We start from the raw sequence: 56,624 nt of genomic DNA, 5'->3' as shown, positions 1-56,624 counted from the left end.
ATCGCCGTCTACGACGCGGAAGGCGTTGTCCTGGCCCGCACCGGTGCGGAGCTGAGTCTCTCGCGTGCGGCGGTGTCGGCGTCCCGGGCGAGCGGCCGGGCGGTGTCCACTGAGGACGGTTGGCTGTGCGCCGTCCAGGCGGGGCAGGAATTCCTCGGCAGCCTGGTGCTCGGCGGCGGTCCGTCGCTCGGCGAGGCCGATCGGCGGCTGTTCGAACGGGCGGGCGTGGTCACCGCGGTGCTGCTGATGCAACGGCGTTCCGTCGCGCGCGCCGAGGACGAGGTGCGCGGGGAGCTGCTGTCGGACCTGCTCACCGCGCCGGGCCGTAACCCCTCCGCGCTACTGGCTCGCGGTCGCCGCTTGGGAGTCGATTTGTCGACACCACACGGGGTGCTGATCGCGCATTCCGACGGCGTCTCCAGGCGGCGGCTGGCCGCGGCGGCCGCGCGGCACGCGGATCTGGTCGGTGTCCACGCCGACGAGGTCGTCCTGCTGGTCCGCGGCGCTGATCCCGGGGCGCTGGCCGGATCCGTCGCCGCGGAACTGACGTCCACAATGGACTGTCCGGTGACGGTGGGTGCGGCGGGCCCGGCGGCGTCGCCGCGGGAGCTGGCCGTGGCGCACGCCGAAGCCGCGAGGTGCGTCGCGTCGTTGCTGGCGCTCGGGCGGGCGGGGGAAGGCGCGAGCATGGCCGATCTCGGGTTCGTCGGGCTGCTCCTCGGCGAGCACGCCGACCTCGGCGCGTACGTGACCGCCACGATCGGCCCGGTGCTCGACTACGACGAACGCCGCGGCACGGATCTGATCGGCACCCTTCGCGCGTATTTCGCCTGCGGCGGCAACTTGACGCGGGCGAAGGAACTTCTCCACGTGCACGTCAACACCGTCGTGCAGCGGCTGGATCGCATCGCGTCACTGCTGGGCGAGCACTGGCAGGCGCCCGAGCGCGCGCTGGAACTCCAGCTCGCGCTCAGGCTGCACCGCCTCACCAGTGACCGAAGCGGATGACCTCGTCGAAGCCGCGGCGAGCGACTTTGGTCGCCGAAGAGCCGGGCGAAGGTCCGGGTTCGTCACCGTGTCCGAGCGCCACGACGCCGATCGGGTCGTGATCCGCGGGCACCCCGAACTCGCTGTGAAGCCGCTCCACGCTTTCCGGCGCGAGCCCGAAGAACACCGCGCCGAGGCCCTCGTCGACGGCCGTCTGAAGGATCAGCATCGTCGCCATCCCGGTGTCGACATCCCAGTACGGCACGCGCCACCACGAGTCGTCGCCCTCGGCGAAACCCTTGTCCGGCTTCGCGTATCTGTCCAGATAGGCGTTCTTGACCGAGAGCGGGACGATCGCGACCGGTGCCGTGGTCACGGTTTCCGGCGCCCAGCTCGCCCCGAACTCCCAGAACTTCGCCAGTTCCTCGCCGGTGAGGACGAGAAATCCTTGTCCCTGTGAGAAACCGGCAGAGGGACCCTTCAGCGCGTTGCGCAGGATGCGTCGCAGACTCTCTTCCGCGACGGGTTTATCGGTGAACTTCCGGACCATGCGACGGCGTCGTACGACGTCCTGGAATTCCATCCGATCAGCTTAGTGCGCAACTGGCCGCGAGGTCACCGCTCGCGCGCGGGATCGTCGCCGAAGCGGGCGGGCGGACACCGTAGAGCCAGCCTTCGAGCGCGGTGAACGCCGTGCGGAAACACGGGCCGATGGGCCGCAGCTTGTCCGGGTAAGCGTCGTAAAGCCCGTCGACGTGGTTGCCGTCGACGATCCGGTAGTAGCGCTGTAGCCCGGCGCGGCCCTGTTCGGCGATCATGCGCTGGTAGACGTCGGAATCGCGGGTGATCGGCAGGAGGGTGTCGAGGGTGCCGTGCAGGGTGATCAGCGGTTTGCCGATCCGGCCGGTCAGCGAGATCCGTTCGACCGCGCGGTGCACCGACCGCGGCCGAGTGGCGTAGTCGTAGCCGGTTCCGGCGAACGCCGGGTCGAACTCGGCCTGGTAGATGCGTTGCGTCAGGCCCCAGTAGACGTCGTTGTGGTACTGCCAGAGGAATTCCGAGCCCGGCGCGAAACCGGCGTCGAGGATCTGCTGGTGGGCTCGCGCGGAGCCGGCGACGTACGCGGGATAGGCCTTGATCGCAGGGGGCAGGAAGGTGAACAGGTTCGGGCCGTCTTCGTGCCAAAGCGTGCCCTCCCAATCGATGCCGCCGTCGTAGAGCCACGGCCGGTTCTCGAGTTGCCAGCGGACGAGGTAGCCGCCGTTCGACATCCCGGCCGCGAGCGTGCGGCTCGGCAGGCGTCCATAGCGATGTGCCACGGCGGCCTTCGCGGCGATGGTCAGCTGGGTGACGCGCGAATTCCACTCAGCGAGCGCGTCGCCCGGCCGTCGTCCGCCGGTGTGGAAATCAGCGCCGGTGTTGCCCTTGTCGGTGGCGGCGAACGCGTAGCCGGCGGCGAGGACCTGGTCGCCGATCGCGCGATCGTTCGCGTACTGCCGCCGCACGCCGGGTGACCCCGAGACGACGAGGCCGCCGTTCCAGCGATCGGGCAGCCGTAGCACGAATTGCGCGTCGTGGTTCCAGCCGTGCGTGGTGTTCGCCGTCGAGGTGTCCGGGAAGTAGCCGTCGATCTGGACGCCGGGAACCCCGTTGGACACGGGGAAACCGGCCGAGGTCAGCCCGGCCCAGTCGGCCTGGACCGTATGCCCGGTGGCCAGCGTGCCGGTGGTCGTCAGATCGTCCAAACAGGACAGTTGTTGCATCGCGGCCCCGGGAACGCGCACGTTCCCGCAACCGCTTGCCGCCTGGGCGGGGGTGGCCAGGGCCAGCATCATCGCGAGGACCAGAATGAGCCGCATCGGCCGACGATAAGCGCGGTTTTCGGACGCCGGTACCGGGCGCGACCACACAAAACAGGCCGCGGCTGTGGTGGTCTGCCACGTGGAAAACCGGCGGGCCGCGGTTTTAGCCTCGGGTGATGCGAAAACTCCTCATCGGCGCGGTGGTTTCGGCATTGACCCTTCTCTTTTCGGCTCCGGCACAGGCGGCGACGATCCGCCCGGTCACCGGGTTCGGGAGCAATCCCGGTGCGTTGCGGATGTTCGAATACGTTCCCGACGGGCTGCCGTCCGGACGTCCGGCGGTGGTAGTGCTGCACGGCTGCACCCAGGACGCGGCCGGCTACGCGCGCGGCTCCGGCTGGATCGGGCTCGCAGACAAGCTGCGCTTCAAACTCGTTCTGCCACAACAGGTTTCGGCGAACAACTTCAGCAAGTGCTTCAACTGGTTCCAAGCGGGCGACAGCAAGCGCGGGTCCGGGGAGGCCGAATCGATCGCGCAGATGACGCGCTACGCGGCCGGAAGCCGGACGTACGTGACCGGTCTGTCGGCGGGTGGCGCGATGACCTCGGTGCTGCTCGCGGCGTATCCGGAACTGTTCGCTGGCGGCGGTGTCGTGGCGGGACTGCCTTACGGCTGCGCGACTTCGATGATCGACGCGTACTCCTGCATGAACCCCGGCAAGGATCTGACCCCGCGGCAGTGGGGCGACAAGGTGCGGGCCGCGGGCGCGGGGCCGCGGTCGCCGGTCAGTGTCTGGCACGGGACCGCGGACTACACGGTCGCCCCGATGAACATGCGCGAGCTCGCCGAGCAGTGGACCGACCTCGGCGCCGCCGTCGACACGCACGCCGTCACCGGGATGGGGCACGGTCAGCCGATCGCGCCGGGATCCGGTTGCGGTCAGGCCGGGCCGTATCTGCTCGACGTCGGCGTGTGCGCCGCGGCCGAGTTCGCGGCGAAGTGGCGGCTAGGCGAGGACAGCGTCCAGTAGCCCGGGGAACCGCGCGTGGACGTCCTCGGTCCGTAACTCGACCCAGCGGGTCCGGCCCTCGACGAACGTCGTTGTGAGGCCGGCCTCGCGCAACACCTTCCAGTGATGGGAAAGCGTCGGCGCGCTGATCTCGACGTCGTACTCGGTGACGGCGCAGCTTCGCGGAGAAGGGTTGCTTCGCAGGGCGCGGATCAGCTCCAGGCGTACAGGATCCGCGAGCGCCTGGAGGACCGGCACGATCTCGATCTCGTCGGTCGCCGGCTGGGGCAGCGTGGTGCTCACTTCGCTCCAACTGTTTGACAGCTATCGAATAGTCCGGCCACTATACCTCTCATGACGATTCGACGATCATCTAATGATCGGCTCGCTCTGGGGGCTCTGCTGGTACTCGCCGTCGGGACGTTCACCGTCGGCACCGACGGGTTCGTCCTGAACGGGCTGCTGCCCACCATTGCCGCCGACCTGCGCGTTTCCGAAGCCGTCGCGGGCCAGCTGACCACGGTCTTCGCGGTGACCTACGCGGTTTCCTCGCCGCTCATCGCGGCGTTCACCGGCAAGCTCGATCGGCGGTGGGTGCTCGGCGCGGGGATGGTGCTGTTCACGATCGGCATGGCCGGTCAGGCGCTCGGCGAGTCCTTCGCCGTGGTCGCCGTCGCACGCGTGCTGGCCGCCCTCGGCGCCGCCGCGTTCCAATCCAACGCCTACGTCCTCGCCGGGGCACTGGCCTCGGACGAACGCCGCGGCCGCGCGCTGGCCACCGTCTCCGCCGGGATGAGCGTCTCGATGGTGCTCGGCGTGCCGATCGGGGTGCTCGCCGGGAACTGGTTCGGCTGGCGCGCGGTCATGTGGGGGATCGGCGCGGTGGCGGTGGTGGTGACGCTGCTCGTGCCGCTGCTGCCCGGCGTCCGGATGCCGACGGTGACCCTGCGCGCCAGGCTCGCCGTCGTCGCGCGGCCGCCGATCGCGCGCGTGCTCGGCGTAAGCGTTCTGGGCACCGCTGCCGGCTTCGCGGCCTTCGTGTACCTGCCGGTGTTGGTGGCGCCCGTGGCCGCGGGCGCGATGATCTCGTGGCTGCTCGTCGGTTTCGGGATCGGGCAGATCGCGGGCAACGCCTTCGCGGGCCGGGCGACCGACTCACTCGGCTCCGCGCGCGTCCGCTCGATCTCGCTCGTCGGCACGGTCGCGACGCTGGCGCTGCTGGACGTCGCCGTGCTGAGCCTGCCCGGCGCCCTGGTCTTCGCGCTGGCTTCGGGGGTGTTCGGCGGGATGCTCATGGTGCCGCAGCAGCACCGGCTGTTCTCGCTGGCGCCCGACGCCCCGACGGTCGCCATGGGGCTCAACGGTTCCGCGATCTACGGCGGAGGCGCCCTCGGCGCCGCGCTGGGTGGCGTCGTCCTGTCGTCGGCGGGCGTCTGGTGGGTCGGCCCCGTTGCCGCCTTCGTCGCTCTGCTCGCCTTCGCGCTTTCGGTCCCTTCGCGGAGGCCGGTGGCCCAGCCCGCCTGACCGAAAGCTTTTCCCGTGGTGCGGTGCCCCCAATGAGGCATTGGGGGCACTCAGCGTCCCCAATGCCACATTGGGGGCACCGGGGTCACACGAGCGCGAAGGCATCCCGGACACGCCTGCGGCGCCGAGCCCGTACTGGCGCGGCGCCACGAAAAGCGTCAGGACCCCCAGCCGATGACGCCGAGCAGCGTCATCCCGGCGACGGACACCCGTTCGCGTCGCGTGAGCGCGAAGCGTCGGGATGAACGGGTCTGTCCGCCGGTGGTTCAGCTCGCGCGCACCCGCAGGGAGTCGAGAGCCTTGCGTACGTGGCCATCGTTGGCCGCCAGCGCCTTCGCCGCGTTCGCGACGTCCTCGCCGGACAGCAGATGGACCAGCGCGACCTTGAGGTCGCCGTCGGCCTCGGTGAGCGCGTCGGAGCAGTCCGCCATGCTCATCCCGGTGGCCTCGCGCAGGATCCGGATGGTCCGTCCGCGCAGCTTCGCGTTGGTCGCCCGCATGCTGACCATCAGGTTCGAGTAGGTGCGGCCGAGCTTGATCATCGTCGCGGTGGAGAACGCCGTGAGGATGATCTTCTGCGCCGTGCCCGCCTTCATCCGCGTCGATCCGGCGATCGCCTCGGGGCCGGTGTCCACCGCGATGAGGACATCGACCCCCGGCGGCGTCACCGCGGCGGGATTGCCCGAGACCAAAGCGGTCCGGGCGCCGCGACGGCTGGCCGCGGCCAGCGCGCCGAGGACGTAGGGAGTCCGGCCGGAAGCCGTCAGCCCGAGCACGAAGTCGCCGGGGGCGACCGACTCGGTCACCTCGGCGGCTCCGGCCTTCGCGTTGTCCTCGGCGTCTTCGACGGCTTGGCGCAGCGCGCGTGCGCCGCCCGCGTGATGCGCGATGAACCAATCGGAGGGCACGTTGAACGTCGGCACGAGCTCCGCCGCGTCCAACGTCGCCAGCCTGCCGGAGGTGCCGGCCCCGAAGTAGTGCACGCGGTTTCCCGACCGCAGCGCTTCCACGGCGAAGTCGACCGCCCGTGCCACCTGCGGCAGCACCGCGGCGACGGCTTCGGGGACCCGGCGATCCTCGGCGTTGATCGCGCCGAGGATCCCCATGGTCGACATCAGGTCGATGTCGGTCGTTCGTGGATTGCGCTGTTCGGTTGGCGAATCGACGTGCACCACCTGGCGTGGGACGGTCATCATGCGCCTCACTTTTTCGCTCATTTGCCGGTTTCCCGCGGCCGCCGCCTGCCGTCGGGCCGGACGCCCAGACGGTGCGAGCCAACCGCGTCCCTGGTCGCGTCGAGCGCGTTGACCGACGCGTCCATGTGCCGCTGCGCGACACCGATGAACAGGCAGTCGATGACGGTCAGCTGCGCGATGCGACTGGCGGTCGCACCCGAGCGGAACGTCGTCTCCCGCGCGGCCGTGGTCAGTACGTGGTCGGAGACCTCGGTGATCGGCGAACGCGGGAAGTTCGTCACGGCGACGGTGATCGCGCCGTGCTCGCGGGCCACCCGCAGCGCCTCGACGGTGTCCGTGGTCGCGCCCGTGTGGGAGATGCCGATCGCGACGTCTCCCGGGCTCAGCACGGCGGCCGAGGTGAGCATGATGTGCGTGTCCGACCAGGCGAAGCTGACCCGACCGATGCGGTGCAGCTTCTGCTGCAGGTCCGCGGCCACGAACGCGCTCGCGCCCACGCCGTAGACGTCGACCCGGCCGGCGCCCGCCAAAACGTCGATCACCCGCTGTAGCGACGGGACGTCGAGCTGGTCGGCGGTCTCCTCCACGGCACGGGCGTCCGCGAAGCTCACCTTGCCGATCACCGCGGCCAGGTCGTCCTCCGGGCCGATCTCGCCGCCGAGGTTCCGGCTCGACCGGGCCTCCGTGCGGGCGGTATCGGCCGCCAAGGCGATCCTGAGCTGCGGATATCCGCCGACACCGACGGCCTTGCAGAACCGCGTGACGGTGGTTTCGCTCGTGTTGGCCGCGAGCGCGACCTCGGTGATGCTGCGTCGTGCGACCGTCGCGGGGTCCTCGAGGACGACCTTCGCGACACGCTGTTCAGCCCGGGCGAGCCCGGGCAGGAGGGAGCGAATCCGGACAAGCGGGCTCGCGTCAGCGTCCCGTGTCGGCTGCGCCGGCACGGCCTCGGACGGTGCGGCCGCGATTACGGAATCGGTATCGCCCACCGTGGGAAAGTTACTAACCGTTGGCATCTGCGACAAGGCTACCCACACCCTTCGGGAAGATCGCAACCTATCCGTGTCTGCGGATTCGATTTGCGATTAATCGTTGACCAGAAAGTCGCTAACCAGGTCGAGGCCGTTAACGAGGTCGAGCTAACGACTTGGCAACTTAGTGTCGCGACGCAAGCGGCTGTGTCCCGGTCAACGGGGCAGTCAGGTCAGCGCATCGGAACCGGCTGGTTACCTAGGGCTCAATTTCCAGCCGGTAGCGACGAAAGTAGGCGGATTATGCTCACTGTCCAGCAGTGTGCGGCCGCGTTCAGTGACTTTCACACCGTCCAAAGAAATTCCCCGTCCGGTGTAACGGGCATCGGTCGTGTAACGCCAGCGGAGGGCGATTTGTGAGCTTTGCGACACCTCGGCGGCGACCCGCCACCAAGCCCGATGGCCGTGCCCGCCGAGACCGGGTCGGTCCCCGGCGGGAGCGCCTGGTCCGGTTGCACGCAGAGTAATCGTTTTCCAAGTGGCTCCCCCGTCGGTACTCACTTCCAAGAAGAGCGAGTCCGAGGGGCCTTCGGTGTCCACGAAGGTGGCGAAGGAGACCTTCAGCGGCCCGCCACGCGTCTGTAGCGGCGGACTTGTGAGCGTCGCTGTGGAGACGTCTCCGGCGCCGCTGAACCACGCCTCGCGGCCGTGCGCCGGGCGGACGGCCATCGCCTTCGCGAGCGAACTCGCCCACGTCTCCCTGGCGAGGTTGATCGAGCCCCAGCTCCGCGTCGGGTGCACGCGGTTGGTGAGCAGGATCGCGAACGACCTCGACAGCGGGTCGATCACCAGCGAGGTCCCGGTGAACCCGGTGTGGCCCGCCGTCGAGGGTGCCGACAGCGCGCCCATGTACCAGGGCTGGTCGAGTTCGAAACCGAGCCCGTGGGAGTTGTCGGGGAACTTGTGGTTGTAGTTCGTCAGCATCGACTGGACGGTCTCCGGACGCAGGATCCGCTGACCGCGGTACGCGCCGCCGTTGAGGATCGTCTGTGCCAGCACGGCCATGTCCGGCGCGGTGGAGAAGATGCCCGCGTGTCCGGCGACGCCGCCCAGCGACCAGGCGTTCTCGTCGTGGACTTCGCCGCGTACGAGCCCCCGAGGCGGCTTCGCGGCGTACTCGGTCGCCGCGACCCTGGCGAGTTTCGACACCGGCGGGTTGTATCCGGTGTCGGCCAGGCCCAGCGGGCCGGCGATGCGGTCCTGGACCACCTTGTCCAGCGGTGCCCCGGCCAGCTTTTCGACCAGGAAGCCGAGCGTCAGCAGGTTGATGTCGGAGTACAGGTACGTACTGCCGGGCGCGTTCTTCAGCGGGCTGTCGAGGACGGCCTTCCGGCGCGACGGGATGTCCGGGTAGCCCTCCCACAGCGACGGGAGCGGTGTCGCGGCGAAGCCCGAGACGTGCGTGAGCAGCTGCTGGACGGTGACGGCCTCTTTGCCGTTCACCCCGAACTCCGGCAGGTACCGCACCACCGGCGCCGAGATGTCCAGCTTGCCCGTCTCGGCCAGCTGCATCACCGCGATGGAGGTGAACAGCTTCGAGATCGAGGCCATGTCGAAGATGGTGTCCGCGCGCATCGGCACCTGCTGCTCCGGTGGCAGCTCAGTGCCCTTCGCGTCGGCGTAGCGGACAGCGCCGCCCACAGCCTGGCGCTCGACGACCACGCCGTCGTGCGCGAGCAGCCCGACCGCCCCGGAGAAGTGGGGATGCCCGGTGGCGTCCGGCTTCGTCCAGCTCTCGATGAACTGCTCGGCCGCCTTGATCGGCGCCGGATCGAGGCCGACCTCGGAGGGCGCGCCGTCGCGCAGGACGGTGGACGCGGGCGCGAAGCCCTCACGCGGCTTGTCGAACCGGCCCGCCGCGCGGTCCGCCTGTTCTCCGTTACCCGGAATCGCCTGTGCTCCCGCCGTCGACAGCGTGGTCGCCGCGACCAGGACGGAAACAGCCGCGATCAGGATCTTCCTAACACGCAAGGTCGTTCCCCTCAGCGCTGGTCGGGGAACCCGCGACCGCGATCGACGTCGCCACGGCGCGGACCTGGTCTTTCCGGTCAAGGTGGCGGACACGGCGCCGTGGCACCGCGATAGCGGGGCCTTCGGCCGGGGCGGGTTCACACGTGCGGTCACTTTTCGGATGCATCTTCAGCTCCGCCGTCCCTTCAGCGATAGATGAGATGGCGACGGCGTTTCCGGTCGAACTCGGCCAGTTCGGCCTGCCAGGACCCGACGATCTCGTCCGGCCCGGCGCCCTTGTCGATCATCGTGCGCAGCCTGTCGGAACCCGAGAGCTTGTCGAGGAAGTTGTCGGGCCGCCACTTGAACTTGTCCGGGTGCACCTGTTTCGCGGTGACGAACATGGTGACCGCGGTGCGGATGGCGTCGAAAGCGCGCGGGTCCGTGACGGTCACCTGCACGCCGCCGCAAGGCTCGTTGACGAACTTGCCGAACGTCGGCACGAAGTACGCCTCACGGAACTTCACGCCGGGAAGCCGCAGTTCGCCGAGCTTCTCGCGCCAGCGCCAGTCGAGGCCGGGCGCGCCGATGATCTCGAACGGCCTGGTGGTGCCGCGGCCTTCGGAGAACACGGTGCCCTCGAACATCCCGGTGCCGGGATAGACGAGCGCGGTGTCCGGCGTCGGCATGTTCGGGCTCGGCGGGACCCAGGTCAGCCCGGTGCGGTCGAAGAGCTGATCACGCCGCCAGTCGCGCACTTCGACGATCTCGAGCTTGCCCGGCGTGACACCCTCGGCAGGCAGGAACTCGGCCGCGAAGAACCGCGCGAGTTCGCCGACGGTCATGCCGTGCTGCTGCACGATCGGCTTCCGCCCGACACCCGAGGCGAACGCCGGGTTCAGCATCGGCCCGGCGGCCCTGCCACCCAGCGGATTCGGCCGGTCCAGCACCACGACCGCCGCGCCGGCCTTCGCCGCCGCGACCATCGCCGTGTACAGGGACCAGATGTAGGTGTAGAACCGCGCGCCGACATCGGCGATGTCGAAGACGACGGTGTCCACACCCGCCTTCGTGAACATCCCGGCGAGCTTCGCCGCGTCGGCGCCGTACGCGTCGTACACCGGCACGCCGGTGCGCGGATCGGTGTAGTCGCCTTCGGAACCGCCCGCTTGAGCGCTGCCGCGAAAACCGTGCTCCGGCCCGAACGCGGCGAGCGGCCGGACGCCGGCGGCGACCATCGAGTCGACGATGTGGTCGCCGCTCGCCAGGACCCCCGTCGGATTCGACAGCACTCCGAGCTTCCGGCCGGACAGCGGTGCCCAGCCCTTGGCGGCGAGCACGTCCGCTCCGGTGCGGGTGAGCGGGAGACCTTTGCTCTCGCTTTCCGGCTGCGCCCGCGCGACCGAGGAGCCGGCCGTCAGCGCGGGGACCGCGAGCGCACCGGTGGCGAGGAAGTGGCGGCGGTTGAGGTTCACCAGGTCAGCCCATGGCCGAAGGGGTACTTCACCGTGCCGACGTCCTTGCCCGCGGGGACGTCCACCGGCAGCTTGCCCTGCGGCTTCACCTTCCCGAGGATCACCTTCGCCAGCGCTTCGAGCGAAGGCGAGATGTAGCCGTACGTGGCGAGCCACGTCTTGATCGGGTTCTCGTAGCCGGCGTCGTAGGGGATCTGGGCGGCGACCGCGACGACGGGTTTCCCGGTGTCGGCCAGCGCCTGCAACAGCTTGCCCTGCAACGGATACGTGCCGACGTTGTTGGTCAGCACGACGACGAGGTCGACGTTCTTCGCCGCCGCGACGGCCTGCGCGATCTGCGCGTCGGTCGGTGTCTGGCCGGTCTGCAACGCCGTCGCCTGCGTGCCGTGCGCGGTGAGCTTCGCGGCCAGCGACGTCGTCGTGCTCACGCCCCAGCCGGTCACGAGCGTCTTCGCGGGCTGCTGCTTGAGCGGCAGGACGCCGCCGTCGTTGCGGATCGCGGTGACCGACCGGTCGGCGATGCCCTGCGCGGTCGCGAGGTTGGCCGGGGTGCCGACCTTCGACATCACCTTGGCCGGGTCGACGAACGGCGAGGTCAGGATGCCCCGGTTCAGCTTGAGCTTGAGCACCCGGAGGACGCTCTCGTCGATGCGCCGCTCGGTCAGTTCACCCTTGCGGACGGCGTCGAGCACCGAGTTGATCGCGAGTTCGAGGTTCACCGGCATGAGCAGCTGGTCGATGCCCGCCTTCAGCGCCAGCACCGGGATCTCCGCGTCGCTGTGCATCTCGCGCACGGCGTCCATCGAGAGCGAGTCGGTGACGACGACACCGCGGTAACCGAGCTCCTCGCGCAGCTTGCCGGTGAGGATCGGCTTCGACAGTGTCGCGGGCTCACCCGACGGGTCGAGGCTCGGGAACTGGATGTGCGCGCTCATGATCGAGTCGATGCCCGCCTTGATCGCGGCCTTGAACGGCGGCACGTCGGTCTCGCGCCAGCTGGCCTCGCTCCGGTCGATCCTGGGCAGCTCGTGGTGACTGTCGGTGGCGGCGTCGCCGTGACCGGGGAAGTGCTTCGCGGCGGCGGACACCGTCTCGGAGCGCCGTCCCCAGCTCGAGGTGCTCTTTCCCGCCGAGGGCGCGTCGACAGAGTTCTGGAAGCCCTTGACCTGGGCCGCGACGAACTCGCTCGCCAGATCCGGGCGGCCGGAGAAGGAACGGACACCGATCACCGGGTTCGCCGGGTTCGAGTTCACGTCGGCGTCGGGGGCGAAGTCCTGGTTGATGCCGACGGCGCGCAGTTCGTGCCCGAGGATGCGGGCGGCCTCCTGCGCGGCCTTGGTGTCACGGCCGGCCGAGATCGCCATCGCGTTCGGCAGTTCGGTGGCGGGGGCACCCATCCGGGTGACCGTGCCGCCTTCCTGGTCGGTCGCGATCTGCAGCGGGATGTGGGCGCCGCTGCGGAGGGCGGCCCGCTGGAGCCCGTTCGACAGCTTCGCGACCTGCACCGGATCGTCGAAGTTGTCGCGGCTGTCGTTGTTGAAGTAGATGACGCCGCCCAGGTGGTACTTCTCGACCACCTGTGCGGGGGTGTCCACGCCGAAGTCGGCCTTGTTCTTGGCGTTGACCTCGTCGGCGGACTTCCCGTTCACCCAGGTGACGAACAGCTGCCCGACCTTCTGCTCCAGGGTCAGTCCGCGCAGCGTCCGCTGCGCCTCCACGTCCGCCGTCACCGGTTGCGCGGTCGCCGGAACGGCCGTGACGGCGAGGGTGAGCAGGCCCGCGAGGGGCACGGCGAGCGCATGGATCCTCCGATGACGGGCGTGCGCGATTCGGGTCGTCACCTCAAGCCTCCCAGATTCGTGCCTGACTCTCAGGTGGAAAGAAGTCCACCTGGAAGCACTGATATCCGGAAGCTACCCACGAGCACTTTGCTTGTCCATCGGCCACCCCCGCGACAGGTCCGTTCATACACAAAGGGACGCGAACGGGCCTGTCACGCTTGAAAACAGGGGTGAAACACTGGCGGCGCCCGTCGGCCGAAGCCGGCGGGCGCCGCCAGTCAGTGCGGGCAACTCGGGCGACCAAGCGTGCAACTCTGGTCGTACCTTCATGGACTCGGCGTCCGGCGTCCCGGTACGCAGTCCCTAGACGACGAGCCTCCCGCGGCGCGCTGCGCGTGGGTACCCGGTGTCCGCACACGGAGATTCGCCGGGGTGGAACAGGCTTCTCTTCTACCTGTTCCCTGGCCGACCGAACGTCCGCACCTACTTTCTACGCCGTGAGCGGGGTCACTTCAAGTGCGCAGACGGGTGCACCGGTACAGAGGCTCGATCTAGTGACACGGGCACCCTCCGCGACGGACAATTCGCGGCCCTGGCTGCGAAAACCGGTTCGGTACCGCCGTGTGAGTGTGCGCTCAGCGGGTGCGTTTGCGCCGGTTGTAGCCGTACCAGGTGGCCCCCGCGGCGAAGGCGCCGAGCGCCACCAGCCCCGCCGATCGCGCCGGGATCCGGGTCCGCAGCGACATCGGGTGCTCGAAGGCGAGGATCTCCCAGCCCTGCTCCGTCGCGTGCTTGCGCAGGACGCGGTCGGGGTTGACCGCGTGCGGCCGTCCGACGACTTCGAGTAGCGGGATGTCGGTGCTCGAGTCGGTGTACGCGTGGCACTGGGTGAGGTCGTAGCCGTACGTCGTCGCGAGTTGCTTCGCGGCGACGGCCTTGTTCTCGCCGTAACAGTAGAAATCGACTTCGCCCGAGTAGCGACCGTCCACGATCTGCATCCGCGTGGCCACGCTGCGCGTCGCGCCGAGCATTTCGGCGACCGGGGCGACGACTTCCTCGCCGGTCGCCGACAACACGACGACGTCGTGCCCGTCCGCGCGATGCGAGGAGATCAGTTCCGCGGCTTCCGCGTAGACGAGCGGGTCGACGACGTCGTGCAGCGTCTCGCGGACGATCGCGGACACCTGGGCGACGTCCCATCCGGCGCACAGCGCGGAAACCTCGGCCCGCATCCGCTCGGTCTTCGCCGCGTCCGCGCCCGCGAGGGAGAAGACGAGCTGGGCGTACGCGCTGCGAAGCGCGGCTCGGCGGTTGATCAGGCCTTCACGCAGAAGAGGCTTGCTGAAGGCCAAAGCGCTCGAGGAGGCGATGATCGTCTTGTCGAGATCGAAGAACGCCGCGACCGTGCTGGGCGTCGTGCTGGGTCGGTCCACCCGCCAAGGATAGGAGAGCCGGACACCGGCCCGCCCGTTGGTCGACCACGGCCGGGATATCGCGGTGGAAAATCCACGACCGCGCACCGGATCCGGCGCGTCGTGCCGTTATCGAATTGTGGGTACCGGCGTCGCCCGCAACGGGCCGGTATCGGAGTTACAGTGAGATTGTCCGGTGTAGCACCGGGCCTTGGTTCAGTCCGACCCCCCGGGGCTGAACCCCAGGCGGCCCTCGTCCCTCCCCCCTGGCGAGGGCCGCCCTCAACTTTCCCAGCCTGCCAATGGTTCAGACCTTGTCGGCCATGGAAATCCCTTCGGGACAAGGCTGAATCGGCCGGAGTGCGTTAACTTTCCTTTCTCTCAACGGTTTCCGCATGCGGTTTCGTTGAGGTACAGGACGCGCGGAAAGCCGGGAAGTGTGCCGGAAGGGACCGACAAAACCGCCGGGAAACCGATCTCTCGTGGCGGAGTTGTCCACAACACCCCGGTTGTCCACAGGCGGGACGGAACGGCGTTGTGCGCGGCCGGAAGCGGCGCGACCGTGGAGTCACAACCCGAGTCCGACCGATCACTGGGGGAGCCATGACCGAAGAACATCCACTCGTCGTCGCCGGAGACGACATCCTGCTCGACGAGATCCTGCGCGTGGCGGCGGCCGCGGGCTGCGAGGTCGAACGAGCACCGGATCTGGACGCCGCACGCGGGAGATGGGCCCGCGCGCCGCTCGTGGTGCTCGACGAGGAGGCCGCGAGCACCCCGAATCGCCTGCTGCGACGGAACAAGGTCCTGCTCGTCTGCAAGGGCGCGCCGACCCCGGTGACGTGGGAGCGTGCCTTCAACACCGGTTCGGAGAAGGTCCTTTCGCTGCCGGACGAGGAAAGCGACCTCATCGGCGAGTTCGCCGACATCGTCGACGGGCCCGCGCGGGACGACGGCGTCGTCATCGGGATCATCGGCGGGCGGGGCGGAGCCGGTGCTTCCGTACTGGCGGCCGCCGTCGCGTACCGGGCGGAGAAGTCCGGGAGCGGCGGCCTGCTCGTCGACTGCGACCCGCTCGGCGGCGGGGTCGACGTCCTCCTCGCCGCCGAACGCGATCGCGGGCCGCGCTGGCCGGAGCTCGACCTCGGCGGCAGGGTGTCGATGACCGCGTTGAGCGAAGCCCTGCCGCGAAAGAAATACGCGACCGGCTCACTGTCCTTTGTGTCCTACGGCAGGGAAGGGCGCGGCCCCGGGCCGGACGCGATCGAGGGCGTGTTGTGCGCCGGGCGGCGGGCGGGGCGGACGGTCGTCTGCGATCTGCCGAGGTATTTCGGCACCGAAACGTCCGCCGTGATCGGGCTGGCCGATCTGGTCGTGGTCGTCGTCCCCGCGGAACTCCGTGCCTGCGCGGCGGCGAAACAGGTCATCGCCAGGCTCGAACCCCACGCGACACGGATCGGTGTCGCGGTCCGGGGTCCGTCGCCCGCCGGGTTGATCCCGCAAGAGATCGCCGACGCCGTCGGCGTCCCGCTCATCACGTCGATGGGCCGCGAGCGGTCCCTTTCGGCGGCCCTCGATCGAGGCGAGTTCCTGCTGAAGCCGCGCGGCCACTTGGCGACGGCCGCCACCGAAGTGCTCGCGGCCGCACGCGGAAACCTGGCCGGTGCCTCGCGATGACCGACGATCTGGTCGAGCGGGTCCGGCGGCGGCTGGCCGGATCGGCCGTTCCGGCGGATCCGGTGAGCGTCGCGCGGGCGGTCCGCGCCGAAGCAGGCGGGGCGCTCGGTCAGGACGCCGTTCTCGGCGCGGTCCGGTTGGCGCGTGACGAGTTCGTCGGCGTCGGCCCGCTCGCGCCGCTTCTCGAAAAGCCCGGCGTCACCGACATTCTCGTCACCGCCCCCGACGAGGTCTGGGCCGACAACGGTGAAGGTCCCAAAGAGACGGAAGTTCGCTTCACCGACGAGGAAGCGGTCCGCAGGCTGGCTCAGCGGCTCGCGCTCGCCGGTGGACGGCGGCTGGACGACGCGCAACCGTTCGCCGACTGCTGGCTGCCGGGAGCGGGACCGCGACGCCGGATCAGGATGCACGCGGTCCTCCCGCCGATCGCGCCCGCCGGGACCTCCCTTTCGCTCCGCATTCTCCGGCCCGCCAGTCATGATCTCGCGGAACTCCGGTTGCGCGGGGTGTTCGGCACCAGCGGCGCGGAGCTGCTCGATTCGGTCATCCAGCGACGGCTCGCGTTCCTGGTGTCCGGCGGGACAGGGGCCGGCAAGACGACTTTGCTCTCCGCACTGCTCGGCGCGGTGCCGCCGGGCGAACGCATCGTCTGCGTCGAGGACGCCGGCGAACTGCAACCGGATCATCCGCAGTTCGTCAGCCTGATCGCCCGCCCTGCCAACGTCGAGGGCGCGGGAGAGGTCGGCCTCGGCGAACTGGTGCGGCAGGCGTTGCGCATGCGCCCGGACCGCCTGGTCGTCGGCGAGGTGCGCGGCGCGGAGGTCTGCGCGCTGCTCAACGCGATGAACACCGGGCACGAGGGCGGGGGCTGCACCTTGCACGCCAATTCACCGATGGAGGTCCCGGCCCGGATGGAGGCGCTGGCCTCGCTCGGCGGGCTCAAACGGGACGCCCTGCACAGCCAGCTGGCGGCCGCGGTGCGGGTGGTGCTGCACATGCGCCGCCTGCCGGGCGGGATCCGGCGGCTGGACGAGGTCGGCGTCCTCCGGTCGTTCCGAGGCGAGGCCAAGGTCGTCCCGATCTGGAGCAAGGGCAACTGGATCGGCGACGAGACCCCGTTCGAGGAGATGGCGGCGTGAACCCCTGGTTCCTCCTCTCCTGCGGCGCGGGACTGGCCTGCTGGCCGAGACCTGTGGCGGGCACGCCGTTCGCCTGGCGGCCGCCCCGAGCCGTCCGCGCGGGCTGGTGGCCGCTGCCCGCGTTGCTCGTCCTGCCGGTCCTCGGGATCGGCTGGGCGGTGGCGACGCTCGTGGTGACCTTGACCGTCCGCCAGGAGCACCGATGGCGGGCAAGGGCGAAGGCGGCGCTGGCCGAAGCCGAACTCACCGCCTCCGTCCTGCGGACGATGATCGGGGAACTCCGGGCGGGCGCCCATCCGGTGGCGGCGGTCGAAGCAACCGCGGAAGCGGTGCCCGCGGCGTCCGAACGGCTGCGCGGACTCAGCGCGGCCGCCCGGCTCGGTGGCGGGACCGCCGATCCGGACGCGCCTCCGGCGCTGGTGAACGCCTGGACGCTCGCGAACCGGTTCGGGCTTCCGATGGCCGACGTGCTCGACGCCGCGCGACGGGACGCCGAGGCGGAGATCGGCTTCCGGCGCCGTCTCAAAGCCAAGATGGCCGGTCCGCGGACGAGCGCCGCCGTACTCGCCGTCCTCCCGCTGGTGTGCCTGCCGCTCGGCGAGGCGATGGGGGCGAGCCCGATCGGCGTCCTCACCGGGACGGGTGCCGGTCAGTTCCTGCTCGTCGTCGGCAGCGGGCTGATCTGGGCGGGCACGGCCTGGTGCCGGGCACTCACCGGGCGGGTGGCGCCGTGCTGACCGGCGCGGTGTTGATCCTGCTGGGCGGTGCCGTCTTCTCCTGGCCGCACGTCGCTGCCCGGACCGTCGCGCGGCCAGGGCGGATCCTCTCCTGGCTCCGGGAACGGTCGTCCCGGGACAAAGGCGTCTCCGAACTCCTCTGGTCCGCCGCCACACTCGACTTGCTGGCCGCCTGCCTGGCGGGTGGGCTGCCGGTGCCCGTCGCGCTCGAGGCCGTCGTGCCGGCCGCGTCACCGAAGACCGCGGCGGCGTTGCGTTCGGTGGCGGCGCACCTCGCCGTGGGTGTCGGACCGGCGGAAGCCTGGGCACCGATCCGCGAGCGGCCCGGCCTGACCGAACTGTCCGTCGCCGCCGTCCGCACGGCGAGAGCGGGCACCGCGCTCGCGACCCACGCGAAGGACCTCGCGCGAAGACTGCGCGAGTCGCTCTCCTCCGAAGCCGAGGAACGCGCCGAACGGGCCGGAGTGCTGCTCGCGGCCCCGATCGGCCTCTGCTTCCTCCCCGCGTTCCTTTGCCTCGGTGTCCTGCCCGTCGTGCTCGGCCTCGCCGGTCGTCTCGGCGGCGTCCTCTAAGAGCCGGACGGCGGAGCTGAAGAGGAAGCACGAACAAGCGACCAAAGCCGTGAACCCGCCCCGGCCGAAGGCCCCGCTATCGCGGTGGCAGGACGCCCTGTCGATCAACGTGACGTCGGAAGACCAGGCAGCGTCCTGCCGACGTCGATCGCGGTCGCGGGTTCACCGGCACAAAGAACCGAAAGGCGATTCCCCATGTCCAAGCTCCCCACCTTCCACGACGACGACGGCATGGTGACGATCGAATACGCCATCGCCACCTTGGCCGCCGCCGCGCTGGCCACCGTCCTCTACCTGGTCGTCAGCAGCGAGGCCGTCGTCTCCGGGCTCACCGGGCTCATCGAGCGGGCCTTGTCGGTGAAGTTCTGATGTCCGATCGCGGATCCGTCACGGTGGAGGCCGCGCTCGGTATCGGCGCGCTGACCTTCGTCTCGACGCTGCTGTTCGCCGGGATCGGGGTCGCCGCCGACCAGCTCCGCTGCACCGACGCGGCTCGCGAGGCGGCCCGGCTCCTTGCCCGCGGCCAGCCCGCCCGCGCCGAACAGGCGGTGCGGGAGATCGCGCCGCCTGGCGCGCGGCTGGACGTCGTCCGCGAAGGCGACACGATCTCCGCCGGTGTCGAGGCCGAACCGGTGGCCGGACTCCTGCCGGGAATCCGGCTGAACTCCCGTGCCTTCGCCATCGCCGAACCGGGGAGCGGGCCGTGACCGCGGACGATCGCGGCGTCGCGACCGCGTGGGCCGCCTCGATTGTCACCCTCCTGATCGGCGCGGCGGCGTTCGTCTTCTGGCTCGGCGCCGCCGTCACGACCCGGCATCGCGCCGAGGCCGCCGCCGATCTGGCGGCGCTCGCGGCGGCCTCGCACGCGACGGACGGTCCCGGCATGGCCTGCGAACGGGCACGGCAGGTCACCGTCCGGATGTCGGTCACGCTCCTGAGCTGCCGGTGGGAACGCGGCGACGCCCTGGTCGAGGTGCGGTCGGAGCCGTCGGGACACCTGGCGGCCATCGGACGGGCCGAGGCACGCGCCAGGGCGGGTCCGGTCGACCGGCCACCGTGACGGGCGTCGCACGATGAACGGTCGCCGGGCGGTGACCGGCCGGTAGTACGCGCGAGTAACCGCTCGGCGCGGGCAGCGGTCGTTGACGCACGGCGAGCGGTCGAAACCATGATCAGCGCTCCGCCGAACGGTCGTCCGCCGCTCACCGTCAGCGCCGTCGCGAGGGCCGGAAGCCCAGGTCGGCTGCGACGAACGGCCCCTGCCCGGTCGGAGACGACGGTTGACCGGACGTCCGGCGTTCGGTCCGTCCGGTCGCACTACCGCGCGTTCATCGCTGCGTAACCGCCGGTTGTCGCGTGAGGTCTTCTCCCGATGTGCAACTTGCCGTTTATTGAGATGTGCGCCACTTCGAAAAGTTCGCCGAGGCCGGTGCGACAGAGACAGACACCAGGACAGAGTTGACCTGAGGCAGGGACAGTAATGTTGGACGCGAATTGGCCGGACAGCTGGCGGGGCGCCTTCCGCATCGAAATGCGGGCGGAGGCGATCGGTCTCGCCTGGCGTGGCTGGCCGGTGCTCCCGGGTGCCGAGCCCGCGGCGCTCACCGCCGAAGGTGACGACCTTACCTGGCGGCGTCCCGTCCCGGCCCAGGACAACTGGCGTGAACTGACCGAGACCCACCCGCACGAGGTCGCCACCTGGTTCGGCGACGAAACGCACAGCCTGCTCGTGGCCACCGGCACCGTGCTGGACGCCATCGAGGTCGACGACGAGCTCGGCAAGGCCGCGGCCCGCCTGCTGCGCGCCACCGGTCACCCGGCGCCGATCGTCGCGATGCCGAACGGCCGCTGGCTGTTCCTCACCACCGTCGCCACGAGCATCCCCCGGGAACTGGCCGACGAGGCTTCGATCCAGTGGCACGGCGCGAACGACTACATCCCGCTGCCCCCGTCGCCGTTCCAGCACGGTGTCGTGCACTGGCGGGTCAAGCCCGAGGTCTGGGGCTGGCAGCTGCCCGAGGCCACCGAAGTGCACGACGTGCTCGTCCGTGCGCTGGCCGGTGACAAGGCCGCCACCCCCGTGGCGACCCTGAGCACCGCCGCCTGATCAACCCACAATTTCAAGCCAACAGGTGGCCGGACCGGGACCCGTGCTGACGCAACGCCCCGAGCACGGTGTCCAGAACAGCCACCGCCCCCGCCTTGTCCAGCGGATCGTTGCCGTTCCCGCACTTCGGCGACTGGACGCAGGACGGGCAGCCGGCCGGGCACTCGCAGGAAACGATCGCCTCCCGCGTTGCGGCCAGCCAAGGGACAATTGCGGCAAACCCGCGATCGGCGAATCCCGCACCCCCGGGATGGCCATCGTGCACGAACACCGTCGCCTCCCCGGTGTCTTCGTGCCACGCGGTCGACACCCCGCCGATGTCCCAGCGGTCGCACGTAGCGAACAGCGGTAGCAGGCCGATCGCCGCGTGCTCGGCGGCATGCAGGGCACCGGGGACGCGCGCCGGATCCAATCCGGCGCCCGTCCCCGGTGCTCCGCCAGGCTCCCCGGTCCCCACCCTGGAGCCTCCGGTCCCCACCGGCTCCAGAACCCCGGCCCCCGGCCGATGGCCCCCGGTCCCCGCCACGCCATCGGACAGGCCGAGCAACTCCGCCGAGATCGTGTACCAGACGGCGCGGGTGTGCAGGCTCTGCTCCGGCAGGTCGAGCGGGGTCTGATCCAGCACCTCACCCGACGGACGCCTTCGCAAGTAGCCGACCACTTGCGAACTCACCGACACCTCGCCGAGGTTCACCGTGACCCCGCCGTGCGTCCGGGTCTCCTCGGTGCGCAGCACGCTGATGTCGACGATCTCGCGCGGTGACGTGCTCCAGTCCGGATCCTCCGCGTGTACCAGGGCGAGCCCCGTCTCCAGATCCAGTTCGTCGACCACGTAGGACGAACCCTGGTGCAGGTACACCGCGCCGGGATGCACCGCGTAGCAGGCGGAACCCGGGTCGACCGTGCCCAGCATCCGGCCGGAATCGGCTTCCACCACGGCGATCTGCTCGCCGCCCGAACCGCGGATGCCGACCTCGGAATGCGGCCGGTCGCGCGAAGTCCAGTACCAGCCGCTCGTGCGGCGCCGGATGATCTTCTCCCTGACCAGATCGGCGAGCACGGCACGCGCCGCGTCACCGCCGAAGGCAGCGACCTCCGGTTCCGTCAGCGGGAGTTCGGCGATGGCGCAGGCCAGTTGCGGCCCCAGCACGTACGGATTCGACGGGTCGAGGACGGCGGCCTCCACCGGCCGGTCCAGGATCGCGGCCGGATGGTGCACGAGATAGGTGTCCAGCGGATCGTCGCGGGCCACGAACACGACAAGTGCCGCGTCACCCGCGCGCCCGGCCCGGCCTGCCTGCTGCCAGAACGACGCGAGCGTTCCCGGGTAACCGGCCAGTACCACCGCGTCCAGCCCGGCGATGTCGACGCCGAGTTCGAGCGCGTTCGTCGTCGCGACGCCGAGCAGCCGGCCGGAGAGCAACGCCGCTTCGAGGGCACGCCGCTCCTCCGGCAGGTATCCGGAGCGGTACGCGGCGACGGAATCCGCCAAAGAACTGTCCACTTCGGACAGAATCCGCCTGGCGCCGAGCGCGGTCAGCTCCGCTCCCCGCCGCGACCGGACGAACGCCAGCGAGCGGGCGCCCTCGATGACCAGTTCGGCGAGGATCCGGGAAGCCTCGGCGCCGGCCGAGCGCCGCACCGGCGCCCCGTTCTCACCCGAAATTTCGGACAGCAGCGGGGGCTCCCACAACGCGACCGTGCGGGCGCCGCGCGGCGAACCGTCCTCGGTGACCGGGACACAGTCCTGCCCGGAGAGTTTCGCGGCGAACTCCGCCGGATCCGCCGTGGTCGCGGACGCGAGGACGAAGACCGGCGAGGCGCCGTAGTACGCCGCGACCCTTCGCAGCCTGCGCAGCAGCAACGCCACATGGGAACCGAAGACGCCGCGGTAGCTGTGGCATTCGTCGACGACGACGAACGAGAGCCGCCGGAAGAACCGTGACCACCGCGCGTGCGACGAGAGGATCCCGCGGTGCAGCATGTCCGGGTTCGTGAACACCCAGTTCGCGTGCGCGCGGACCCAGTCCCGCTCTTCCAGCGGGGTGTCGCCGTCGAACGACGCCGCGCGCGCCTTCTTGATGTCCAAAGAGGACACGGCGCGCAACTGATCGGCGCCGAGTGCCTTGGTCGGGGACAGGTACAGCGCCGTGGCCCGCTCGTCCTCGACCAGTGCCGAGAGCACCGGCAACTGGTACGCGAGCGACTTGCCCGACGCGGTGCCGGTGGAGATCACGACGTGTTCGCCGTCGCGGGCCAGCGACGCGGCTGCCGCCTGATGCCGCCACGGTGCCTTTACGCCGTTCGTTCTTAGCGCCTCGACGACCGGAGCCGCCGCCCACTCCGGCCACTCCACCGAATCCGCCGGGCGTGACGGCAGTTCGGCCACATGGGTGACCGGGTACAGCGAAGCCGGGATTCCCGCCGTCGCGCGGTCGAGAAGCCGCCGACCCTTACCGGATTCCGCCGTGCCGTCCACCTTCGGAAGCTTCGCACAGCGCACCGACAGAAACGGACCGCCGCCGGACGGAACGAGCACTGGATCGGCCCGCCGATGATCGATACAGTGACCAGCCTCACAAGATTACGGAACGTACGGTGGCGGGGACGCCTTGCCGCCCTCCATCCCACTACCAATACACTCCCGCAATCCACACCGTCTGTGGCGAGCGTCATGTGAGACGTGCCTTGCAGTGCGACTAGCGTGACGTTCGGCTCAGATCCCCATGCCAGCGCGCGAGCCGCCGGTTCCATCGGCGGATCGTCGCTGGCCAACGGCGACGTCTCCAGGAGGACGAATGTCCCGGCAGTTCCTCGCGGAGGGCGAACTCACGCTCTCCGGAGGTGGTTACACCATCGTCGGTGTGATCGCCGTGGTCGCCCTTGCCGCACTGGTCATCGGCTACGTTCTGCTCAAGGAGGTCCTGGCCGCCGGCCAGGGCACCTCCAAGATGCAGGACATCGCGAAGGCAGTGCAGGAAGGCGCGGCTGCCTATCTCAAACGGCAGCGCAACACCCTCGTGATCTTCGGGGGAATCGTGTTCGTGTTGCTCTTCGCTTTGCCGGCCGATGACTGGAACGAGAAGATCGGCAGGTCCATCTTCTTCTTGGTCGGCGCCGGATTCTCCTTCGCGATCGGCTATCTCGGCATGTGGCTGGCGACGCAGGCGAACCTGCGTGTCGCGGCCGCCTCGCGTGAGGCGGGCGGTCGCGAGAAGGCGATGCGCCTGGCCTTCCGCACCGGTGGCGTCGTCGGCATGATCACCGTCGGGCTTGGCCTCTTCGGCGCCGCGGTGGTCGTCCTGGTCTACACCGGACAGGCCCCGAAGGTGTTGGAGGGCTTCGGTTTCGGTGCCGCGCTGATCGCGATGTTCATGCGTGTCGGCGGCGGTATCTTCACGAAGGCCGCCGACGTCGGCGCGGACCTGGTCGGCAAGGTCGAGCAGGGCATCCCCGAGGACGACCCGCGCAACGCGGCCACCATCGCCGACAACGTCGGTGACAACGTGGGCGACTGCGCCGGGATGGCGGCGGACCTCTTCGAGTCGTACGCCGTCATGCTCGTCGCGGCACTGATCCTGGGTAGCACCGCCTTCGGCGTGCACGGCCTGATCTTCCCGCTCATCGTTCCCGCCATCGGCGTGATCACCGCGGTCATCGGTGTCTACATCACCAAGGCCAAGGCGGGCGAAGGCGGTCTCGTCACGATCAACCGCTCGTTCTACATCTCCGCGGGGATTTCCGCGGTGCTCTCGACGATCGCGGCGTTCGTCTACCTGCCCGGTTCGTTCTCCGAGTTCGGCCAGGCCTTCGCCGGCAAGTCCGGCAACCCCGCGCTGATCGCGACCCTCTCGGTGATCATCGGCATCGTGCTCGCCGCGGTCATCCTCAAGGTCACCGGCTACTACACCGGCACCGAGTACAAGCCGGTCAAGGAGGTCGGCAAGTCCTCGGAAACCGGTGCGGCGACAGTGATCCTGGCCGGTATCTCGGTCGGGTTCGAGTCCGCCGTGTACACCGCGCTGGTCATCGCCGCGGCCGTGTTCGGCGCCTTCCTGGTCGGTGGCGGCGTCGCGCTGTTCGCCGTGGCGCTGGCCGGTACCGGACTGCTGACCACCGTCGGCGTCATCGTCGCGATGGACACCTTCGGCCCGATTTCGGACAACGCGCAGGGCATCGCGGAGATGTCGGGTGACGTCGACGAGGACGCGGCGCAGATCCTCACCGAGCTCGACGCGGTCGGCAACACCACCAAGGCCATCACCAAGGGCATCGCGATCGCCACGGCGGTCCTCGCGGCGACGGCGCTGTTCGGGTCCTATCAGGACGCGATCACCAAGGCGGTCGGCGACGGCAAGGAGTTCATCGCGAACATCGTCGGCCCGGAGACGCTCGTCGGTGTGATCATCGGCGCGGCGGTCGTGTTCCTGTTCTCCGGTCTCGCGGTCAACGCGGTGTCCCGTGCCGCCGGCGCGGTCGTCTACGAAGTGCGCCGCCAGTTCCGCGACATCCCGGGGATCATGGAGGGCACCACGCGGCCGGAGTACGGCCGTGTCGTCGACATCGTCACGCGCGACTCGCTGCGTGAGCTGACCACTCCCGGTCTGCTCGCGGTCTTCGCCCCGATCGCGGTCGGTTTCGGCCTCGGCACCGGCGCGCTCGCCGGCTACCTGGGCGGTGCGATCGCGACCGGCACCCTGATGGCGATCTTCCTCGCCAACTCCGGTGGCGCTTGGGACAACGCGAAGAAGCTCGTGGAGGACGGAAGCCACGGCGGCAAGGGTTCGGACGCGCACGAGGCCACCATCATCGGTGACACCGTGGGTGACCCGTTCAAGGACACCGCCGGTCCGGCGATCAACCCGCTGATCAAGGTGATGAACCTGGTGTCGGTGCTGATCGCCCCGGCGGTCGTGCAGTTCTCGATCGGCCCGGACGCCAACGTGGGCGTCCGGATCGGGATCTCGCTGGTCGCCGTCGCGATCATCGTCGCCGCGATCGTCGTCTCGAAGCGCCGCGAGTCGGTTCTTTCCGACACGCCCGCGCAAGCGAAGGCGTAACGCCGAAAGTTCTGTTCCGCCGGGCCCGCCACGATTTCCGTGGCGGGCCCGGCGGCTTTCCGGCGCAGGCTAATCTCTGCGCGTCACGCCGATCCGATCCGGGGGAGTCCCTGCCATGAGGCGTTCGATCGTCCTGTTCGCCGCCGTTCTCCTGCTGGCGGGCTGCGGTGGCGCCGAGCAGGCGGCCGCCCCTTCTCCTTCTTCTCCCGCTCCCGCGGCCGGGGGGTCGTGGATGGACGGTTTCTGCGGTTCGCTGATCGACTTCGCCAAGATCGGTGACTTCACGATGCCCGACTTCGAGCAGGACGACGTCGCGGGCGCGCGGCGGGTGATGGACGAGGCCTTCGGGGTGTTCGCGCCCGGTTTCGACAACGCGGTCACAGGATTGCGGAAGCTCGGCCAGGCACCGAGCGCGGAAGCGGACGCGGCACGCAAGAGCATCGTCGACGCGTTGACGCCGATCCGGGACGAGGTCCTCGCCGCGAAGGCCGCGCTGGACGCCGCGCCGAAAGACGACAAGAGGGCCGTGGCGGCCGCCGCGGCGGCTTTCCGGCAGATCGGCACCGACATCAACGACATGCCCGACCCGTTCCAGCAGCTGGAAACGAACGCGTCGTTGAAAGCGCTGGCCGCGCAGGCGCCGAACTGCAAAAAGCTGCCTTCCTGACCCTTCTTGCCGCCACGTTGATTTGCAATGCCCACCGGTATCGGTACCGTCGGGGGCCAATCGGGAAGTCGTCAGGTCGGGAGGTGTTTTCGTGCGGCCGCGGTTCACCGTCCTTGCCGCGCTAGCAACAGGTATCGGGCTCGGCCTCGCCGGGTGCGGGCAGCAGCCCGCGGTGACTTCCCACGCCAGACAAGAAGGTCTCGCGACGGTCAGCGCGTCGGAGGCCGACCCCGCCTCCGCTTGGGCGGAGGGATACTGCGGCGCCGCGGGCGGACTCGTCCGGACGCTGGCGACGTTGCCCAGCGTCGATCCGAGCTCGCCGCAGCAGGCTTCGCGTACCTCCAGCGAGCTGATGGTCTCGGTGGTCCGAGGGCTGGACCGCACCACCGCCGCGCTCGAGGACCTCGGTCCGGCCCCGGTCGCCGGCGGCGACACCTCGCGAACGGCCGCCGTCGTCCAGCTCGAAGGCATCCGCGCCCGCGCCGACGACGTCCGCCACCGTCTCGACTCCTCAACCGACCCCGAAGCGACGAAAACCGCGCTTCGCGACGCGAGGACGTCGCTCGACGAACTAGACCGCCTCGACCTTCTCAGGGGCCTTAGCGACGTCCCTCAGCTCGCCGCGGCGAGCAGCCGGATCCCGATTTGCCAGGAATTGGTCAAACAACCTCGTTGAGTCACCGCCTCATCACTGGCCATTACTCGAACTTGTGTTCTATTCTGTGCGGGTGGACGGGACGATCTCGCTCTTCTCGGCGGAGGCGAGCGGGCCGGGGCTCGCCGACCTCGCCGGGGTGCTGTGCGGGCCCGGGCGGATGACGGGTTTCGGGCGAACGGCCGCGCGGCTGTCCGCCGTGGTCGACGAGCCGTGGCGGGCGGGTGCCCTCGCCAGGGAATGCCGTCGGCGCGGCGCCGAGGCGCAGGTCTCGGCCGCCGAATGCGGGCGGCCGCTGGTGAGAACGCCGTTCCGGGTCGACCTGCTGCCACTGGAGCGGGGCTGGAGCCGTGGTGAAGAGAAGAAGGTTCTGCCGGACGGGTTCCGGCTCGACGGTGCGATGTTGAGGATGTGGGCGCTGGCAGCGGGCAGTCCCCAGGGCAACGGCTACCTGCTCGCGCTCGACCCGGAAGCACCGGAGACGCACGAGCGGCTGATCACGGCGCTGGCCCAGCTGGGCGTGCCGGCGAAGGCGCAGCGTGGCGAGGAGGCGTTGCTGCGGGTCACCGGGCGGAGGCGGCTCGCGCACGTGCTGGAGCTGATCGGGGACGCGCCCGCCGGGGCGGAGCCCGCTTGGCCGAGCCTGGTGCCCGTGGTCCGCGCTGGTTGACGCCTCACCCAAGTGCGGTGACCAAGTGCGGTGACCCAAGCGCGATGGCTCAAGTGCAGTGACTCAAGTGCAGTGACTCAAGTGCGGTGACCCAAGCGCGATGGCTCAAGTGCAGTGACCAAGTGCAATGAAAGGCCCCTTCATTGCAAATTTCGCTATGAAGGGGCCTTTCATTGCACGGGGGTGTCTCGACGGTCAGGGCTTCGGAGCCCGGCAGTTGGGGTTCGACAGGTCCAGTTCACTGCGCGAAAGGCAGGAGGTCAGCTGATAGGTCTGCTCCCCGTAGTTGATGCCCTTCCGCACGGTCACGTTCCCGGCGGCGTCGACCTCGCACGGGTTGTTCATCGTGCACCGCTGGCCGCTTTCGTTGCCGGTGTTGTTGACGCCGACGACCTTCCCGGTCGAGGTCTCGATGATCGGCGACCCCGAGGTCCCGCCGATCGTCTTGCACGCCGAGGTGTACCTGATCGAGTCCTTCCAGACCCAGTCCGCCTCGTGCAGCTCGTGGACGAAGCCGTCGATGTTGCAGGAGTAGATCTTCTTCCAATATCCCGACACCACGTCCATCGCGATGCCCGCCGCCGGACGGGTCGGCGAAAGTGTCAGCGGGGCGATACCGTAGGTCGCCTTGATCTTGGCGTAGCTGGTGTTGAGCTGGTAGAGCGAGACGTCGGTGTCGGTCATCGTCGCGTAGAGCAGCTTCTTCGCCTTGAGGGTGCCCAGCGAGGAACGGCCGTCCTTGGACAGCAGGCTGAAGGTCCTCGACGACGGCTGATTGACGATTACTTCTCCGGGGTCCGGGAAACCTTCTTGCAGGCAATGCCCGTTGGAAAGGACGAGGGCGGGGTCGTCGAGGCTCGCCTCGGGTGGTTTGACCACCGACCCGGAGCAGTTCGACAACGCCACGGTTCCGGCGAAAGTGGTCGTGGCTGCTTCGGCCTGTGCGGTTCCGACCAGCGCGGACGCGGTCAGCATGGCGAACAGTGTGCCGAGGAGTCGTCGGGTCACGTGGAGTCCTTTCGGGTCGGCGTGGACATCAAGTGAAGCGTTGGCGAGAGTGAGCCACCACCGTCGAACGGAGGGTGTTCACCCCATCACGCGGGCCCCCGGGCCGACGTGTCGGACATCACGTGCTAGGTGTTGAAAGGAAACATCGACGAGGTCAGCGGCGATGCGCTGGACACACGATCGGCGGCGTGTTGCACCACCTAGCCGTGGTCCGGGCGGTGCGAGCGTGCACACTGACGGGTCGAGAGGCGGCGCGAAGGCGCCGAAGATGAGCGGAGAGCAGGACAGCGTGGCAGGAGCACGGACGAAGAAGACCTCGGCGTCGGACGACGGCGCGGGCCGTCGTCGGCTGGTGATCGTCGAGTCGCCGACCAAGGCCCGCAAGATCGCCCCGTATCTCGGCGCGAACTATGTCGTGGAGTCCTCAGTCGGACACATCCGTGACCTTCCCCGCGGCGCGGCCGACGTTCCCGCCCAATACAAGGGCGAGTCGTGGGCACGGCTGGGTGTCGACGTCGACAACGACTTCAAGGCGCTCTACGTCGTCACGCCGGACAAGAAGTCCAAGGTCACCGAGCTGAAGAGCCTGCTGAAGGACGTCGACGAGCTCTACCTCGCCACGGACCCCGACCGCGAGGGCGAGGCCATCGCGTGGCATCTGCTGGAGACCCTCAAGCCGAAGGTCCCGGTCCGCCGGATGGTCTTCCACGAGGTCACCGAGCAGGCGATCCGCGCCGCGGCCGACAGCACCCGTGAGCTCGACGGCGACCTCGTCGACGCGCAGGAGACCCGCCGCATCCTGGACCGGCTCTACGGCTACGAGGTCTCGCCCGTGCTGTGGAAGAAGGTCATGCCGAAGCTTTCGGCGGGCCGAGTGCAGTCCGTGGCGACCAGGATCGTGGTCGAGCGGGAACGTGAGCGCATGCGTTTCACGTCGGCGTCGTACTGGGACATCTCGGCGACGATGGACGCTGGAGCCGACGCGTCTCCGCGCAACTTCCCGGCCAGGATGATCGCCGTCGACGGCGCGCGTCTGGCCACCGGCCGCGACTTCGGCTCGGACGGGCGGCTCAAGGCTTCGAACAACGAGATCCGCGTGCTGGCCGAGGCCGACGCGGTCCGGCTGGCCGAGGCGCTGAAGAACCGTGACTTCAAGGTCGCGAGCGTCGAGGAGAAGCCGTACACGCGGAAGCCGTACGCGCCCTTCATGACCTCGACCCTGCAGCAGGAGGCGGGCCGCAAGCTGCGGTTCACCTCCGAGCGCACCATGCGGATCGCGCAGAAGCTGTACGAGAACGGTTACATCACTTATATGCGTACCGACTCCACGACGCTGTCGGAGTCGGCGATCTCGGCGGCGCGCAGCCAGGCGACGCAGCTGTACGGCAAGGAATACGTCTCGCCGTCGCCGCGCCAGTACACCCGCAAGGTGAAGAACGCGCAGGAAGCCCACGAGGCGATCCGTCCCTCGGGCGAGGTCTTCCGCACGCCGGGCCAGGTCGCGAAGGATCTGGACACCGACGAGTACCGCCTTTACGAGATGATCTGGCAGCGCACGATCGCGTCGCAGATGGCGGACGCGAAGGGCACCACGATGTCGGTGCGCATCGTCGGCACGGCCACCAGCGGCGAAGAGGTCACGTTCGCCTCGTCGGGGCGCACGATCACCTTCGCCGGGTTCCTCAAGGCGTACGTCGAGGCCGTCGACACCGAGAGCGGTGGCGAGGCGGACGACAAGCAGAGCCGTCTCCCGCGGCTGGTCAAGGACCAGGCGCTGACCGCGACCGACCTGAGCCCGGACGGGCACACCACGTCGCCGCCGGCGCGCTACTCGGAGCCGAGCCTGGTCAGCAAGCTCGAAGAGCTGGGCATCGGCCGTCCGTCGACGTACGCGTCGATCATCAAGACCATCCAGGACCGCGGCTACGTGTGGAAGAAGGGTTCCGCGCTGGTGCCGTCCTGGGTCGCGTTCGCCGTGATCGGCCTGATGGAGCGGCATTTCGAGCGGCTGGTCGACTACGACTTCACCGCCGGCATGGAGGACGAACTCGACCGCATCGCCGCCGGTGACGAGCACCGCACGCAGTGGCTGTCGAAGTTCTACTTCGGCGGCGACATGGGCGTCGACGGTTCCGTCGGCCGCCTCGGCGGGCTGAAGAAGCTGGTCGGCTCCGGCGTCGAGGACATCGACGCCCGCGAGATCAACTCGATCCCGCTGTTCAGCGACCCCGATGGCCACACCGTCGTCGTGCGCGTCGGCCGCTACGGCCCGTACCTCGAGCGTGAGGTCGACGGCACGTCGCAGCGGGCGAACCTGCCCGAGGACCTGCCGCCGGACGAGCTGACCCTGGAACTCGCCGAGAAGCTGTTCGCGACGCCGCAGGAAGGCCGCGTGCTCGGCACGGACCCGGTCAGCGGGCACGAGATCGTGGCGAAGGAAGGCCGCTTCGGCCCGTACGTCACCGAGCTCCTGCCCGAGCCGGAGCCGCTGCCCGAAGGCGCGACAGCCGCGCAGAAGAAGGCCGCGAAGGCGAAGCAGCCGAAGCCGCGGACGGGCTCGCTGTTCAAGTCGATGTCGATCGAGACGATGAACCTCGAAGACGCGCTGAAGCTGCTCTCGCTGCCGCGCGTGGTCGGCAAGGACCCGGAATCCGGCGACGAGATCACCGCGCAGAACGGGCGCTACGGGCCGTACTTGAAGAAGGGCACGGACTCGCGTTCGCTCACGACCGAGGACCAGCTGTTCTCGATCACGCTCGAAGAGGCGCTGAAGATCTACTCGGAGCCGAAGCAGCGTGGCCGGTCCGCGACCGCGAAGCCGCCGCTCAAGGAACTGGGCGACGACCCGGTGTCGGGTAAGCCGATGGTGGTCAAGGACGGCCGTTTCGGTCCGTACGTGACCGACGGCGAGTACAACGCGACGCTGCGGAAGTCGGACAGCATCGAGGAGCTGACCGCCGAGCGCGGCGCCGAACTGCTGGCGGAGAAGCGCGCGAAGGGCCCCGCGCCCAAGCGCAAGGCTCCGGCGCGGAAGCCGGCGGCGTCGAAGACGGCGGCCTCCAAGACGACCGCGGCCAAGAAGACCACCGCGACCAAGTCGACGGCGGCGAAGACGACTACGGCGAAGAAGCCTTCGGCGCGCTCGACGGCCACGAAGACGAAGTAGCTCCCTTTAGCGCGCTATGAACGGTCCGTTACTTGCAAATTTTGCAAGTAACGGACCGTTCATTGCGCGCGGGGACGGTGGTCAGGAGCGAAGGCCCGCCCAGAAGCCGCACCGGTGATCGGCGTCGTGCGCGACCGGACGGATCGCGTCCGGCGCGAGCGACAGCACGACATCGGAGTCCCACCGCGGCGAGCCGTGCCCGTTCGGATCACCTGTGCGCATGAAGGTGGTCCAGTACACGATCATCTGCGCCGAAAGACGTTTCTGCGCCTCGTCCAGCGACTTTTCGACCCCGCTGAGCTCGAACAGAGAGACCAGGTCGAGGGCGTGCGCCGCGCCGTGCGGCACGGTGGGCACGTCGTTGCCGTTGACGTTGGGCGCGTTCTTGTCGTCGAACTCGTAGGCGTGCACGGAGGTCCGCCGGGATAGCAGCCGGTTCCCCTCCGCCGTCGGGCAGGCCCATGACCGGTCCGTGGTGACCGTCGCCCAGGCCAGGGCGGGCGAAAGGTAGTCCCGCGACGGATACTTCGCCGCCACCTCGTCCGCGTGCTCGCCGAACGTCTTGCGCAGGAACTCCTGATAGCGCTCCTCGGTGATGGGCTTGAGCTTCTCGACACCGGCGATGAACGCGCGCATTTCGTCGTGCGTGCCGCCAGAAAGCACCGGTACCCGGTGAAAAGCGCCTTGTCGCACGGCTTTCGCGGGATCGTTCGGCAGCAACGGGGTGTGATAGGTCAGGTGATTGCTGAAGGACTGGTGGTCCTTCAGCAGATCCGCGGCCGGGAGCCGACGCAGGCAGCCGATCGTGTCCGGACCCGTGCAGCCGTGGGTCGCGGCCACCGCCGCACCGTCGGCTTCGGTCTTGGAGAGCGGTGAATACGGCGTTTGTGCTTCCTGATTCGGGATCAGGCCCCCGCGCGGCCAGTCCAGCAGGCAAGAGCCGGACATGATCGCTGCCTTGTCGAACAGCCCGGCCGCGGCCGGCGAGGTGAGCAGCGCGCAGGTGCTCATCCCACCCGAGGACTGCCCGGCCAGTGTCACGTTCCGCGGATCGCCGCCGAACGCGGAGATGTTGCGCTGGGTCCAGCGCAGCGCCGAAAGCTGGTCCATGAGCCCGAAATCGCCGGAGCCCTGGAGGCCGGGAAGACCGAAGTAGCCGAAGACGCCGAGCCGGTAGTTCGTCGTCACCACGACGACGTCGCCCTGGTCCGCCAGGCGTCGCGCGCCGTAGAGGCTTCCCGCGTCCATGGTGTAACCGCCGCCGTGTAGCCAGACCAGCACCGGTAGCCGACGGCTGCCCGCGTCACGCGGCACGGTGACGTTCAGGAAGAGGCAGTCCTCGGCGCTGCCCGGCAGGTACTGGGTGCAGGCGGCCCCTGGTTTCGTCGCATCGGCGACGCCCTTCCAGGGTTCGGGCGGTCGTGGCGGCTTCCAGCGATCCTCGCCGACGGGTGGTGCGGCGAACCTGATCCCACTGAACGTCCGGGTCGGTCCGGAGTCCATTCCGCGGACCAGGCCGGCGTCGGTGCGCACGACCAGCGGAGCCGCGGGGGCGACGATCGTGAGAAGGCCGGTGACGATGGCCAGCAGGAGATGCATGACAGGTCCTTTCAGGAGTCCGCGAGACGGCGCCACAGCCCCACGCGGCGGAAATAGCGGTGTTGCAGAACCTGCACGGCGACGAACGTGACGCCGTACAGCGCGGTGCCGAGGGCGGGAACGGCGTCCACCGGCAGCGTGTACGCCAGCAGGACCCGCCCGGCGGCGTCGGCGAGCAGGCCGGCACCCCACAGGACGGTCGCGACCCGCCACGCCCGCCGGAACCACGCGTGCCGCGGCCACAGCTCGTCCCATTCGGCCGCGCGCAGGGTGTCCGCGAAGTGGCTCTTCGCGACCATCGAGCGGGCCATGCCGAACACGAGCGGCCTGGCGAACAGCAACGACACCAGGAAACCGGCGCCGATCGCCCCGGTCACCCAACCCGCCTTCGCCAGCATGAACCGGGGACTGCCGGTGACGAACGAGGCGGCGGCGCTGATCGCGAAGATCGTCAGGACGAAGAGCGCGAGCGTGTCGATCTTCCGCCACCGGATCGTCCGGTAGAGGACAAAAAGAACGGTCGGCAGGGCGCAGAGGGCGAGCGCGAACAGCGCGCTGACGCCGAAGCCACGAAGCACGTAGTAACTCGCGACGGGCACGACGACCTCGAGCAGCACCACGCCCCACTGCCTGAGCACGGGATCACCGCTTCCGGGTCGCGAGATCGAAGAGGGTCACCAGTTCGGCCGCGTAGGTGGTGAGGTCCGGTTCCGGCGTTCCGGCGAGTAGGAACACCGGGCCCTCCACCGAACGCCGGATCGTCGTCGCCATCACGTGGACGTCGAACTCGCGGAACTCGCCCGACTCCTGGCCCCAGCGCAGGATCCGTTCGACCGGTTCCAGCGCCGCCCGCTCGTTCGCCGGGTCGTAGTCGAGGGCGCCGCCGAGGAAGATGTTCAGCAACGCGCGCATCCGGGTCGGCTGCGCAGCGGCGAATTCGAGGTTCGCCTCCAGGTACGTCCGCAGCGCCTCGCTCGCGGACGCGGGTTCGCTCATCCGCTCGGCCATGAACGCGCCGATCTCGCGGAAGACGTCTTCGAGGACCGTGCGGACGAGTTCCTCCTTGTTCGCGAAGTGGTACGAGATGAGCCCCGTGCTCGACAGCTTCGCCTGTTTCGCGATGCGGGCGAACGACGCGCGGGTGTAGCCGAGCTCGGCGATCGTCTCGATGGCCGCGGCCACGATCTGTGCCCGTCTCGCACTCTCGGTGAACGTCTTCGCTTTTGCTTGCATGAGCAAAAAATAGCTCAGGTGAGCAAATCCGTCGACCGGAAACCGCTCACCGACCGCTCGCCGACCGACCTCACCCGTTCGAACAAAAGTTCTAAAAATTGTCGGTACCAGGGTGTTCAATGGTCAGGTGAGCACTTCAACGACCGCTGTCTTCGACGTCATCGACGAGGTCATCGCCCCGCTGTCCGCCGAGGTTCCGGAGCGTCCCTCGGTGATGGAGTTCTACGACCCGGAGCTCGCCGTGCCGCCGGTGCTGGCCGACGAGGAGCCGACTCCAGGGCTCACCCTGGCCGAGGAGGTGGAGCAGTACACCCGGTTCGTGAGCGGGATGGCGACCATCGGGCTGGCCCCCGGCGGTGAGGTCACGCCCGAGGCCGTCGGGCTGTACCGGGCGCTGCGCGGCGGGTTCATCCGCGGCGTGGTGACCGGGGTGTTCCCGTCCCGCGCGGAGCCGTGGGAGGTCCGGTTCTTCGGCGACGAGGACTACACCACGGTGCTGAACAAGCTCGGCAGGCGAGCGCGGCTGCGGTCCGGTTTCCTCAGCGCGCTGCCCGGCTGGGTGTTCGACGGGCTGCCCGACCATCCGCCGGGCACCGGCGAGACCGTGCGCATCGAAACGGACGCGGGCGGGCTGATCCCGCTGCGGGCCCGCGAGGCTGTCGAGGTGATCCGTGAGGGTGCTTCGCGGCCGCGGCACGGCACGGTCCTCGTCGATCTCGCGGTGCGGAACTCCATCCTCGCCGAGTACCCGCACGGCGCGTTCGGCCTGGTGGACAACGACCTCGGCCGGTACCAGTTCAGCGCGGCGATGGACGGCGACGGCCGCTGGACGCTCACCTGGGGCCCGGCCAGCCGGTCGACGGCCGAGCAATGGATCGTGAAGGCGGTGCAGAACCATGCGTGAACCGGCGACCGTGAAGGAACTGATGAGGCGTGCCGCCGAGCCGGTGCTGCGCGCGGTGCCCGAGCGGCGGAGCGTGTACCTGGGCTACGACCCGGAGATCACCGACGACGAGATCCGCCGCCTGTGCCCGTCCTACGACGGGCCGGCGGATCTCGTCACCCAGGCCGAGCGGTACGCGGCCAAGGCCGCGATGCTCGAAGAGGCCGGGCTGATGGAGAACGGCGAGATCCATCCGGCCGCGGTCCAGATGCACGGCGTGATGCTGCGGGGTTCGGTGCGAGGCGTCCTCACCGGCGTCTTCGCGTCCGCGCCCCGCTCGGTGCGGGTCGACTGCTACGGCGACGGGCATCAGGCGGTCGTCTGGCGGATGCGGTCGGGGCGGCGGACCACGTTCAGCCTGAGCGATTTCGGCGAGCTGGGAGCCCGGGTGTTCGGCGGGCTCCCGCACGTCCCCGCCGGTGACACCGAGCTCATGCGCATCAGGATCGACGAGCACGGCGTGCCGCTGCCCGGCCAGGACGAGGAGGTCGGCCTGGTCGGAGACATGCTGAACCGGCCGCGGACCGGCACGGCGATCCTCGATCTGGTCGCCTTCGGCGGGCTGAACGCCGAGTACCCGGACTACGGCTTCGTGATCATCGACAACGATCTGGGGAGGTTCGTGTTGTACGCCGCCCCTTCCGAAGGGTGGCTGATGTTCGGTGGAATGGACCGCCGGGCACTGGCGGGCTGGCTGCACGAGGCGGTGGACTTGAGCCGGACGTAGCCGTGGACGAGGGGGGCGGGCATGGACCTGGACCGGCGGGCGGCCGACGCGTGGTTCCGGCGGCGAGGGCTGCCGATGGTCATCCACCGGCGGAGGCGTGGAGCGGGCATGTTGCGCCGTTCGACGCCCGGGCTGGTGTTCCTGAGCCTGCTCGACCTGCTGCTGGCCGGGCTGCTGAAGCTGCTCGACGTCCCCGAGGACGTGCTGGCGGCCCGGATGCGCGAGAGCGGTGTCGCGTACGTCCTCGGTGTGCTGGCGTTGACGTTCGCCGTGGTCGTCGTGCCGGTGATCGCCGGGCGCCTGATGGCGAAACTGCTCCGGGCGCTGCACCGCACCCGGGTCCGGTTGGCCGTCATGGCGGCGACGATCGGTTTTTGGCTGCTCGTACTGCCGCTCGGCGAGCGGCTCACCGGGCTCGTGTCGTGGGAGAACCCGCTTTGGGCGGCCATCCTGGCCAATCTCGTCGCGCTGGCCGTGCTGATGCTGCTGGTCCGGATCGGCGTCGGCTCGATCCTGACCTGGGCGGCGCGGAGCGCGGTCGCGCAGGTCAGGGCCATCGGCACGCTGGCGTCGCGGGCGCTGCCGCTGCTTCTGCTGGTGGTGATGTTCAGCTTCTTCACCGCCGAGCTGTGGCAGGCCGTGGAACGGCTGACCCCCGGCCGGTTGTGGCTGGTGGTCGGCTTCCTCGTGCTGATCGGCGCGGTGTTCCTCGCGTCGATGCTGTCCGACGAGATCAAGGAGCTGAAGTCCTGGACCGTGGAACCCGGGGCGCCCGCCCTGCGCGGCACGCCGTTCGACGACGACACACCCCCGCCCGATCGGCGCGCGCTGACGAAGATCGAGCGCTTGAACATCGCCTTGGTGCTGTTCTTCGCCCAGGCGGTGCAGATCGTGGCCTTCGGGGTGCTGGTGTTCGCGTTCTTCGTCGTGTTCGGGGTGCTGATCCTCCGGCCGGAGGTGGTGACCGAGTTCGCCGGCCGCGAATCGGCGCCCGGCACACTCCTGGGTGTCCCTCTTCCGGTGAGTTCCGCGCTCGTCAACGTCTCCGTCTTCCTCGCCGTTTTCTCCGGCCTGTACTTCGCCGCATCAACCGCGACAGATGCCCGGTACCGGCGTTCTTTCTTCGAACCTTTGTTGGAGGATGTGAAGATCAGCCTCGCGGCGCGTGACATTTATCTGGCCCATTGGGCGGATGTGCGACGAGCCGAGGTGGTTACCCTGGAAGCAGAGGACATTCCGTAGTGAGGTGGTCACCATGAGCGGGAAGGGCGGAACTCCCTTCTTCGATGCCCCCGACTTCGTGAAAGGCGATGGCACTCAGGCAGATCCTCCGGGCGACACGTTCGCCGACCCCCTGTCCGGGCTGGTCACGACCGGCACCGCGGCCCAAGCGAATCCGTCGGCCGGGGCCGACGACGTCCACGTGCAGGTGCCGGGACCGGTCCAGCACGACCCCGAAGTCGTCAGCAGGATGGTCAACGCGGCCATGCTCGCGGACGAGCAGCCCGCCGGAAACCCCGGCGGCGTCCGGCCGCCCACCGAGATCGTCAGCACGGTCGGTGAGCAGGGCGCTGCGCCGATCGGGATCCTGCCCCAACAGCGGACCTGGCCGTCGAGGCCGTCTCAACTGATCCGCCCACCGCGCCGCCTGAAGCAGGAAGAGCCGGTCGAGGTCGACGAAGAGGCCGAGGTCGAAGTACGGCGTGCCAAGCGTTCCATGCAGATGCCGAGGCTCGGCAAGCCGTCGTCGAACACCGCGGGCGTGATGATCGCGGTCGCCCTCATGATCGTCTTCGCGATCCTCGCCATCCAGCTGCTGTCCAGCCTGTTCAACAGCATCACGGGGATCTTCGGGTAACCCGTCCGGCGCTTGCGCCGGACGGGGCCGTCCGGACGGACCTCACCCATCGGGATACCCTGGCCATACGGTCGGGGGACCCGGCGTTGACCCGGGTCGCACCTCGGCGCCGCGTGACTAGTGGGGTGGGCGTATCAGCGAGGGCGTGCAGTCGGTGCCCGAAGCGGGCACTGGTTCTTCGGCGGGGCGTGACGCTTCCACGATGCACCGCGTGCGGCGGGTGCTGGCGATCAAGCCGTTCCGCCGGATCTGGGGTGTCTCGTACCTGTGCAGCGTCGCGGACTGGCTGAACCTGCTGACGCTGACCGGCCTGGTCACCAAACTGACCGACAACTACGCCGCGCAGAACTTCGCGTTCGTCGGTGTCGTGCTGACGTCGCTGCTGCCGGGGCTGCTGTTCGCCCCGCTCGGCGGGCTGCTCGCCGACCGGTTCGACCGGCGCAAGGTGATGGTGCTCTGCGACCTCGGCCGGTGCGGGTTCCTGCTGTCGATCGCGTTCGTCGGCACGCCGTGGTGGGTTTTCGTCGGGAACTTCCTGGTCGGCTGCTGCGCGATGATGTGGATCCCGTCGAAGGACGCGGCGGTGCCGAACCTGCTGCGCCGCCCGGACCAGGTCGAGACGGCCAACCAGCTCGGCATGGTGATGACCTACGGCCTCGCGGTGATCACCGCGGCCGGCGCGAACGCCGTGCTCACCGGTAGCAACACCACGTTCCACTTCTTCCAGGGCGACGCCCAGCTCGGCATCGCGAAGGTCGCCGTCGTCATCACCGGCCTGCTGTACCTGACCAGCGCGATCGTGATCGCCACCCGGATCCCCGAGCTCTCGCTGCGTAACGTCCACGCGGTCGAGAAACCCAAGGTCAAGGCCGCGGACGAGGAGAAATTCGGCTTCCGCCAGATGATCTCCGACGGCGCCCGGTTCGTGCGGACGACGCCGTTGGTCCGCGGGTTGATGATCGGCGCGTTCGGGGCGTTCGCCGCCGGTGGCGCGGTGATCGGTTCGGCCAAGCCGTACTCGTCGAGCCTGCTCGCCGGTGACGCGGCGTTCAACCTTCTCGTGCTCGCCGTCTTCCTCGGGCTCGCCACCGGGATGGCGGTGGCCCCGAAGCTCGCCCGGCGGCTCGCGCACGACCGGCTGTTCGGGATCTCGATCGTCGCCGCGGGCCTGTGCCTCATCGTCGTCGCGCTGTCGCCGCATCTCGCCGTTTCGCTGGTCGCCGTCGCCGCCGTCGGGGTGTGGGCCGGGACGGCGTTCCTGACCGGTGTCACGATCATCGGTTCGCGGATCGAGGACTCCATCCGCGGCCGGATCAACGCGATCTACCAGTCGCTGATGAAGATCGTGTTGTTCGGCTCGACGATCCTGGTGCCGGTGCTGATCAGCGCGGTCCAGACGACCGAGGTCGAACTGTGGGGCGGCACGATCACGATCGACGGCACCCGGCCGGTGATGATCGGCGGCGGTGTCCTCGCGCTGATCGCCGGCATCGTCGCCTACCGGCAGATGGACGACAGGCGTGCCGAGCCGATCCTCGCCGACCTCCGCAACGCCTTGCGCCGCAGCCCGCGCCGGGTGAACGGACTGCTGATCGCGCTCGAAGGCACGCGGGCGATCAACACCGAAACGCAGGCCGCGCGGCTGGCCGAATGGCTGGGTGGAGGGACGCGTCCGGTCGTACTGGCGGCCGACCCGGCGCTGGACGACCAACGGCTCGCGAAGCTCGTCGCCGGTGCTTCGCTGTCCGGCGCGCGGGCGCAGGCGCTGGCCGCCGCCGCGGTGCGGGCGGACATCGTCGAACGGGACATCCAGCCGGCGCTCGACGCGGGTTCCGTCGTGGTGATGGAACGGTTCGTCGACTCGCCGCTGGCGCATCTGTCCGCGGTCGCCGGGCTGGACAGCCAGGAACTCGAGGGGCTCGCCGACTGGGCGACCAACCGGCTGCGGCCGGACATCACGGTCCTGCTCGACGCCGATCCCGGCACGGTGATGCGGAAGTCGGAATCGCTGGACGCGCAGTGGCGGGTGCAGCATCTGCTGACGGAAATGGCCGCCGCCGACCCGGACCGGTACGTCGTGGTCGACGCGGAGGGCACCGAGGACGAGGTGAGTGACCGCGTGCGGACCGCGATCCGCGCGGTGCTCGTCGGCAGGCTCGCCGGGCTCGCGCCGTCGGAGGAAAAGGTCGAGGTGAGATGACGGAAGCCCCTGCGCTGATCGGTGTCTGGAAGCAGCTCGTCGGCCAGGAGCCCGCCGCGCGCACGCTTTCTTCGGCGTCGACGGCGGCCGCGCGGATCGTCGAGAACCAGCCTGTCGCGCCCGGCGCGATGACGCACGCCTGGCTGATCACCGGTCCGCCCGGTTCGGGGCGCTCGACGGCCGCGCGGGTTTTCGCGGCGGCGTTGCAATGCAGCACCGGCACGGGATGCGGGGAATGCCCTGGCTGCCGCACCGTGCTCGCCGGCACGCACGCGGACGTCAAACTCGTCGCACCCGAAGGCCTGTCGATCTCCGTCGCCGAAATGCGCGCTCTGGTGCAGGCCGCAGCCCGCCGCCCGACCACCGGGAAGTGGCAGGTGGTGGTCATCGAGGACGCCGACAGGCTGACCGAAGGCGCGTCGAACGCGTTGCTGAAGGCCGTCGAGGAGCCGCCGGAGCGCACGGTGTTCCTGCTGTGTGCGCCCTCCGATCACCCGGACGACGTGTCGGTGACGATCCGCTCGCGGTGCCGTCTGGTCACGTTGCGGACGCCGCCGCCCGAGGCGATCGCGCAGGTGCTGATCGAGCGGGACGGGATCGACCCCGAACGCGCGCGATGGGCCGCGTCCGTCTCGAGTGGACATGTCGGCCGCGCGCGACGGCTCGCCACCGACGAGGCCGCCCGGCAGCGACGGGCGACCGTGCTGCGGATCCCGCTCGGCCTGCGCCGTCCGTCCGATGTGTTCACCTGCGCCGACCAGCTGATCAGCGCTGCCGAGGCCGACGCGGGCGAAGAGAGCAAGGTCCGCGACGAGGCCGAACGGTCCGAACTCCGCACCGCGATGGGCGGCGACGGCATCGGGAAGGGCGTCGGCGGGGCGAAACGAGCCGCCGAAGCCGCTGTGAAGCAGCTCGAGAAGCGCCAGAAGTCACGAGCGACCCGTACGCAGCGGGACACTCTCGATCTCGCGCTGGTGGACCTCGCCGCGTTCTACCGGGACGTGCTCGTGACCGCGAGCGGCGCGGGCGCGACCCTGAACCATCCCGACCACGCCTCGGAAATCACGCAAGCCGCTTCCGCCTGGGCGCCTGACTCGATCCTGCGCCGCCTCGAAGCCGTCCTGGAATGCCGCGAGGCCATCGACCTGAACGTGAAACCACGAATCGCCGTCGAAGCCATGGTCACCACCCTGCGCCAAGGCTGACCCCGGCTCTCCCTCTCGCGCGCCTACCCCAGCCCCCCCGCCCGTCCCAGGGGGGCGTCCCCGAGTCCAGTCTACCGGGGGTGGAGGGGGAAAAGGGCTGGTCGCGGGAGTTGTCCACAGGTGGGGATGGTTGTGGACAAGTGCTGTGGGTAAGTGAAGGGGCTTCGGGTTCGGGGCGGTGGCGGTGGCGTGATGCCGGTGCCGGTGCCGGTGCCGGTGCCGGTGCTGGTGCTGGTGCCGTGCCGTGATGCCCCCAATGTGGCATTGGAGACGCTCAGTGACCCCAATGCCACATTGGGGGCATCGCTCGCGGATGGGGAAGTGGGCGAAGGCGGGAGAAGCGGGCGAAGGCGCGCGAAGCAGAAGCCGCGAAACGCAGCGAAGTGGTGAAGCGAGCGAAGTGGTGAAGCGAGCGAAGCGGGGATGTGAGCGGAGCGGCGAAGCGGGGGAAGCGGCCAACGCAGGGAGAGCGGCGAGGTGAGCGAAGGCGCGCGAAGCCGCGAAACGCAGCGAAGTGGTGAAGTGGCCGAAGCAGGGTGGCGAAGGCGGCGAACCGGGGACTGTGTGGATTTCTGGTCATCCAACGCACCAGAATCCACACGGTGGCCGAGACGCGAAAGGGGCCTTCACCGCATCAAAGCGGCGAAGGCCCCTGACTTCCGAAAGGGCGACTAAGAGGGAGGTACGAACGGACCTCTCACGCGGGGGCAAGGCGTGAAAGGACCGTTCATCACCCTCCTCGCCCCGTCTAGTCCCCTGAGCGCGGCCGCGGCGAAGGCTTGAACCCCGGCGACCCCGGCCCCGACGACCCCGGCGAGTCTTCCGAGACGGTGACCAAAGCGAGCCGGCGCCGTCCCGGCATGGCGGCCACCAGGACGACACCGATCAGCAGCATCGCGGTGCCCGACCAGAACATCGGCACCGTGTCGTAGGCCGCGTTGGTGTAGGCCAGGTTCTTGACCGGCCCCTTCGGCGCCGCGCCTCCGTTGTTGCCCGCGGGCGGCGGGGTCACGGTGCCGCATTCGACACCGCCGGCCGGCGCGTACGCGCGGGCGATCTGCTCGCCGAGCGAGACCTGGGCCAGCGACGAAGGCAGCTTCTTCGCGGCGTCCGGCGGGAGTGCCTTCTGCAGTGCCGTCGTCGGCAGGATCTGCAGGTCCAGCAGCCGCGCGGAGGCACCCATCTGGAAGCCCTTGAACGGCGAGGTCATGTCGCTCGACTTCTGGTTCAGCCCGGCGATCGACAGCTTCAGCACCCCGAGGTCGAGGGTGAGCCCGTTCCCGGCCTCGCCGCCCGGAAGCTGTTTGGTGGCACCGTTCAGCATCTCGGCGAGCCCGCCGACGACCGGCACGTTCTTCAGCTGCTCGAAGCCGGGGACCTGCTTGAGCGACGGCAGCGGGATGCCGATCGGGATGTCCTTGGTCGGGTTGTTCGCGTCGAGGGTGAACAGGACCTTGTCGCCGCGGACGATCTGCAGCACCGGCGCGGTGTACTCGACCTTCGACGTCTTCTTGTCGCCGGTCGAGGTGACCCGCAGCGTCGGCTGGCTGGCGACCTTGATCGTCAGGCCGAGCGGCGTGCCCTTCAGCAGTTCGATGCTGGCCGCCTGCAGGGTCGACGTCGATTCGACCGCCTTGTTCTTCGAACCGGGGATGTCGACCAGCCGCACGACCGAACGCGACGACAGCGTGTTCGGCAGGCTCAGCACGGCGCCCTTGCCGTCGGCGCTGGTGCTGTTCCCCGAAAGCAGGCCGCCGAGGTTCGCCAGCGGGCCGGGAAGCGCCTTCAGGCCGGCCGTGAGCTGCTCCGGAGCCTGGGACAGCTGGTCGGCGCCCGGGATGTTCGGGATGGTCGGCAGCAGTGCGAGGTTCGCGATCGACGTGCTCGAGTCGGCGATCGTGCCGACGCACGGGCCGAGCGTCGGGCTCCAGCGCGCGTGCGCCTCACCGTTGAGCAGGCCGAGGTTGAACAGCGGGTTCTTCGGCGCGTTGAGGCCGCCGCTGATCTGCTTGGGGTTGTCCGGCAACGCCGTCTGCACGAGGCTGCCCGGCGTCTGCGGCGCGTTTCCGGCGGCGGACAGGCCGAACGGCGACGACTGCGCGATCGACTTTTCGTAGCTCAGGTAGGCCTCGGAGTTGGCCTGCGCGCTGGAAAGCCCCATCCCGGCCTCGAGCGCGGACTGCTTCGGCAGCATCTCGCCCGCTCCGGGGAGGATGGCGCTCGTCGGCACCGCGTTCGGCAGCAGCCGCAGCACGCCGAGGGCCGCTCCCGCGTCACCGACGGCCTTGCCCAGCGGCTGCGGGCCGATCGGCGCCGACATGGGCGGCTGTCCCGGATTCGCCGGATCGGGGATCGGCGTGGTGGGAATCGTCTGGGCGGTCGCCGGGGCCGCGGTCAGCAAAAGCAGGGCCGCGGCGGCCGGAAGCGCCAGCACACGGGGCAGTCGTTGCCGCATGAACAGGTCCTCCAGTGGGGATGGGCCGATCTTGGGGGACTGAGACCGGCGTCATAGGACCTTAACGACGGTGGCCCTGGAAGGTGACGTTCAAGCCTCCGCTACACTTGTCTCCGTCATCGGGTGCGAGCCCGATGTCCGCCGCCTTAGCTCAGTCGGCCAGAGCGATTCACTCGTAATGAATAGGTCAGGGGTTCGATTCCCCTAGGCGGCTCCGCAGGTCAGGGCCCCATTCGGACACTCCGGATGGGGCCCTGACGCATTTCCGGCCCGGCGAAGAGCCCGCGCCGAAAGTTCACCCGTTGGTGTCACCCTTTGAGGAACATCCGCGACAGCGAAGTGCCCACTCCCGTGAGGTGGTCGACGAGCGTGTCCGCGTCCGCGTCGAGCAGGCCGGAGCGCCAAGCGAGCATGATCTCGACGAAGCCGCCGATGCCGAGCAGGACGTTGACGCGGAATTCCAGCCCGTCCACGTCCGGCTTCAGGTGCGGCCGCGCGAGTTCGATCAGCAGGCCGGTGGTCTCCTGGACGGTCTGCCGCCGCAGTTGCTCCAGCACCGCGCTGCCCGCGTGGTCGCCGAACAGGATCTGCGCGCGGGACGGCTCCGCCTGCACGTGGTGCACGACGACGTCGACGGCGGCGCGGAGCTGGTCGAGGGCGGGTTGCTCGATCCTGGCGGCGACGGCGTCGAGGACCATTCGCAGGGTCTCGTCGCGGACCTGTTCCCAGGCGGTGGCGAGCAAGGCGTCGCGGTTCGCGAAGCTCTCGTAGAAGTACCGGTCGGTCAGGTTCGCTCGCGCGCAGACGCCGCGCATGGTGACCGCCGCCCAGCCTTGTTCCTGCCAGATGTCCAATGCGGCGCCGAGCAGCGCGAGCCGTCGTTCGGCGCGGCGTTCGTCGGCGGTCTTGCCGCTGTAGCGGCGGGACGCGGTCACGTGTCCATCTTGACAGCAGGTGCCTTCAGATTCATTCTGAGGGCATGCGACCGCAGAATGGCCTGCGACCCGGTTTGGCCGCCGCGCTGACGTCCGCTTTCGTGCGGCCGATCGCCAACGCGATCCCGCCCGGCCGGGCGGGTGTCGCGTTCTCCCGCGCTTTCATCGCGAGCAGTTTGTGGCTGGCTTCGCCGTCGTTGAAGGGAAGCCGCGTCGAGCCCGGCGTCGGCGGCGAGTGGGTGCGCGGTCCCGAAGTGGCCGAAGGCGACGCGGTTGTCCTCTACATCCATGGCAGCGGCTACGCGCTCTGCTCGGCGCGCACGCATCGCGGGCTGACCACGCGGGTTTCCGACGGCACCGGGCTGCCGGTCTTCGCCTGCGAGTACCGGCTCGCGCCCCGGCATCGGTTCCCGAGCGCCGCCGACGACGTCCGCGCGGCGTACGACCGGCTCCTCGACCAGGGATATCGGCGGATCCTCGTCGTGGGCGACTCGGCGGGCGGGCATCTGGCGGTCGATCTCGCCGCGCAGCTGATCCGGGAACGAAGGGATCCGCCTGCCGCGCTGGCCCTCTTCTCGCCGTTGTTCGACGTGACGTTCTCGTTGGCCGCCCAGAGGGAACGCATGAGCCCGGACCCGATGATCTCCGCCGCCGCGGCCGCCCGGCTCGTCGGTCTGTACACAGTGGACGCCGATCTCACGTCGGAGCGGCTGCGGTTCGCCTTCGACGACATCAAGGGCTTCCCGCCGACGATCATCCAGGCCGGCGGCCTCGAAATGCTCGCCGCGGACGCCATCGAGCTGGCCAGGGCGCTGCGCCGCGCGGGCGCGGACTGCGAACTCGAGGTGGTCCCCGGTCAGATGCACGTGTTCCAGGCATTGACCCGTTTCGTCCCGGAGGCGCGGCCCGCGATGGAGCGTGCCTGCCGGTTCCTGACCGAAAATCTGACACCGATCGAAAAGGCGGCCCAGTGAAACGGACCCACGGAGCGCACGCCGTCGTCACCGGGGCGGGCAGCGGGATCGGGAGGGCGATCGCGGCTGAGCTCGCCCGGCGCGGCAGTCGCGTCGTTTGCGCCGACATCGACCTCGAAACCGCCGAGGAAACCGCGAAAACGCTCGAGAACGCGGTCGCCATCGCCTGCGACGTGTCCAGTGTGGACGAAGTCACCGAGCTCGCGAGCCAGGCGCGTTCCTGGCTGGGCCGCGAGCCGGACCTCGTCGTCAACAACGCCGGGATCGGCGCCGGCGGCAAACCCGTCGGGGAGAGCCCGCTGTCGGATTGGCAGCGCACCCTCGGCGTGAACCTCTGGGGTGTGATCCACGGCTGCCACACCTTCGTCCCCGCCATGCGGGCGGCGAAGGCGGGCGGCGTCATCAACGTCGCCTCGGCCGCCGGCTTCACCGCCGCGCCGAGGATGGCCGCCTACAACGTGAGCAAGGCCGGGGTCGTCAGTCTTTCGGAGACGCTGGCCGCGGAGCTGTCCGGCACGGGCGTCGCGGTCACCGTCCTGTGCCCGACTTTCGTGCGTACCAACATCTTCGACGGCGAACTCATCGACGCCGAGGCGCGCGGCCTCGCGCGGCGGGTCTCCGACGTGGTCGGTTTCTCCGCCGAAAAGGTCGCGCGGATGACCCTCGACGCCCACGATCGCGGCCGTCTCTACGTGGTGCCGCAACCCGACGCTCAGCTTCTCTGGCACGCCAAGCGTTTCGTGCCCGTCCCGTACACGCGGATCGCCGGTCTGCTCGGCCGGTTCCTGCCCGCCGAAAAGGAGAAGTGATGGCCTACGACTTCGACGCGATGCTCCAGACCATCAAGGACAAGCAGTGGTCGCTGGCCGACATCGACTGGGACGCACCCGGCGCGGAGACGATGACCGACGAACTCCGCGCCAAGATGCGGCCGTTCATGGCCGATCTCGTGTGGATCGAGCACGTCGGCGCCCGCGGGTTCGCCTCGCTGGCCAAGAAGGCGCCGACACCGGTCATCCAGGAGATCTACCGCTACTTCCACGCCGAGGAACAGAAGCACGCCAACGCCGAACTGGCGTTGATGAAGCGCTGGGGCATGCTCGACGAGCACGGCTCGATGCCCGAGCCGAACATCAACGTCAAGCTCGCCATCAAAGTCCTCGACGACTACGGCGACACGCTGCCGCTGACGGCGCTGGCCACGCTCATCCCGCTGCTGGAATGCGCGCTGGACGGCGCACTGGTGAAGTTCCTGCTGGAAGAGGTCTCCGATCCGGTGTGCCACCAGGTGTTCCGGCACATCAACTCCGATGAGTCCCGGCACATCACGGCCGACTTCGAGGTCTTGGAGCTGATCGGCGCCGGCTCCACGACCAAACTGTTCACCGAATCCGTCGGCTCGCTCAAACCCCAGATCGTCCTCGGTCTGATCGTGGTGTTCGTCCCGCTGATCAACAAGATGCGGGACAACATCGTCGCGATGGGCCTGCCGGAGAAGAAGCTGTACAACGCCGTGAAGCGCTTCTCCACGATCGGCGGCCGCGGCGAGTTCACGAAACGCATCCCGGCGTACCACGTGCTCAAGGCGCAGGCGGCGATGATCGTCGACCGCTCGCACGTCTACCACCGGCTGCTCGCCGACCCAATGGTGAAGATGACCCGCCTGATCCCCGCGCGGCTGCTGGGAAAGCCGCAGTCGTGGACCGAGGAGATCACCCACGAACCGGTCGCGTCATGAGCCTCGGAGAATTCCGTGGTGAGGTACTGCGCGGTACCGAATGGTTCGGGCGCGACTTCGCCGGGCAGCGGGTCGCCGTGGTCGCGCCCGGCCGTGAGGCGGCGCAGATCGTGCCCGAGGTGGCGGCCACCGCGCGTGCGGTGAAGGTGTTCCAGGAAGAACCCGACTGGGTGGTGCCGATGCCGGTCCCCGGGCCGGACCTCCTCGGCATCGCCGTCGCCAAGGTCTTCCTGCGCTGGCAGGTGAAAGACCCGTGGATCCGCAGGCTGCTGACCCCCGACCGCCACTTCGGGTCGCGTCGGACGGCGCCCGGCCTCGGCTACTACGGCGCGCTCAAAAAGCCCGGCTGCAAACTCGTCACCTGGCCGGTCTACGCCTTCGTGCCCCACGGAATCCGTACCGCCGAAGGTATCGAACACCAGGCCGACGTCGTCGTACTCGGCGCCAGTTCGCTTTTCGCCAAGGAAGGACTTCCCGCATGACGCCGGACCACGAGATCGCGATCATCGGCGGCGGTTTCTCCGGGATCGGCGCCGCGATCCTGCTTCAAAAAGCCGGCTTCGAGGACTTCCTGATGCTGGAGGAAGGCGACGGCGTCGGTGGCGCCTGGCATTGGAACACCTATCCCGGCGTCGCCGTCGACATCCCGTCGTTCAGCTATCAGTTCTCGTTCGAGCAGATCTCCGGTTGGTCGCGGGTCTACGCGCCGGGCCGCGAACTGAAGGCGTACGCCGACTACTGCGTCGACAAGTACGACATCCGCCGCCGCACCCGCCTCGGCAGCAAGGTCGTCTCCGCGGCCTTCGACGACGAAACGCACTTGTGGAGCCTGGAAACTGCCGACGGCTGGTCGATGACGGCGCGGTTCGTCGTCGGCGCCACCGGCGTGCTCACCCAGCCGAAGCCGCCGGACATCGACGGGCTCGACGCCTTCCGGGGCACGGTCATGCACACCGCCCGCTGGGACCACGGCGTCGAGCTGCGCGGCAAACGTGTCGCCGTCGTCGGGACCGGGGCCTCGGCCGTGCAGGTCATCCCGTCCATCGCGCCGGAAGCGGGCCATCTGACGGTGTTCCAGCGCACGCCGATCTGGTGCCTGCCCAAACCCGACGCCGTCCTGCCGTGGACGGCGCGGCTCGCGCTGCGACGGCTGCCCGGCGCGAAACTGGTGTCCCGGCTGGCCAGCCAGGCGCTGGTCGAAGTGACGTTCCCGCTGGCCGCGCATTTCCACAATCTCCTGCCGACCGCGGGCGCGGGGGAGCGGATCGGGCGCGCGCATCTGCGCCGCGCGGTGAAGGACCCCGTGACCCGCGACAAGCTCACCCCGCGTTATGCCTTGGGCTGCAAGCGCCCGAGCTTCTCCAACGACTACCTCCAGACGTTCGACCGGGACGACGTCACGCTGGAGACCACGAGCATCGACGCGACCACCGGATCCGGCGTGCGCACCGTCGACGGCACCGAGCATCCGGTCGACGTCCTGGTGCTGGCGACCGGGTTCAAGGTGTTCGAGAAGGGCAACATGCCCGCCTTCACCGTGCGCGGCTCCGGCGGCGCCGACCTGGAGAAGTTCTGGGAGGAGAACCGGTTCCAGGCCTACCAGGGTGTCAGCGTGCCCGGTTTCCCGAACTTCTTCACCATCCTCGGGCCCTACGGCTACAACGGTTCCTCGTACTTCAACCTCATCGAGACGCAGACCGCGCACATCATCCGGTGCCTGCGCAACGCGCGTAAGACCGGCGCGACCCGCGTGGAGGTCACGAACGAGGCCAACGACCGGTACTTCCGGAGCATGCTGGAGCGGCGCAAGCACCAGGTGTTCTTCCAGGACAGCTGCGCACTGGCCAACAGCTACTACTTCGACGCGAACGGGGACGTGCCCTTCCGTGCCTCGCCCACGCTGGAAACCATGGTGACGAGCCGGTTCTTCGACCTCGGCGACTACGCCTTCGCGGACGGCCGGTGAACACTGGCTGAAGTCCGCCGTCCCCGCCCGGGATGAGCCATAGGTTCGATTCCCCGAACCTGGAGGCTGGTCTTGGAAGGCTTTCCCTGGGATGTCCTGCTCGCGGTGGTCGGGATCGCCGTCCCGGCCGTCGCGTTCCTTTGGGAGTTCGCGCTCGTCGGCCGCAAACGGCTCGGCTACCGCGTGCAGATGGACACCCCGACGGCGTCCGGACGCGGGTTCGCGCCCTCGGCCGACGCGCTGGCGCAACTCCAGCACGAGAACGGCGAACGGCTCGTCGACCCGTCGTTCGTGCTGCTGCGCATCGAGAACAGCGGCACCACCGACATCGACACCGACGATTACGCGGTCAACGAGAACGACCGGGTCGGTGTCCGCGTGAAGTTCCCCGGCCGCACCGTGGCCGGGATGGTGGTGACCGAGCTCAGCTCGCCGCATCTGCACGAATGTTTCGGCGACGACTCCGGTTTCGGGGCGCGCGACGAAAATCCCGAACGGCCGGCCGGGGTGATCGACCTGCCGAGGGTGCCGCTGAACCGTGGCGCGCACTACAAGATCCTCGCCGTACTCGACCGCATCCCCAACGGCTCGCCCGACGATTTCGACGAACCCCAGGTCGTCGGCGAGATCAAGGGCGGCAGCCTCCGCGAGACCAAGAGCCGCACCGGGCCGACGACCTCGGTGCTCGCGCTGATCTGCTTCCTCGTGGTGCTCAGCATCGTCCAGCTGACCCGCTCGCTGGTCTTCGACGAGAAGCCGCCTCCGCTGGACTGCGCGTCCGGGAAGCTCACGATCACCGGATCGACGGCTTTCGCGCCAGTGCTGAAGGAGGCGACGGCCTCGTACACGAAGACATGCCCGGGAGCGTCGTTCGCCTTCGACAGCAGGGGGAGCGCGGAAGGGCTCGGCAGCCTGAACCAGGCCGGCAACGACGGCACACTGGCGTTCTCCGACGGCGCCAAGGGCGAGGGCTACCCGCAACTGCTGCCGCGTCCGGTCGCGTTCTCGCTGTTCACGCTCGTGATCAACGCCGAAGCCGGCGTCCAGGACCTGTCGCTCGCGCAGATCCGCGACGTCTACGACGGCAAGATCGCGAACTGGAAGGAGATCGGCGGCAAGGACCGGCCGGTCCGGCTCGTCGACCGGCATTCCGACTCCGGCACGCGACGGACGTTCGAGGGGCGGATCCTGGCGGGCAAGCGGGAACCCGGCGACAACTCCGACGACTGCCTCAAACCGGCGCCGGGCGCCCAGCCGGGAGTGGTGCGCTGCGCGAAGCCGTCCACGAACGACGTCCTCGACGCGGTGTCGCGCGTGCCGGGCGCGCTCGGCTACAGCGAACTCGGCGCGGCGACGAAACGCCAGGACGTCCTGCCGGTCCGCATCGACGGCCACCAGGCGACCCTGGAGGGCGCGATCCACGCGGCGTACCCGTTCTGGGAGACGGAGTACGCGTACACGTTCGGTGAGCCGAAGGCGGACTCGCTCGTCGCGAGCTTCCTGCGGTACCTGACCAACCAGGTCGGCAAGGACATCGTGCGGTCACACGGGCACCGGCCGTGCGCGGAACTGGCGAATCCGGTGCTGTGCCGTCCAGGCGCGTGAAGGCGGCGGTCCCTCAGGTGTCAGGAAAGGGTCGTCCAGGACGAAAAGTGTCCTGAACGACCCTTTCCTGACATTCCGGCGATGCGGTCAGGCAGGCGGCTTCAGGGTGACGACGGTGGCGCTGGTCTCGCCGCGCGGCGTCCGGTACTTGATCTCGTCGCCCTCCTTGGCGCCCACGAGCGCCAGGCCCAGCGGGCTGTCCGAAGTGACCGTGGAGGCGTCGGCGTCCTCGCCGGGGATCGTGACGATGTGGAGCTCGTCTTCGTCGCCGTCGGAGAACTTGAGGGTGACGGTGGTGCCGTCGGGGAGCAGGCCCTTGCTGTTCCGGCCGCCGTGCTCGAGCTTCGCCGCGACGTCGGCGATGCGCCGGTCGAGGTAGGCGGCGGCCTCCGCGCGGTCGAGCACCTCCGCCTGATCGGCGGCGTCGCCGGTTCGTTCCTGCTCGCCGACGAGCGGCGCCATCGCGTCGCGCTGCGCACGCAGATCGGCGAGTTCCTTCTCCAGCTGCCGTCGTGCGGCCGGGCTGAACCCGTTGTCCCCTGAGGTCACCATGCCGCGCATTGTCCGCTAGAGATCGGCGGCTAGCCACCTAGATTTTTCACCCGCTGTGATCGGCCAGGACGCCTGCCCTAAGCTTCAGGGCTCGTGTCCTGACTACTTGGTGTAAGGAACTTCGTGACCGCCGTTCCCGGCCGCAGCACGCGGCTCTCCCCCAATCAGCTGCAGAAACAGGAGCAGATCGTCGAAGCGGCGCGTGTCGTGCTCGCGAGGGACGGGCTCGCGGGTTGCACCGTTCGCGCGATCGCGGAGGCCGGACCGCTCACGAAGAGTGCGATTCATTACTACTTCGCGGACATCGACGTCTTGATCGACCGCGCGATGGCGGCGCACATCACAACGTTCACGGCCGATTTGCGCAAAATTTCGGCGAAGCACGATCACCCGGATGAGCGGCTCTTCGCGGCGCTCGAAGCCTTCCTCGCCGAGTTCTCCGGCCGCCCGAACGCGGCCTTCCTCTGGTTCGAATACTGGATCGCGGCGGGCCGCGCGCAGCATCCGCAGGCCATCGACGTCATGCTGACGTCGATCACCGAACTCCTCGCGGAACTGCTCGCCCCGCTCGACGTCGAAGACCCGCGGGCGCGGGCACGGGCCCTGCTGTCCTACCTGCTCGGCGCGATCGTCCAGCAGCGTGTGCGGCGGCGGCCGTTCGCCGCACTGCGTGGCGACATCGAAGCTCTCTGTTTCGCGAACTACGGGTAGAAATACGCATTAGATCCGTACCGTTACGGATTGTTCGGTCTTGCCGCTCCGGCCATGGTGAGGTTCCCCTTCCCTTGCCCAGAGCTAGGAGACGACGATGCGCATAAGACGGTGCATGGCCGTGGCGATCGCGGCCGTCGCGGCGTTCACCATCCCGGTCGCCGCGAGTCCGGCGACCGCCGACCAGCAGGCCGAAGACGCGCAGGTCCAGATCTACGAGGTCTTCGGCACGGCCACCGCGCAGCAGCGCACCCAGCTCTCGCGGCTGGGCATCGACGTCCTCGGCACCTCCGGCTCCACGACCACGGTGATCGGCGAAGCGCGTGACGCGGCGAAGATCCGCTCGCTCGGCTTCCGCGTCGAGCAGCGCGGCGTCGTCGACAGGTCGGAGAAGGTCGGCACCAACGCGATCAACGACTTCCCGCCGTCGGACTCCGGCTTCCACAACTACGCCGAGGTCACGACCGAACTGCGCAACGCCCAGTCGAACTTCGGCTCGATCGCGCGGCTGAGCAGCGTCGGCAACTCGTACCAGGGCCGCGCGCTGAACATGCTCAAGATCAGCGACAACGTCGCCACGGACGAGAACGAGCCCGAAGTCCTCTTCACCTGCAACCAGCACGCCCGTGAGCACCTCACCACCGAGATGTGCCTGCGGATCGTGAACCGGTTCACCCAGGGCTACGCCTCCGACCCGGCGATCAAACGCTTCGTCGACAGCACCGAGATCTACGTGATCCCGAATGTCAACCCGGACGGCTCGGAGTACGACATCTCCGGCGGCAGCTACAAGTACTGGCGCAAGAACCGCCAGGGCAACGGCACCGACCCCAACCGCAACTGGGCCTACAACTGGGGCTGCTGCGGCGGTTCGTCGGGTTCGACGACCAGCGAGACCTATCGCGGCCCGTCGGCGTTCTCCGCGCCGGAGACCAGGGCCGTGTCCAACTTCGTGAACTCGCGCAAGATCGGTGGCGTCCAGCAGATCAAGGCGAGCATCGACTTCCACACCTATTCGGAGCTCGTGCTGTGGCCGTTCGGCTTCACCTACAACGACACCGCGCCGGGGATGACCGCGGCCGAGGCGCAGCGTTTCCAGACGCTGGGCAGGCAGCTGGCGGCGACCAACGGCTACACGCCGCAGCAGTCGAGCGACCTGTACATCACGGACGGGACGATCGACGACTGGATGTGGGGCACCCACAAGATCCTGAGCTTCACCTTCGAGATGTACCCGCGGGGCTCCAACCCCGGCTTCTACCCGCCCGACGAGGTGATCGTCCGGGAGACCACGCGTAACGACAAGGCCGTGGACCTCCTGCTGAACACCGCCATCGGCTGAGCGACGTTCCGTGAAGGCCTCCTTGAGGGACTCCTGGTCTCTCAAGGGGGCCTTCACGGATTTTCGGCATAGGGTGCGGGGCATGCCGATGTTCGAATTCGAGGGGCTCCGTCCCCAGGTGGATCCCGAAGCGTGGATCGCCCCCACCGCCACCCTGATCGGTGACGTCGTCGTCGAGAAGGGCGCTTCCGTCTGGTACGGCGCGGTGCTGCGCGCCGACTTCGGGCGGATCCTCATCCGCGAGGGCGCCAACATCCAGGACAACTCGGTCATCCACGTCAACGGCGGCGTGACCGAGGTCGGCAAGAACGTCACCGTCGGGCACCAGTGCCTCGTGCACGACTGCACGATCGGCGAGCAGGCGCTGATCGGGAACGGCTCCACCGTGCTCGACAAGGCGCAGATCGGGGCGAAGGCCCTGGTCGCGGCCGGTGCCACGGTGACACCCGGGATGATCATCCCGCCCGAGACGGTCGCCATGGGCAGCCCGGCGAAGAAGCACGTCCCGCTCGACGGCACCGCCCGCGGCTGGGTCGAGCACAACGCGGCGATCTACCAGGAGCTGGCGCGCAGGCACGCGGAGAGCGTCAAACCGATCGATTGACTCTCCAGTAACTGGAGACCATAGCTTCGGTCGCATGGCACCGAAGTCGAAGAAGAAAACCCACCAGGCGACACTCGAGTTGACCGCCGGCAACGCGCCGGTGGTCGACCTCGGGAAGACGCTCGGGCAGACCGGCGTGAACCTCGTCGAGGTCAAGAAGGCCTACGACGCGGCGACCGCCTCGCAGCGCGGCGACATCGTCCCGGTGGTCGTGTCGGTGTTCGAAGACCGCTCCTTCGAACTCCGGCTGAAGACGCCGCCCGCGTCGTTCCTCATCAAGAAAGCCTTGGGCGGCAAGGGATCCGGCCGTCCGGGGCATGAGGTCGCCGGGAAGCTCACCCAGGATCAGCTGCGCGGGATCGCCGAACGGAAACTGCCCGACCTCAACACCGGCGACCTCGGCGCGGCCATGCGCACGATCGCGGGCACGGCCCGCTCGATGGGCGTCGCGATCGAAGAACCGTGACGCGCAAGCACGTGATCGTCCCGCCCTTCCGCGACCTCGACCCGGCCCTCGAGGTCGCGGAAAGGCTTTTGGCGCAAGGGAATCCGTGGCTCGCCGGAGTCGTCTCGGCGTTGCCCGACGAACACGCGGCCGCCGGCAGGCTCAACCGGATCCTCGCCGGGACCGGTGCCGCGCCCCGGCTGGTCGAGGCCGGAAACGGCTGGCGTGTCGTGCAGGTGACGTCGTGGCCTGGCTGCGGTGACCTGGTCGCGGGCGCCTCCGGGCTGGCGGAACTCGTCGCGTTCGGCGGCTGGCGGCGGATCAAACGCTGCGCCGTCTGCGCGCAGGCGTTCTGTGATCGCACGGCCGGATGCAGCCGCCGGTGGTGCGCCGGACATCGTCCGCACGCCGAGCCCCGGCCCGTGCTCTAGGCTTGTCCGCACCAGCGACTGGCGCCATTTGAGGTGGAGCACCACCGGGAAGCGACGACAAGGCCGGTACCGCGCGCCTGGGTCCGGCCGTCTCTGGCAGGAGTACGTCCGATGACACACCAGCCCGAACTTTCCGCGCTCGCCGCCGCCGACCCGCAGATCGCGGGGCTCGTCGAGGACGAGGCGAAACGCCAGCACGACAAGATCCGCCTGATCGCGTCCGAGAACTACGTCTCCCAGGCCGTACTGGAGGCGACGGGCACGGTCCTCACCAACAAGTACTCCGAGGGCTACGCCGGCAAGCGGTACTACGAGGGCCAGCAACTCATCGACCAGGTCGAGAAACTCGCCATCGAGCGCGCGAAGGCCGTCTTCGGCACCGACCACGCGAACGTCCAGCCGTACTCCGGCTCCCCGGCGAATTTGGCGGTGTACCTCGCTTTCGCGCAGCCGGGCGACACCATCCTCGGCATGGCGCTGCCGGACGGCGGCCACCTCACGCACGGCTGGAGCGTGTCCGCGACCGGCAAGTGGTTCACCCCGGTCCGCTACGGCGTCCGCAAGGAGACCGGCCGCGTCGACCTCGACCAGGTGCGCGAACTGGCGCTGAAGCACCGGCCGAAGCTGATCTTCGCGGGTGGCACCGCGATCCCGCGCACCATCGACTTCCCGGCGTTCGCGGAGATCGCCCGCGAGGTCGACGCCGTCCTGGTCGCCGATATCGCGCATATCGCCGGGCTGGTCGCCGGCGGCGCGCACCCGTCGCCGGTCGGGCACGCGCAGGTCATCACCACGACCACGCACAAGACCCTGCGCGGTCCGCGTGGCGCGATGATCCTTTCCGACGCAGACCACGCGAAGGCCGTCGACAAGGCGGTGTTCCCCGGTCTGCAGGGCGGCCCGCACAACCACACGACCGCCGCGATCGCCGTCGCGCTGGGCGAGGCGCGGAAACCGGAGTTCGCCGAGTACGCGCACACGATCGTCGCCAACGCCCGCGCGCTGGCGGAGGCGCTGGTGGAACGCGGCTACGACCTCGTGTCCGGCGGCACCGACAACCACCTGCTGCTCATCGACCTGACGAACAAGAACGTGCCGGGCAAACCGGCCGCGCAGGCGCTGGACCGCGCCGGCATCGAACTGAACTACAACACCGTGCCGTTCGACCCGCGCAAACCGTTCGACCCGTCCGGCATCCGGCTCGGCACCTCCGCGATCACCACGCGCGGGCTCAAGCCGGAGCACCAGACGCAGGTCGCGGACTGGATCGACCGCACGATCACCGCGGCGGCGGGCGAGGAACAGTCCGCTTTGGACACCATCGCCGCCGAGATCCGCGAGTTCCTGGCGCCGTTCCCGATCCCGGGCTACTCGGCGTAGAACGGGCGCTTGGGTGGGGTCGGTGCGTCGCGAAAGCCACTTTCGCGACCCCGAGCCTGCCCCACGTGGGGTTTGCGACACCGGCGGGGGGGGAT

General features: G+C 69.2%; 52 protein-coding genes and 1 tRNA gene (1 of these 53 running past the window's edge). 36 read left to right on the top strand and 17 right to left on the bottom strand.

Going from position 1 to position 56,624, the window contains the following annotated elements; genetic code table 11:
• Positions 1-1,008, top strand: partial view of a helix-turn-helix domain-containing protein gene (locus tag ACIHAO_RS33345; RefSeq protein ID WP_396564634.1) — the 3' portion only. 828 nt of this gene lie to the left of the window's left edge; only the last 1,008 of its 1,836 coding nucleotides appear in the window; its start codon lies off the left edge, out of view; its stop codon occupies positions 1,006-1,008.
• On the opposite strand, the gene ACIHAO_RS33340 is transcribed toward ACIHAO_RS33345, so the two are convergent.
• Together ACIHAO_RS33340 and ACIHAO_RS33335 are read right to left on the bottom strand one after the other, a co-directional pair.
• Positions 986-1,570, bottom strand: coding sequence for a nitroreductase family protein (locus ACIHAO_RS33340; RefSeq protein WP_396564632.1), 585 nt, complete (start codon positions 1,568-1,570; stop codon positions 986-988). The genes ACIHAO_RS33345 and ACIHAO_RS33340 overlap by 23 nt on opposite strands.
• A gap of 4 nt (positions 1,571-1,574) precedes the next feature.
• Positions 1,575-2,846 carry a tannase/feruloyl esterase family alpha/beta hydrolase gene (locus ACIHAO_RS33335; RefSeq protein WP_396564630.1) on the bottom strand — a complete coding sequence of 424 codons (1,272 nt, stop codon included), beginning with the start codon at positions 2,844-2,846 and terminating at the stop codon, positions 1,575-1,577.
• Between the two features lie 119 nt (positions 2,847-2,965).
• On the opposite strand from ACIHAO_RS33335, the gene ACIHAO_RS33330 reads away from it, so the two are divergent.
• Positions 2,966-3,820: an alpha/beta hydrolase family esterase gene (locus tag ACIHAO_RS33330; RefSeq protein WP_396564628.1), complete on the top strand. Its 855-nt coding sequence runs from the start codon at positions 2,966-2,968 to the stop codon at positions 3,818-3,820.
• On the opposite strand, the gene ACIHAO_RS33325 is transcribed toward ACIHAO_RS33330, so the two are convergent.
• Entirely contained in the window at positions 3,797-4,102 is a 306-nt protein-coding gene (locus tag ACIHAO_RS33325; RefSeq protein WP_396564626.1) for an ArsR/SmtB family transcription factor, read from the bottom strand. The two genes, ACIHAO_RS33330 and ACIHAO_RS33325, sit on opposite strands and share 24 nt — an antisense overlap.
• Positions 4,103-4,153: 51 nt before the next feature.
• On the opposite strand from ACIHAO_RS33325, the gene ACIHAO_RS33320 reads away from it, so the two are divergent.
• On the top strand, positions 4,154-5,323 hold the full coding sequence (locus ACIHAO_RS33320) for an MFS transporter (protein WP_396564624.1): 1,170 nt from the start codon (positions 4,154-4,156) through the stop codon (positions 5,321-5,323).
• A gap of 266 nt (positions 5,324-5,589) precedes the next feature.
• On the opposite strand, the gene ACIHAO_RS33315 is transcribed toward ACIHAO_RS33320, so the two are convergent.
• The 6 genes from ACIHAO_RS33315 to ACIHAO_RS33290 all read right to left on the bottom strand — a co-directional run bounded on the left by ACIHAO_RS33315 (position 5,590) and on the right by ACIHAO_RS33290 (position 14,189).
• Positions 5,590-6,519 carry an N-acetylmuramic acid 6-phosphate etherase gene (locus tag ACIHAO_RS33315; RefSeq protein ID WP_125791154.1) on the bottom strand — a complete coding sequence of 310 codons (930 nt, stop codon included), beginning with the start codon at positions 6,517-6,519 and terminating at the stop codon, positions 5,590-5,592.
• Positions 6,520-6,536: 17 nt separating this feature from the next.
• Positions 6,537-7,535, bottom strand: a complete 999-nt coding sequence (locus ACIHAO_RS33310; RefSeq protein ID WP_370307155.1) for a MurR/RpiR family transcriptional regulator — start codon at positions 7,533-7,535, stop codon at positions 6,537-6,539.
• A 210-nt stretch (positions 7,536-7,745) separates the two neighbouring features.
• A complete protein-coding gene (locus ACIHAO_RS33305; protein WP_396564621.1) occupies positions 7,746-9,521 on the bottom strand; it encodes a serine hydrolase in 1,776 nt (591 codons plus the stop codon).
• Positions 9,522-9,706: 185 nt separating this feature from the next.
• Positions 9,707-10,975, bottom strand: a complete 1,269-nt coding sequence (locus ACIHAO_RS33300; protein ID WP_396564619.1) for an exo-beta-N-acetylmuramidase NamZ domain-containing protein — start codon at positions 10,973-10,975, stop codon at positions 9,707-9,709.
• Positions 10,972-12,816, bottom strand: a complete 1,845-nt coding sequence (locus ACIHAO_RS33295) for a glycoside hydrolase family 3 protein (RefSeq protein WP_396564617.1) — start codon at positions 12,814-12,816, stop codon at positions 10,972-10,974. Before ACIHAO_RS33295 ends, ACIHAO_RS33300 begins: the two co-directional genes overlap by 4 nt.
• 575 nt (positions 12,817-13,391) lie before the next feature.
• Complete coding sequence (locus ACIHAO_RS33290; protein WP_125791158.1) at positions 13,392-14,189, bottom strand: HAD family phosphatase; 798 nt, start codon at positions 14,187-14,189, stop codon at positions 13,392-13,394.
• A gap of 582 nt (positions 14,190-14,771) precedes the next feature.
• Here ACIHAO_RS33290 and ssd point away from each other — a divergent pair.
• The 8 genes from ssd (at position 14,772) to ACIHAO_RS33250 (ending at position 20,400) form a co-directional block, all read left to right on the top strand.
• On the top strand, positions 14,772-15,845 hold the full coding sequence (ssd, locus tag ACIHAO_RS33285) for a septum site-determining protein Ssd (protein ID WP_396564614.1): 1,074 nt from the start codon (positions 14,772-14,774) through the stop codon (positions 15,843-15,845).
• Positions 15,842-16,984, top strand: coding sequence for a TadA family conjugal transfer-associated ATPase (locus tag ACIHAO_RS33280; RefSeq protein ID WP_396564612.1), 1,143 nt, complete (start codon positions 15,842-15,844; stop codon positions 16,982-16,984). Before ssd ends, ACIHAO_RS33280 begins: the two co-directional genes overlap by 4 nt.
• Positions 16,981-17,721: a type II secretion system F family protein gene (locus tag ACIHAO_RS33275; protein ID WP_396564610.1), complete on the top strand. Its 741-nt coding sequence runs from the start codon at positions 16,981-16,983 to the stop codon at positions 17,719-17,721. The genes ACIHAO_RS33280 and ACIHAO_RS33275 overlap by 4 nt, the downstream gene beginning before the upstream one ends.
• The gene (locus ACIHAO_RS33270) at positions 17,685-18,293 is read left to right on the top strand and encodes a type II secretion system F family protein (RefSeq protein WP_396564608.1); all 609 of its coding nucleotides are present in this window, start codon (positions 17,685-17,687) and stop codon (positions 18,291-18,293) included. Before ACIHAO_RS33275 ends, ACIHAO_RS33270 begins: the two co-directional genes overlap by 37 nt.
• 195 nt (positions 18,294-18,488) lie before the next feature.
• Entirely contained in the window at positions 18,489-18,662 is a 174-nt protein-coding gene (locus tag ACIHAO_RS33265; protein ID WP_396564606.1) for a DUF4244 domain-containing protein, read from the top strand.
• Positions 18,662-19,000 (top strand): TadE family type IV pilus minor pilin, encoded by a 339-nt coding sequence (locus ACIHAO_RS33260; protein WP_396564604.1) that lies wholly within the window; start codon positions 18,662-18,664, stop codon positions 18,998-19,000. The genes ACIHAO_RS33265 and ACIHAO_RS33260 overlap by 1 nt, the downstream gene beginning before the upstream one ends.
• Positions 18,997-19,353: an Rv3654c family TadE-like protein gene (locus ACIHAO_RS33255; RefSeq protein ID WP_396564602.1), complete on the top strand. Its 357-nt coding sequence runs from the start codon at positions 18,997-18,999 to the stop codon at positions 19,351-19,353. The genes ACIHAO_RS33260 and ACIHAO_RS33255 overlap by 4 nt, the downstream gene beginning before the upstream one ends.
• Before the next feature lie 420 nt (positions 19,354-19,773).
• Positions 19,774-20,400, top strand: coding sequence for a bifunctional DNA primase/polymerase (locus ACIHAO_RS33250; RefSeq protein WP_125791166.1), 627 nt, complete (start codon positions 19,774-19,776; stop codon positions 20,398-20,400).
• A gap of 13 nt (positions 20,401-20,413) precedes the next feature.
• Here ACIHAO_RS33250 and ACIHAO_RS33245 read toward each other — a convergent pair whose 3' ends face one another.
• Entirely contained in the window at positions 20,414-22,879 is a 2,466-nt protein-coding gene (locus tag ACIHAO_RS33245) for a DEAD/DEAH box helicase (RefSeq protein WP_396564600.1), read from the bottom strand.
• Between the two features lie 319 nt (positions 22,880-23,198).
• Between ACIHAO_RS33245 and ACIHAO_RS33240 the strand changes: the two genes are divergently transcribed.
• From ACIHAO_RS33240 to ACIHAO_RS33225, 4 genes are all read left to right on the top strand, one after another.
• Positions 23,199-25,460, top strand: coding sequence for a sodium-translocating pyrophosphatase (locus ACIHAO_RS33240; protein ID WP_396564598.1), 2,262 nt, complete (start codon positions 23,199-23,201; stop codon positions 25,458-25,460).
• Positions 25,461-25,575: 115 nt separating this feature from the next.
• Positions 25,576-26,127: a hypothetical protein gene (locus ACIHAO_RS33235; protein ID WP_396564596.1), complete on the top strand. Its 552-nt coding sequence runs from the start codon at positions 25,576-25,578 to the stop codon at positions 26,125-26,127.
• Positions 26,128-26,218: 91 nt separating this feature from the next.
• On the top strand, positions 26,219-26,803 hold the full coding sequence (locus ACIHAO_RS33230; RefSeq protein WP_396564594.1) for a hypothetical protein: 585 nt from the start codon (positions 26,219-26,221) through the stop codon (positions 26,801-26,803).
• A gap of 34 nt (positions 26,804-26,837) precedes the next feature.
• Positions 26,838-27,452 (top strand): hypothetical protein, encoded by a 615-nt coding sequence (locus tag ACIHAO_RS33225; RefSeq protein ID WP_396564592.1) that lies wholly within the window; start codon positions 26,838-26,840, stop codon positions 27,450-27,452.
• A 195-nt stretch (positions 27,453-27,647) separates the two neighbouring features.
• Here ACIHAO_RS33225 and ACIHAO_RS33220 read toward each other — a convergent pair whose 3' ends face one another.
• On the bottom strand, positions 27,648-28,460 hold the full coding sequence (locus tag ACIHAO_RS33220; RefSeq protein ID WP_125786201.1) for a serine protease: 813 nt from the start codon (positions 28,458-28,460) through the stop codon (positions 27,648-27,650).
• A gap of 268 nt (positions 28,461-28,728) precedes the next feature.
• On the opposite strand from ACIHAO_RS33220, the gene topA reads away from it, so the two are divergent.
• Positions 28,729-31,626 carry a type I DNA topoisomerase gene (topA, locus tag ACIHAO_RS33215; protein WP_396564589.1) on the top strand — a complete coding sequence of 966 codons (2,898 nt, stop codon included), beginning with the start codon at positions 28,729-28,731 and terminating at the stop codon, positions 31,624-31,626.
• Between the two features lie 81 nt (positions 31,627-31,707).
• Here topA and ACIHAO_RS33210 read toward each other — a convergent pair whose 3' ends face one another.
• Genes ACIHAO_RS33210 through ACIHAO_RS33200 form a run of 3 tightly spaced genes read right to left on the bottom strand, consistent with a single transcriptional unit; the run spans position 31,708 to position 34,458 of the window.
• On the bottom strand, positions 31,708-33,225 hold the full coding sequence (locus ACIHAO_RS33210; RefSeq protein ID WP_396564587.1) for a carboxylesterase/lipase family protein: 1,518 nt from the start codon (positions 33,223-33,225) through the stop codon (positions 31,708-31,710).
• An 11-nt stretch (positions 33,226-33,236) separates the two neighbouring features.
• On the bottom strand, positions 33,237-33,863 hold the full coding sequence (locus ACIHAO_RS33205; protein ID WP_396564585.1) for a VC0807 family protein: 627 nt from the start codon (positions 33,861-33,863) through the stop codon (positions 33,237-33,239).
• Between the two features lie 4 nt (positions 33,864-33,867).
• Positions 33,868-34,458 carry a TetR/AcrR family transcriptional regulator gene (locus tag ACIHAO_RS33200; RefSeq protein ID WP_396564583.1) on the bottom strand — a complete coding sequence of 197 codons (591 nt, stop codon included), beginning with the start codon at positions 34,456-34,458 and terminating at the stop codon, positions 33,868-33,870.
• Between the two features lie 112 nt (positions 34,459-34,570).
• Here ACIHAO_RS33200 and ACIHAO_RS33195 point away from each other — a divergent pair, with 112 nt between their 5' ends.
• From ACIHAO_RS33195 to ACIHAO_RS33165, 7 genes are all read left to right on the top strand, one after another.
• Complete coding sequence (locus tag ACIHAO_RS33195) at positions 34,571-35,362, top strand: ESX secretion-associated protein EspG (protein WP_396564581.1); 792 nt, start codon at positions 34,571-34,573, stop codon at positions 35,360-35,362.
• Positions 35,355-36,128 carry an ESX secretion-associated protein EspG gene (locus ACIHAO_RS33190; protein WP_396564579.1) on the top strand — a complete coding sequence of 258 codons (774 nt, stop codon included), beginning with the start codon at positions 35,355-35,357 and terminating at the stop codon, positions 36,126-36,128. The genes ACIHAO_RS33195 and ACIHAO_RS33190 overlap by 8 nt, the downstream gene beginning before the upstream one ends.
• Positions 36,129-36,149: 21 nt before the next feature.
• On the top strand, positions 36,150-37,370 hold the full coding sequence (locus tag ACIHAO_RS33185; protein ID WP_396564577.1) for a hypothetical protein: 1,221 nt from the start codon (positions 36,150-36,152) through the stop codon (positions 37,368-37,370).
• 13 nt (positions 37,371-37,383) lie between these two features.
• On the top strand, positions 37,384-37,986 hold the full coding sequence (locus ACIHAO_RS33180) for a hypothetical protein (RefSeq protein ID WP_396564575.1): 603 nt from the start codon (positions 37,384-37,386) through the stop codon (positions 37,984-37,986).
• Positions 37,987-38,131: 145 nt separating this feature from the next.
• A complete protein-coding gene (locus ACIHAO_RS33175; RefSeq protein WP_396564573.1) occupies positions 38,132-40,186 on the top strand; it encodes a bifunctional MFS transporter/dTMP kinase in 2,055 nt (684 codons plus the stop codon).
• Positions 40,183-41,391 (top strand): DNA polymerase III subunit delta', encoded by a 1,209-nt coding sequence (locus tag ACIHAO_RS33170; RefSeq protein WP_396564571.1) that lies wholly within the window; start codon positions 40,183-40,185, stop codon positions 41,389-41,391. The genes ACIHAO_RS33175 and ACIHAO_RS33170 overlap by 4 nt, the downstream gene beginning before the upstream one ends.
• Positions 41,392-41,583: 192 nt before the next feature.
• Positions 41,584-41,781, top strand: coding sequence for a hypothetical protein (locus tag ACIHAO_RS33165; RefSeq protein WP_396564569.1), 198 nt, complete (start codon positions 41,584-41,586; stop codon positions 41,779-41,781).
• A 358-nt stretch (positions 41,782-42,139) separates the two neighbouring features.
• Here ACIHAO_RS33165 and ACIHAO_RS33160 read toward each other — a convergent pair whose 3' ends face one another.
• A complete protein-coding gene (locus ACIHAO_RS33160; RefSeq protein WP_396564567.1) occupies positions 42,140-43,846 on the bottom strand; it encodes a hypothetical protein in 1,707 nt (568 codons plus the stop codon).
• Between the two features lie 140 nt (positions 43,847-43,986).
• Here ACIHAO_RS33160 and ACIHAO_RS33155 point away from each other — a divergent pair.
• Positions 43,987-44,060, top strand: a tRNA-Thr gene (locus ACIHAO_RS33155).
• 94 nt (positions 44,061-44,154) lie between these two features.
• Here the strand turns inward: ACIHAO_RS33155 and ACIHAO_RS33150 are convergent.
• Positions 44,155-44,781: a TetR/AcrR family transcriptional regulator gene (locus tag ACIHAO_RS33150; RefSeq protein WP_396564565.1), complete on the bottom strand. Its 627-nt coding sequence runs from the start codon at positions 44,779-44,781 to the stop codon at positions 44,155-44,157.
• 44 nt (positions 44,782-44,825) lie between these two features.
• Here ACIHAO_RS33150 and ACIHAO_RS33145 point away from each other — a divergent pair, with 44 nt between their 5' ends.
• The 6 genes from ACIHAO_RS33145 to ACIHAO_RS33120 all read left to right on the top strand — a co-directional run bounded on the left by ACIHAO_RS33145 (position 44,826) and on the right by ACIHAO_RS33120 (position 51,064).
• Complete coding sequence (locus tag ACIHAO_RS33145) at positions 44,826-45,755, top strand: alpha/beta hydrolase (protein WP_396564563.1); 930 nt, start codon at positions 44,826-44,828, stop codon at positions 45,753-45,755.
• Positions 45,752-46,564, top strand: coding sequence for an SDR family NAD(P)-dependent oxidoreductase (locus ACIHAO_RS33140; protein WP_396564561.1), 813 nt, complete (start codon positions 45,752-45,754; stop codon positions 46,562-46,564). The genes ACIHAO_RS33145 and ACIHAO_RS33140 overlap by 4 nt, the downstream gene beginning before the upstream one ends.
• Complete coding sequence (locus ACIHAO_RS33135; RefSeq protein WP_396564559.1) at positions 46,564-47,493, top strand: ferritin-like domain-containing protein; 930 nt, start codon at positions 46,564-46,566, stop codon at positions 47,491-47,493. The genes ACIHAO_RS33140 and ACIHAO_RS33135 overlap by 1 nt, the downstream gene beginning before the upstream one ends.
• Positions 47,490-47,975, top strand: a complete 486-nt coding sequence (locus ACIHAO_RS33130; RefSeq protein WP_396564557.1) for an FAD-dependent oxidoreductase — start codon at positions 47,490-47,492, stop codon at positions 47,973-47,975. The genes ACIHAO_RS33135 and ACIHAO_RS33130 overlap by 4 nt, the downstream gene beginning before the upstream one ends.
• Positions 47,972-49,459 carry a flavin-containing monooxygenase gene (locus tag ACIHAO_RS33125; protein ID WP_396564555.1) on the top strand — a complete coding sequence of 496 codons (1,488 nt, stop codon included), beginning with the start codon at positions 47,972-47,974 and terminating at the stop codon, positions 49,457-49,459. The genes ACIHAO_RS33130 and ACIHAO_RS33125 overlap by 4 nt, the downstream gene beginning before the upstream one ends.
• A 72-nt stretch (positions 49,460-49,531) precedes the next feature.
• Positions 49,532-51,064: a PstS family phosphate ABC transporter substrate-binding protein gene (locus ACIHAO_RS33120; protein ID WP_396564553.1), complete on the top strand. Its 1,533-nt coding sequence runs from the start codon at positions 49,532-49,534 to the stop codon at positions 51,062-51,064.
• A gap of 87 nt (positions 51,065-51,151) precedes the next feature.
• On the opposite strand, the gene ACIHAO_RS33115 is transcribed toward ACIHAO_RS33120, so the two are convergent.
• Positions 51,152-51,616, bottom strand: coding sequence for a GreA/GreB family elongation factor (locus tag ACIHAO_RS33115; RefSeq protein WP_125786185.1), 465 nt, complete (start codon positions 51,614-51,616; stop codon positions 51,152-51,154).
• Positions 51,617-51,739: 123 nt separating this feature from the next.
• Here ACIHAO_RS33115 and ACIHAO_RS33110 point away from each other — a divergent pair, with 123 nt between their 5' ends.
• The 6 genes from ACIHAO_RS33110 (at position 51,740) to glyA (ending at position 56,529) form a co-directional block, all read left to right on the top strand.
• A complete protein-coding gene (locus ACIHAO_RS33110) occupies positions 51,740-52,327 on the top strand; it encodes a TetR/AcrR family transcriptional regulator (RefSeq protein WP_396564551.1) in 588 nt (195 codons plus the stop codon).
• Positions 52,328-52,442: 115 nt separating this feature from the next.
• A complete protein-coding gene (locus ACIHAO_RS33105; RefSeq protein WP_396564728.1) occupies positions 52,443-53,669 on the top strand; it encodes a M14 family metallopeptidase in 1,227 nt (408 codons plus the stop codon).
• 82 nt (positions 53,670-53,751) lie between these two features.
• On the top strand, positions 53,752-54,273 hold the full coding sequence (locus tag ACIHAO_RS33100) for a gamma carbonic anhydrase family protein (protein WP_396564549.1): 522 nt from the start codon (positions 53,752-53,754) through the stop codon (positions 54,271-54,273).
• A 34-nt stretch (positions 54,274-54,307) separates the two neighbouring features.
• Positions 54,308-54,739, top strand: coding sequence for an uL11 family ribosomal protein (locus ACIHAO_RS33095; RefSeq protein WP_396564547.1), 432 nt, complete (start codon positions 54,308-54,310; stop codon positions 54,737-54,739).
• Positions 54,736-55,149: a hypothetical protein gene (locus ACIHAO_RS33090; protein WP_396564545.1), complete on the top strand. Its 414-nt coding sequence runs from the start codon at positions 54,736-54,738 to the stop codon at positions 55,147-55,149. The genes ACIHAO_RS33095 and ACIHAO_RS33090 overlap by 4 nt, the downstream gene beginning before the upstream one ends.
• A 111-nt stretch (positions 55,150-55,260) precedes the next feature.
• Positions 55,261-56,529 (top strand): serine hydroxymethyltransferase, encoded by a 1,269-nt coding sequence (gene glyA, locus ACIHAO_RS33085; protein WP_396564543.1) that lies wholly within the window; start codon positions 55,261-55,263, stop codon positions 56,527-56,529.
• Positions 56,530-56,624: the final 95 nt, after the last annotated feature.

The sequence above is a fragment of the Amycolatopsis sp. NPDC052450 genome (assembly GCF_044547565.1).
In the GTDB taxonomy this organism is placed as follows: Bacteria; Actinomycetota; Actinomycetes; order Mycobacteriales; family Pseudonocardiaceae; genus Amycolatopsis.
Note: the sequence above shows the minus strand (reverse complement) of the source record. Positions and strands in the feature narration are given on the sequence as shown.

Bases quoted from the DNA above. Each gene is read 5' to 3' on its own strand.
- ACIHAO_RS33340 (WP_396564632.1), bottom strand. From the start codon at position 1,570: ATGGAATTCCAGGACGTCGTACGACGCCGTCGCATGGTCCGGAAGTTC.
- ACIHAO_RS33335 (WP_396564630.1), bottom strand. From the start codon at position 2,846: ATGCGGCTCATTCTGGTCCTCGCGATGATGCTGGCCCTGGCCACCCCC.
- ACIHAO_RS33330 (WP_396564628.1), top strand. From the start codon at position 2,966: ATGCGAAAACTCCTCATCGGCGCGGTGGTTTCGGCATTGACCCTTCTC.
- ACIHAO_RS33320 (WP_396564624.1), top strand. From the start codon at position 4,154: ATGACGATTCGACGATCATCTAATGATCGGCTCGCTCTGGGGGCTCTG.
- ACIHAO_RS33315 (WP_125791154.1), bottom strand. From the start codon at position 6,519: ATGATGACCGTCCCACGCCAGGTGGTGCACGTCGATTCGCCAACCGAA.
- ACIHAO_RS33310 (WP_370307155.1), bottom strand. From the start codon at position 7,535: ATGCCAACGGTTAGTAACTTTCCCACGGTGGGCGATACCGATTCCGTA.
- ssd (WP_396564614.1), top strand. From the start codon at position 14,772: ATGACCGAAGAACATCCACTCGTCGTCGCCGGAGACGACATCCTGCTC.
- ACIHAO_RS33280 (WP_396564612.1), top strand. From the start codon at position 15,842: ATGACCGACGATCTGGTCGAGCGGGTCCGGCGGCGGCTGGCCGGATCG.
- ACIHAO_RS33265 (WP_396564606.1), top strand. From the start codon at position 18,489: ATGTCCAAGCTCCCCACCTTCCACGACGACGACGGCATGGTGACGATC.
- ACIHAO_RS33260 (WP_396564604.1), top strand. From the start codon at position 18,662: ATGTCCGATCGCGGATCCGTCACGGTGGAGGCCGCGCTCGGTATCGGC.
- ACIHAO_RS33250 (WP_125791166.1), top strand. From the start codon at position 19,774: ATGTTGGACGCGAATTGGCCGGACAGCTGGCGGGGCGCCTTCCGCATC.
- ACIHAO_RS33240 (WP_396564598.1), top strand. From the start codon at position 23,199: ATGTCCCGGCAGTTCCTCGCGGAGGGCGAACTCACGCTCTCCGGAGGT.
- ACIHAO_RS33235 (WP_396564596.1), top strand. From the start codon at position 25,576: ATGAGGCGTTCGATCGTCCTGTTCGCCGCCGTTCTCCTGCTGGCGGGC.
- topA (WP_396564589.1), top strand. From the start codon at position 28,729: ATGAGCGGAGAGCAGGACAGCGTGGCAGGAGCACGGACGAAGAAGACC.
- ACIHAO_RS33210 (WP_396564587.1), bottom strand. From the start codon at position 33,225: ATGCATCTCCTGCTGGCCATCGTCACCGGCCTTCTCACGATCGTCGCC.
- ACIHAO_RS33200 (WP_396564583.1), bottom strand. From the start codon at position 34,458: ATGCAAGCAAAAGCGAAGACGTTCACCGAGAGTGCGAGACGGGCACAG.
- ACIHAO_RS33190 (WP_396564579.1), top strand. From the start codon at position 35,355: ATGCGTGAACCGGCGACCGTGAAGGAACTGATGAGGCGTGCCGCCGAG.
- ACIHAO_RS33185 (WP_396564577.1), top strand. From the start codon at position 36,150: ATGGACCTGGACCGGCGGGCGGCCGACGCGTGGTTCCGGCGGCGAGGG.
- ACIHAO_RS33180 (WP_396564575.1), top strand. From the start codon at position 37,384: ATGAGCGGGAAGGGCGGAACTCCCTTCTTCGATGCCCCCGACTTCGTG.
- ACIHAO_RS33170 (WP_396564571.1), top strand. From the start codon at position 40,183: ATGACGGAAGCCCCTGCGCTGATCGGTGTCTGGAAGCAGCTCGTCGGC.
- ACIHAO_RS33165 (WP_396564569.1), top strand. From the start codon at position 41,584: ATGCCGGTGCCGGTGCCGGTGCCGGTGCCGGTGCTGGTGCTGGTGCCG.
- ACIHAO_RS33160 (WP_396564567.1), bottom strand. From the start codon at position 43,846: ATGCGGCAACGACTGCCCCGTGTGCTGGCGCTTCCGGCCGCCGCGGCC.
- ACIHAO_RS33145 (WP_396564563.1), top strand. From the start codon at position 44,826: ATGCGACCGCAGAATGGCCTGCGACCCGGTTTGGCCGCCGCGCTGACG.
- ACIHAO_RS33135 (WP_396564559.1), top strand. From the start codon at position 46,564: ATGGCCTACGACTTCGACGCGATGCTCCAGACCATCAAGGACAAGCAG.
- ACIHAO_RS33130 (WP_396564557.1), top strand. From the start codon at position 47,490: ATGAGCCTCGGAGAATTCCGTGGTGAGGTACTGCGCGGTACCGAATGG.
- ACIHAO_RS33125 (WP_396564555.1), top strand. From the start codon at position 47,972: ATGACGCCGGACCACGAGATCGCGATCATCGGCGGCGGTTTCTCCGGG.
- ACIHAO_RS33115 (WP_125786185.1), bottom strand. From the start codon at position 51,616: ATGGTGACCTCAGGGGACAACGGGTTCAGCCCGGCCGCACGACGGCAG.
- ACIHAO_RS33105 (WP_396564728.1), top strand. From the start codon at position 52,443: ATGGCCGTGGCGATCGCGGCCGTCGCGGCGTTCACCATCCCGGTCGCC.
- ACIHAO_RS33100 (WP_396564549.1), top strand. From the start codon at position 53,752: ATGCCGATGTTCGAATTCGAGGGGCTCCGTCCCCAGGTGGATCCCGAA.
- ACIHAO_RS33095 (WP_396564547.1), top strand. From the start codon at position 54,308: ATGGCACCGAAGTCGAAGAAGAAAACCCACCAGGCGACACTCGAGTTG.
- glyA (WP_396564543.1), top strand. From the start codon at position 55,261: ATGACACACCAGCCCGAACTTTCCGCGCTCGCCGCCGCCGACCCGCAG.